General features: G+C 71.3%; 54 protein-coding genes, 1 tRNA gene and 1 riboswitch (2 of these 56 only partly in view). Of the genes, 36 read left to right on the plus strand and 19 right to left on the minus strand.

Annotated elements, in window-relative coordinates; translation table 11 throughout:
- Positions 1 to 472: the 3' portion of a GNAT family N-acetyltransferase gene (locus ABZ098_RS21990; RefSeq protein ID WP_356593573.1), read on the plus strand. The gene continues 272 nt to the left of window position 1, outside the view; the window shows 472 of its 744 coding nt (coding positions 273-744); its start codon lies beyond the left edge, outside the window; it ends in the stop codon at positions 470 to 472.
- A 67-nt stretch (positions 473 to 539) separates the two neighbouring features.
- On the opposite strand, the gene ABZ098_RS21995 is transcribed toward ABZ098_RS21990, so the two are convergent.
- Both ABZ098_RS21995 and ABZ098_RS22000 read right to left on the minus strand, forming a co-directional pair.
- Entirely contained in the window at positions 540 to 1334 is a 795-nt protein-coding gene (locus ABZ098_RS21995; protein ID WP_356593575.1) for a hypothetical protein, read from the minus strand.
- A gap of 101 nt (positions 1335 to 1435) precedes the next feature.
- On the minus strand, positions 1436 to 2149 hold the full coding sequence (locus ABZ098_RS22000; protein ID WP_356593787.1) for a hypothetical protein: 714 nt from the start codon (positions 2147 to 2149) through the stop codon (positions 1436 to 1438).
- 212 nt (positions 2150 to 2361) lie between these two features.
- On the opposite strand from ABZ098_RS22000, the gene ABZ098_RS22005 reads away from it, so the two are divergent.
- From ABZ098_RS22005 to ABZ098_RS22075, 15 genes are all read left to right on the plus strand, one after another.
- Positions 2362 to 4707 carry an N-6 DNA methylase gene (locus ABZ098_RS22005; protein WP_356593577.1) on the plus strand — a complete coding sequence of 782 codons (2346 nt, stop codon included), beginning with the start codon at positions 2362 to 2364 and terminating at the stop codon, positions 4705 to 4707.
- A 106-nt stretch (positions 4708 to 4813) separates the two neighbouring features.
- Positions 4814 to 5413, plus strand: a complete 600-nt coding sequence (locus ABZ098_RS22010; protein ID WP_356593579.1) for a hypothetical protein — start codon at positions 4814 to 4816, stop codon at positions 5411 to 5413.
- Between the two features lie 38 nt (positions 5414 to 5451).
- On the plus strand, positions 5452 to 6945 hold the full coding sequence (locus tag ABZ098_RS22015) for a serine/threonine-protein kinase (protein WP_356593789.1): 1494 nt from the start codon (positions 5452 to 5454) through the stop codon (positions 6943 to 6945).
- Between the two features lie 138 nt (positions 6946 to 7083).
- A complete protein-coding gene (locus tag ABZ098_RS22020; RefSeq protein WP_356593581.1) occupies positions 7084 to 7929 on the plus strand; it encodes a glycoside hydrolase domain-containing protein in 846 nt (281 codons plus the stop codon).
- Positions 7930 to 8084: 155 nt separating this feature from the next.
- Positions 8085 to 8732, plus strand: coding sequence for a SurA N-terminal domain-containing protein (locus ABZ098_RS22025; RefSeq protein WP_356593584.1), 648 nt, complete (start codon positions 8085 to 8087; stop codon positions 8730 to 8732).
- Positions 8733 to 8976: 244 nt separating this feature from the next.
- Positions 8977 to 9975: a nucleoside triphosphate pyrophosphohydrolase gene (locus ABZ098_RS22030; RefSeq protein WP_356593586.1), complete on the plus strand. Its 999-nt coding sequence runs from the start codon at positions 8977 to 8979 to the stop codon at positions 9973 to 9975.
- A 129-nt stretch (positions 9976 to 10104) separates the two neighbouring features.
- The gene (locus ABZ098_RS22035) at positions 10105 to 11502 is read left to right on the plus strand and encodes a cytochrome P450 (protein WP_356593587.1); all 1398 of its coding nucleotides are present in this window, start codon (positions 10105 to 10107) and stop codon (positions 11500 to 11502) included.
- Positions 11503 to 11692: 190 nt separating this feature from the next.
- Positions 11693 to 12661 (plus strand): transglycosylase family protein, encoded by a 969-nt coding sequence (locus ABZ098_RS22040; RefSeq protein WP_356593588.1) that lies wholly within the window; start codon positions 11693 to 11695, stop codon positions 12659 to 12661.
- A 205-nt stretch (positions 12662 to 12866) separates the two neighbouring features.
- A riboswitch (cyclic di-AMP (ydaO/yuaA leader) is annotated at positions 12867 to 13034 on the plus strand.
- A gap of 3 nt (positions 13035 to 13037) precedes the next feature.
- Positions 13038 to 13727 carry a transglycosylase family protein gene (locus ABZ098_RS22045; protein ID WP_356593590.1) on the plus strand — a complete coding sequence of 230 codons (690 nt, stop codon included), beginning with the start codon at positions 13038 to 13040 and terminating at the stop codon, positions 13725 to 13727.
- Between the two features lie 297 nt (positions 13728 to 14024).
- Complete coding sequence (gene eno / locus ABZ098_RS22050; protein ID WP_007382562.1) at positions 14025 to 15311, plus strand: phosphopyruvate hydratase; 1287 nt, start codon at positions 14025 to 14027, stop codon at positions 15309 to 15311.
- Positions 15312 to 15424: 113 nt separating this feature from the next.
- The gene (locus ABZ098_RS22055) at positions 15425 to 15901 is read left to right on the plus strand and encodes a septum formation initiator family protein (RefSeq protein ID WP_356593592.1); all 477 of its coding nucleotides are present in this window, start codon (positions 15425 to 15427) and stop codon (positions 15899 to 15901) included.
- A gap of 70 nt (positions 15902 to 15971) precedes the next feature.
- Positions 15972 to 16508, plus strand: coding sequence for a DUF501 domain-containing protein (locus ABZ098_RS22060; RefSeq protein ID WP_356593594.1), 537 nt, complete (start codon positions 15972 to 15974; stop codon positions 16506 to 16508).
- Complete coding sequence (locus ABZ098_RS22065) at positions 16505 to 17446, plus strand: Ppx/GppA phosphatase family protein (RefSeq protein WP_356593596.1); 942 nt, start codon at positions 16505 to 16507, stop codon at positions 17444 to 17446. Before ABZ098_RS22060 ends, ABZ098_RS22065 begins: the two co-directional genes overlap by 4 nt.
- A 432-nt stretch (positions 17447 to 17878) precedes the next feature.
- On the plus strand, positions 17879 to 19255 hold the full coding sequence (locus ABZ098_RS22070) for an NAD(P)/FAD-dependent oxidoreductase (RefSeq protein WP_356593598.1): 1377 nt from the start codon (positions 17879 to 17881) through the stop codon (positions 19253 to 19255).
- 144 nt (positions 19256 to 19399) lie between these two features.
- Entirely contained in the window at positions 19400 to 20698 is a 1299-nt protein-coding gene (locus ABZ098_RS22075) for a class I SAM-dependent methyltransferase (protein ID WP_356593600.1), read from the plus strand.
- 58 nt (positions 20699 to 20756) lie between these two features.
- Here ABZ098_RS22075 and ABZ098_RS22080 read toward each other — a convergent pair whose 3' ends face one another.
- Both ABZ098_RS22080 and ABZ098_RS22085 read right to left on the minus strand, forming a co-directional pair.
- Entirely contained in the window at positions 20757 to 23285 is a 2529-nt protein-coding gene (locus ABZ098_RS22080) for an FtsX-like permease family protein (protein WP_356593602.1), read from the minus strand.
- On the minus strand, positions 23285 to 24055 hold the full coding sequence (locus ABZ098_RS22085; protein ID WP_356593604.1) for an ABC transporter ATP-binding protein: 771 nt from the start codon (positions 24053 to 24055) through the stop codon (positions 23285 to 23287). The genes ABZ098_RS22080 and ABZ098_RS22085 overlap by 1 nt, the downstream gene beginning before the upstream one ends.
- A gap of 392 nt (positions 24056 to 24447) precedes the next feature.
- On the opposite strand from ABZ098_RS22085, the gene ABZ098_RS22090 reads away from it, so the two are divergent.
- A tRNA-Leu gene (locus tag ABZ098_RS22090) sits at positions 24448 to 24531 on the plus strand.
- Between the two features lie 48 nt (positions 24532 to 24579).
- Here the strand turns inward: ABZ098_RS22090 and ABZ098_RS22095 are convergent.
- Positions 24580 to 24840, minus strand: a complete 261-nt coding sequence (locus ABZ098_RS22095) for a hypothetical protein (RefSeq protein ID WP_328782245.1) — start codon at positions 24838 to 24840, stop codon at positions 24580 to 24582.
- Between the two features lie 406 nt (positions 24841 to 25246).
- On the minus strand, positions 25247 to 25624 hold the full coding sequence (locus ABZ098_RS22100) for a transcriptional regulator (RefSeq protein ID WP_356593605.1): 378 nt from the start codon (positions 25622 to 25624) through the stop codon (positions 25247 to 25249).
- Positions 25625 to 25856: 232 nt separating this feature from the next.
- On the opposite strand from ABZ098_RS22100, the gene ABZ098_RS22105 reads away from it, so the two are divergent.
- From ABZ098_RS22105 to ABZ098_RS22130, 6 genes are all read left to right on the plus strand, one after another.
- On the plus strand, positions 25857 to 26072 hold the full coding sequence (locus tag ABZ098_RS22105) for a hypothetical protein (protein WP_234358534.1): 216 nt from the start codon (positions 25857 to 25859) through the stop codon (positions 26070 to 26072).
- Positions 26073 to 26124: 52 nt separating this feature from the next.
- The gene (locus ABZ098_RS22110) at positions 26125 to 26343 is read left to right on the plus strand and encodes a hypothetical protein (protein WP_053848216.1); all 219 of its coding nucleotides are present in this window, start codon (positions 26125 to 26127) and stop codon (positions 26341 to 26343) included.
- Positions 26344 to 26450: 107 nt separating this feature from the next.
- Positions 26451 to 28379, plus strand: a complete 1929-nt coding sequence (locus ABZ098_RS22115) for a hypothetical protein (protein ID WP_356593608.1) — start codon at positions 26451 to 26453, stop codon at positions 28377 to 28379.
- 437 nt (positions 28380 to 28816) lie between these two features.
- On the plus strand, positions 28817 to 29491 hold the full coding sequence (locus tag ABZ098_RS22120) for a hypothetical protein (protein WP_356593610.1): 675 nt from the start codon (positions 28817 to 28819) through the stop codon (positions 29489 to 29491).
- Between the two features lie 172 nt (positions 29492 to 29663).
- Positions 29664 to 30839: a 4-hydroxybenzoate 3-monooxygenase gene (locus ABZ098_RS22125; RefSeq protein ID WP_356593612.1), complete on the plus strand. Its 1176-nt coding sequence runs from the start codon at positions 29664 to 29666 to the stop codon at positions 30837 to 30839.
- Between the two features lie 147 nt (positions 30840 to 30986).
- Complete coding sequence (locus ABZ098_RS22130) at positions 30987 to 31877, plus strand: Bax inhibitor-1/YccA family protein (RefSeq protein WP_356593614.1); 891 nt, start codon at positions 30987 to 30989, stop codon at positions 31875 to 31877.
- A gap of 71 nt (positions 31878 to 31948) precedes the next feature.
- On the opposite strand, the gene ABZ098_RS22135 is transcribed toward ABZ098_RS22130, so the two are convergent.
- A complete protein-coding gene (locus ABZ098_RS22135) occupies positions 31949 to 32179 on the minus strand; it encodes a DUF4287 domain-containing protein (protein ID WP_007382546.1) in 231 nt (76 codons plus the stop codon).
- Between the two features lie 104 nt (positions 32180 to 32283).
- On the opposite strand from ABZ098_RS22135, the gene ABZ098_RS22140 reads away from it, so the two are divergent.
- Positions 32284 to 32595, plus strand: coding sequence for a hypothetical protein (locus ABZ098_RS22140; protein WP_356593616.1), 312 nt, complete (start codon positions 32284 to 32286; stop codon positions 32593 to 32595).
- A 15-nt stretch (positions 32596 to 32610) separates the two neighbouring features.
- Here ABZ098_RS22140 and ABZ098_RS22145 read toward each other — a convergent pair whose 3' ends face one another.
- The 3 genes from ABZ098_RS22145 to ABZ098_RS22155 all read right to left on the minus strand — a co-directional run bounded on the left by ABZ098_RS22145 (position 32611) and on the right by ABZ098_RS22155 (position 36106).
- Positions 32611 to 33393, minus strand: a complete 783-nt coding sequence (locus ABZ098_RS22145) for a hypothetical protein (RefSeq protein WP_356593791.1) — start codon at positions 33391 to 33393, stop codon at positions 32611 to 32613.
- A 286-nt stretch (positions 33394 to 33679) separates the two neighbouring features.
- Complete coding sequence (locus tag ABZ098_RS22150) at positions 33680 to 34900, minus strand: acetyl-CoA C-acetyltransferase (RefSeq protein WP_356593618.1); 1221 nt, start codon at positions 34898 to 34900, stop codon at positions 33680 to 33682.
- Between the two features lie 174 nt (positions 34901 to 35074).
- Complete coding sequence (locus ABZ098_RS22155; RefSeq protein ID WP_356593620.1) at positions 35075 to 36106, minus strand: SGNH/GDSL hydrolase family protein; 1032 nt, start codon at positions 36104 to 36106, stop codon at positions 35075 to 35077.
- A gap of 162 nt (positions 36107 to 36268) precedes the next feature.
- Here ABZ098_RS22155 and ABZ098_RS22160 point away from each other — a divergent pair, with 162 nt between their 5' ends.
- On the plus strand, positions 36269 to 37657 hold the full coding sequence (locus ABZ098_RS22160) for a cystathionine beta-synthase (RefSeq protein WP_356593622.1): 1389 nt from the start codon (positions 36269 to 36271) through the stop codon (positions 37655 to 37657).
- Positions 37658 to 37983: 326 nt separating this feature from the next.
- Here the strand turns inward: ABZ098_RS22160 and ABZ098_RS22165 are convergent, their stop codons facing one another.
- Positions 37984 to 38835, minus strand: coding sequence for a helix-turn-helix transcriptional regulator (locus tag ABZ098_RS22165; RefSeq protein ID WP_356593624.1), 852 nt, complete (start codon positions 38833 to 38835; stop codon positions 37984 to 37986).
- 149 nt (positions 38836 to 38984) lie between these two features.
- On the opposite strand from ABZ098_RS22165, the gene ABZ098_RS22170 reads away from it, so the two are divergent.
- The gene (locus tag ABZ098_RS22170) at positions 38985 to 39749 is read left to right on the plus strand and encodes an SDR family oxidoreductase (protein WP_356593626.1); all 765 of its coding nucleotides are present in this window, start codon (positions 38985 to 38987) and stop codon (positions 39747 to 39749) included.
- Positions 39750 to 39757: 8 nt separating this feature from the next.
- Here ABZ098_RS22170 and ABZ098_RS22175 read toward each other — a convergent pair whose 3' ends face one another.
- Positions 39758 to 40201 (minus strand): hypothetical protein, encoded by a 444-nt coding sequence (locus ABZ098_RS22175; protein ID WP_356593628.1) that lies wholly within the window; start codon positions 40199 to 40201, stop codon positions 39758 to 39760.
- A gap of 205 nt (positions 40202 to 40406) precedes the next feature.
- Between ABZ098_RS22175 and ABZ098_RS22180 the strand changes: the two genes are divergently transcribed.
- The 3 genes from ABZ098_RS22180 (at position 40407) to ABZ098_RS22190 (ending at position 43585) form a co-directional block, all read left to right on the plus strand.
- Positions 40407 to 42050, plus strand: coding sequence for an aromatic amino acid ammonia-lyase (locus tag ABZ098_RS22180; RefSeq protein ID WP_356593630.1), 1644 nt, complete (start codon positions 40407 to 40409; stop codon positions 42048 to 42050).
- A complete protein-coding gene (locus ABZ098_RS22185) occupies positions 42047 to 42907 on the plus strand; it encodes a MurR/RpiR family transcriptional regulator (RefSeq protein ID WP_356593632.1) in 861 nt (286 codons plus the stop codon). Before ABZ098_RS22180 ends, ABZ098_RS22185 begins: the two co-directional genes overlap by 4 nt.
- 84 nt (positions 42908 to 42991) lie before the next feature.
- Complete coding sequence (locus tag ABZ098_RS22190; protein ID WP_356593634.1) at positions 42992 to 43585, plus strand: hypothetical protein; 594 nt, start codon at positions 42992 to 42994, stop codon at positions 43583 to 43585.
- A 16-nt stretch (positions 43586 to 43601) separates the two neighbouring features.
- Here the strand turns inward: ABZ098_RS22190 and ABZ098_RS22195 are convergent, their stop codons facing one another.
- From ABZ098_RS22195 to ABZ098_RS22215, 5 genes are all read right to left on the minus strand, one after another.
- Positions 43602 to 43976 carry a hypothetical protein gene (locus tag ABZ098_RS22195; RefSeq protein ID WP_356593636.1) on the minus strand — a complete coding sequence of 125 codons (375 nt, stop codon included), beginning with the start codon at positions 43974 to 43976 and terminating at the stop codon, positions 43602 to 43604.
- Between the two features lie 21 nt (positions 43977 to 43997).
- On the minus strand, positions 43998 to 44519 hold the full coding sequence (locus tag ABZ098_RS22200; RefSeq protein ID WP_356593638.1) for a roadblock/LC7 domain-containing protein: 522 nt from the start codon (positions 44517 to 44519) through the stop codon (positions 43998 to 44000).
- A gap of 34 nt (positions 44520 to 44553) precedes the next feature.
- Positions 44554 to 45528: a hypothetical protein gene (locus tag ABZ098_RS22205; RefSeq protein ID WP_356593640.1), complete on the minus strand. Its 975-nt coding sequence runs from the start codon at positions 45526 to 45528 to the stop codon at positions 44554 to 44556.
- Positions 45525 to 45965, minus strand: a complete 441-nt coding sequence (locus ABZ098_RS22210) for a hypothetical protein (protein ID WP_356593642.1) — start codon at positions 45963 to 45965, stop codon at positions 45525 to 45527. The genes ABZ098_RS22205 and ABZ098_RS22210 overlap by 4 nt, the downstream gene beginning before the upstream one ends.
- Positions 45966 to 46134: 169 nt before the next feature.
- The gene (locus ABZ098_RS22215) at positions 46135 to 47517 is read right to left on the minus strand and encodes a diaminopimelate decarboxylase (RefSeq protein WP_356593793.1); all 1383 of its coding nucleotides are present in this window, start codon (positions 47515 to 47517) and stop codon (positions 46135 to 46137) included.
- Positions 47518 to 47693: 176 nt separating this feature from the next.
- Between ABZ098_RS22215 and hutU the strand changes: the two genes are divergently transcribed.
- Genes hutU through hutI form a run of 4 tightly spaced genes read left to right on the plus strand, consistent with a single transcriptional unit; the run spans position 47694 to position 53237 of the window.
- On the plus strand, positions 47694 to 49358 hold the full coding sequence (gene hutU / locus ABZ098_RS22220) for a urocanate hydratase (RefSeq protein ID WP_356593644.1): 1665 nt from the start codon (positions 47694 to 47696) through the stop codon (positions 49356 to 49358).
- A 56-nt stretch (positions 49359 to 49414) separates the two neighbouring features.
- Positions 49415 to 50617, plus strand: a complete 1203-nt coding sequence (locus tag ABZ098_RS22225; RefSeq protein ID WP_356593795.1) for an allantoate amidohydrolase — start codon at positions 49415 to 49417, stop codon at positions 50615 to 50617.
- Positions 50614 to 51951 carry a formimidoylglutamate deiminase gene (locus ABZ098_RS22230; RefSeq protein ID WP_356593646.1) on the plus strand — a complete coding sequence of 446 codons (1338 nt, stop codon included), beginning with the start codon at positions 50614 to 50616 and terminating at the stop codon, positions 51949 to 51951. Before ABZ098_RS22225 ends, ABZ098_RS22230 begins: the two co-directional genes overlap by 4 nt.
- The gene (hutI, locus tag ABZ098_RS22235; protein ID WP_356593648.1) at positions 51948 to 53237 is read left to right on the plus strand and encodes an imidazolonepropionase; all 1290 of its coding nucleotides are present in this window, start codon (positions 51948 to 51950) and stop codon (positions 53235 to 53237) included. The genes ABZ098_RS22230 and hutI overlap by 4 nt, the downstream gene beginning before the upstream one ends.
- A gap of 11 nt (positions 53238 to 53248) precedes the next feature.
- On the opposite strand, the gene ABZ098_RS22240 is transcribed toward hutI, so the two are convergent.
- The gene (locus tag ABZ098_RS22240; RefSeq protein ID WP_356593650.1) at positions 53249 to 54823 is read right to left on the minus strand and encodes a hypothetical protein; all 1575 of its coding nucleotides are present in this window, start codon (positions 54821 to 54823) and stop codon (positions 53249 to 53251) included.
- A 192-nt stretch (positions 54824 to 55015) separates the two neighbouring features.
- Between ABZ098_RS22240 and ABZ098_RS22245 the strand changes: the two genes are divergently transcribed.
- Genes ABZ098_RS22245 through ABZ098_RS22255 form a run of 3 tightly spaced genes read left to right on the plus strand, consistent with a single transcriptional unit; the run spans position 55016 to position 55903 of the window.
- Positions 55016 to 55231, plus strand: coding sequence for a hypothetical protein (locus ABZ098_RS22245; RefSeq protein WP_356593652.1), 216 nt, complete (start codon positions 55016 to 55018; stop codon positions 55229 to 55231).
- 40 nt (positions 55232 to 55271) lie between these two features.
- Positions 55272 to 55535 carry a hypothetical protein gene (locus tag ABZ098_RS22250; RefSeq protein ID WP_356593654.1) on the plus strand — a complete coding sequence of 88 codons (264 nt, stop codon included), beginning with the start codon at positions 55272 to 55274 and terminating at the stop codon, positions 55533 to 55535.
- Complete coding sequence (locus ABZ098_RS22255) at positions 55532 to 55903, plus strand: hypothetical protein (protein ID WP_356593656.1); 372 nt, start codon at positions 55532 to 55534, stop codon at positions 55901 to 55903. Before ABZ098_RS22250 ends, ABZ098_RS22255 begins: the two co-directional genes overlap by 4 nt.
- Positions 55904 to 55924: 21 nt before the next feature.
- On the opposite strand, the gene ABZ098_RS22260 is transcribed toward ABZ098_RS22255, so the two are convergent.
- On the minus strand, positions 55925 to 56407 hold the 3' end of the coding sequence (locus ABZ098_RS22260) for an RICIN domain-containing protein (RefSeq protein ID WP_356593658.1). It continues 1026 nt past the right edge of the window; 483 of the gene's 1509 nt are visible here — the last part of the coding sequence; its start codon lies beyond the right edge, outside the window — the gene reads right to left on this strand; it ends in the stop codon at positions 55925 to 55927.

Here is a 56407-nt window from a genome sequence, read left to right on the forward strand (position 1 = left end):
CTTCGGCGACCTGCGGCGCGGCGTACGGCCCGACACGGTCAGCGCGATCTCGGTCGTCGTCGATCCGCGCTTCCAGGGCCGCGGTCTGTCCGCCCTGATGCTCTCGGCGATGCGTGACAGCGCCCGCGCCCGCGGCTTCAGCGAGGTCATTGCCCCTGTCCGCCCCAGCGCCAAGCACCTGGAACCGCACACTCCGATCGAGGAGTACGCCCGCCGCGTACGCCCCGACGGTCTGCCGCACGATCCCTGGCTGCGTGTGCACGCCCGGGCCGGTGCCGAGGTGCACGCCGTGGCGCCCGCCTCCATGACGGTCTCCGGCTCGCTGGAGCAGTGGCGCCGTTGGACCGGACTGCCCTTCGACACTCAGGGCGACATCGAGGTGCCCGGGGCGCTGGTACCGGTGCGGTGCGAGCCGGAGCGCGGGTACGCGGTGTACGTCGAGCCCAACGTGTGGATGCGGCACGCCCTTTGAGCGTGCCGCATCCGTGGGTGCCGCGTCCACGTGCGCCGCGCGGGCGGGCCGCGTCACTCCCGGTGGATCAGCCGCCGAGGGCGTCCAGGTCCAGGATGTCGCCGGCGGGCTTCTGTGTCGGGACGGGCTTGTCGAAGTCGCTGAAGGTGATGGACCCCTGGTCCGCCCCGGCGGTGCTGTCCACCCGCAACAGGTACGGCTTGCCCTCGGTGGCGACGTACAGCGTGTAGCGGTCCTTGCCGTCCTTCTCGTGCAGGGTGATCGCCGGCGCCCCGTCGACGGTGGCCGTCTTGCCGCGGCTCGCGTCCGAGTTGGTGTCTGCGGCGCCCTCGAGCACCGTGCCCAGGTCGCAGAAGTCCTCGAACTCCTTGGCGTTCGCACCCGTCGCCTTCGACTTGGTCCACTTGCCGGCCAGCATGGCCACGACCGCGTCCGTGTCCGCCTTCGACTCGCCCTCGCCCTGCTCGCGAAGGAGGGCCTCGTCGAACTTCATGTACACGACGTCACCGGCCTTGATCAGGTCGGCCTTGCCCTTGCCGCCCATGCGGATGGTGCCCGCGCATTCGCCCTTCTTGTTCAGCAGGACGTCGAGGCTGACGGTGCCGCCGCTCTCGTCGTCGGGGATGTCGCCCTTCATCCGCAGCGAGGAGGCGCCGGTCGTGGCCTTGGTGGCCCGGTCGGCTATCTGGCCCCCGGTCAGCCCGGCGAAGGGTTCCTTCTTCGCGGCCGACTTGCCGGGCGTGGCGGATGTGCTGGACGTGTTCGTCCTGCTGTCCGCCTTGTCCTGGTCCGACTGGCAGGCGGTGAGTCCTGCGGTGGCCGCGGCGGCGATGCAGAGAGCGGCAAGTGCGGTACGACGCATGGTGATTCCTTGGTGGGGATGCGGTGAGGTGATGAGTGCGGGCGCACTGTGCGTGGGGCGCCCCGTAGTGAGCGAGAGGAGACCGAAGGGAACGGTCCGGCTCAGCCGGTCTTCTTCCAGTCCTTGCAGCCGGTCGTCTTGAAGTAGGCGTCCGAGGCGCCGACCTTGACGACGGCCGTGCCGTTCACGTTGTCGTTCGCGAGGATCGAGTCGATGCTGTGCTCGGCGTCCTTGGTGCGCTCCCAGTAGCAGGAGTCGTCGGTGTTGCCGGTGGACTTGTAGGTGCCCGGGGCGATGTCGGCGCCGACTCTGAACATTCCGCCGTCGCCGGTCATCCGGGAGGCGGGGGAGCCCTTCGCCTTCTCGGCGACGGCCTCCCAGTCGTTGCAGTCGCTCGACTTGAAGAGCTTGTCGGTGGCCTTGACGGTGACGTAACTGGTGCCGGTGACATTGTCGTTGGCCAGTAGCGAGTCCATCTCGCCCGAGGCGTCCTCGGCCCGCTCCCAGTAACACATGCCGTCGTCGTTACCCGTGGTGCGGTACGTGCCGGGCTTGAGGTCCGGACCGACCTGGAAGTCGCCGTCCCCCGAGAACGCGGCCTTCTTCCCGGCGGCCCGGGCTTTGTCGGCGCGCTCGCCACCCGTGCCGCCCTTGTCGGCCTTTCCGCCGTCGGCCTCGTGCCGCACGGACGCCGAAGAGCCCTTGCCGGTGCTGCCGGTGCTGCCGGCGTCGCCATTGTCGGCGTTCGCCGCGACGGCTCCGATGACGACGACTCCCACGACGGCGCCCAGTACGACCTTGCCCTTCATGCCCACGACGTCCCCCTCCGACGCGGCGACCACCGCCACTCGGCAGCCGCTCCCTCGTTCACTGGGTCAATAAGAGCAGAGCTTGTGAACCGAGTCAACACGGTTCACGCAGGCACTCATGTACACGTGCGTGAATGCGTGGATCTTGCGCACATCGGTATGCTCGGCGTCACACGCGAGCCGCTGGGCCGGTGCGGCACAACGAGGGGAGCGGTCTGGTGCAGGACAACGCGACAGAGGTGACCGCCGCCGGAATCGCACGGCTGGCCGGGGTGGGCCGCGCGGCCGTCAGCAACTGGCGCCGTCGCCACGCCGACTTCCCGAGGCCCGTGGGCGGTACCGAGACCAGCCCTTCCTTCGCGCTCGCGGAGGTCGAGTCCTGGCTGCGAAAGCAGGGAAAACTCGCCGAGGTCCCGCTGCGCGAACGCGTCTGGCAGCAGCTCTCCGGCCACCCCGACGGCCCCGTCACCGCACTCACCCACGCGGGCTGTGTCCTGCTGCTGATCCACGACCGCTCGCCGGTCTGGCTGGAGGTGAGCGCCGGCTCCGACGAGCGCCTGGCGCAGATGCTGCCGGGGGTACTGCGGGAGGTGTTCACACCGCGATTCGGGGCCGAGTGGGCAGCGAGCGCCGAGTCCGCGACGAACACCCAATCGGCGAAGAGCACCCTGTCGGCGAGCGGCGCCCCACCGATCACTGGCGCCCCGTCGGCTGTGAACACCCCAGGTTCGGTTCACACCTCCGACGCCGACCAGCCCGCCGCGAATGCCGCGAATGACGCGAATACTGTGAACGTAGCGAACGCCGCGAACGCCGTGAACACCGCGCCCGCTGTGAACGCATCACCCCGCGTGAACCCCCCGCCCTCCCTGAACCCCCACCCCGCCGCCCCCGCCCCCGCAGTCCACGGCACCGCCGCCCCCGCCCCCGCTCTTCACACCCCCACCGCTGCCGAACTCCTCCCCTCCGTCCCCCTCCTCCGCGGTGTCGCCGAGCTGGCCGCCGAGCTGGGCGCCCGGCAGACCTTCGAGTTCCTGCTGGGCCGGCACCTCGACGCCAACCCGCGCCAGTACACGCTCACCCCCGCCGACCTGGCCGGTCTCATGGCCGACCTCGCCGGCCCCGCCCGCACCGTCCTCGACCCCGCCTGCGGCACCGGCGCCCTCCTGCGGGCCGCCGCCACCCGCCCCGACCAGAAGCCCGACCAGAAGCTCTACGCACAGGACAGCGCCCCCGAACTCGCCGCGCTCACCACGCTCCGGCTCGCCCTGCACACCTGGTCCACCGTGCGCGGCGCCACCGGCGACACCCTCCGCGCCGACGCCCACCCCCGGCTGCACGCCGACGCCGTCCTTTGCCACCCGCCCTTCAACGAGCGCAACTGGGGCCACGACGAACTCGCCTACGACCCCCGCTGGGAGTACGGCTTCCCGGCCCGCACCGAGTCCGAGCTCGCCTGGATCCAGCACGCGCTCGCCCGCCTCAAGGACGGCGGCGCCGCCGTCCTGCTCATGCCGCCCGCGGCAGCGTCCCGTCGCTCCGGCCGCCGTATCCGCGCCGACCTGCTGCGCCGCGGCGCCCTGCGCGCCGTGATCGCCCTGCCGGTCGGGGCGGCACCGCCGTACAACATCCCGCTGCACCTATGGGTGCTGCGCCGCCCGGAACGGGCGCCCGCGCAGCCGGAGGTGCTCCTCGTCGACGTCGGGCAGTTCGCCGGCGAGGGGCGTGGCGGACCGGACTGGCGGGCCGTGCGCGAAGCCGTCCTCGACGCCTGGCAGGCATTCGGACGACCCGGCCGCTTCACCGAACGGCCTGGACTGGCCCGAGCGCTGCCCGTCATCGAACTCCTCGACGACGACGTGGACCTCGCCCCCGCCCGCCACCTGCCGCCCCCCACGGCGGCCGACGGCCCCGAACAACTCACGGCCGTACGCGAACTGCTGGGGGAGACCCTGCGCCTGACCGCGGACCTCACCCCGTCGCGCGCCGACGCCGCGCACCCCGCGCGGTGGCCGCTCACCACCATCGGCGAACTCGCGCGCGGGGGCGCCCTGCTGCTGCGCACGGGCGGAAACGGCGGCCACGCACGTGTGCCCGTGCTCACCGACCACGACGTCCTCTCCGGGACCGACCCCTCCGGAACGCTCCCCGAGAGCGACGAGGAAGCCGTGCTGACCGAACCGGGCGACGTCGTTGTACCGGTGCTCGGCGGGGGCTCGATGGCGCGCGTGATCGACACGGCGACCGCGGGAGCCGCCCTGGGGCGCAACCTCGTACTCCTGCGCCCCGATCCGGCGGCGCTCGACCCCTGGTTCCTCGCCGGCTTCCTGCGCGGCACCGCCAACAACCGCCAGGCCAGCAGCTACGCCTCCACCGCGACCCGCCTGGACGTGCGCAGGCTCCAGTTGCCCCGGCTCCCGCTCGACGAACAACGACGCTATGGCGAACGCTTCCGCGCGCTCGACGAGTTCGAGCGGGCGCTCAGACACGCGGGCCGGCTCGGAGAGCAACTCGTGCGCGGGATGTACGACGGGCTCACCGACGGAACGGTCGCCCCCGACTGATCAGGTCGACTGATCAGGTCGACAACGGTTCGGTACAACCCGTGACCAGTTGTCGGTATCGGCCTATACGCTCGAACCCCACATCGAATCCCGGTTCAGGAGCGTTATGTACGGCCACGGCGCGGTGCCGCCCGCCCGCAGCTCGGGCACCGTCATCACCTTGCGCGTGCTGCTCGCCGCCACCGGTTTCCTCACCTGCGGCCTGCTCGCCTGCGCTCCGCTGTTCCGGGTCGCCTTCCTGCGCGGACGGCTGGTCGACTGGGTGCTGGCCTGGGCGAGCCTGCCACTGTCCATCGCCTGCTTCGCGGTGGTCGGCTCCCTGCCGGAAAACGACCGCCGCACCGACGTCGCCTTGGCACTGGTCCTGCTCTTCGGCCTCTTCAGCAGCGTGTACTTCCTGGTGACCGACATCCGGGTGCACCAGGAGAGGCGGTTCACCGGCTACCCGCCGCCCCACGGCACGACCGTCCACACCGGCTACGGCTATCCGCAGCCGACCACGCCGTACACGACCACGCTCCAGCCCCAGCCGCCCACTCCGCCGGTCCCCGCACCCGCGCCCGCTCCCACCCCCGGTGTCGTCCCGCCCCCGCCCCCGCCGCCGCAGCGCCCCGCACCCGCCCGCATCGACCAGGTGCGCGCCGAACTCGACGAACTCAGCGACTACCTGCGCAAGCACGACGGCAACTCCGAGAGCGGCAGGTGACCGTGGCGGCAGGACGTGTCGTCGCCGACCGCTACGAACTGTCCACGCTCATCGGACAGGGCGGCATGGGCCAGGTGTGGACGGCGTACGACCGGCGGCTCGACCGGCGCGTGGCGGTGAAGCTGCTGCGCCCCGACAAGGTGGCCGGGCAGGAGGCGGACGAACTGCGCCGCCGGTTCGTGCGGGAGTGCCGGGTGACCGCCCAGGTCGACCACCCCGGGCTGGTCACCGTGCACGACGCGGGCAGCGAGGGCGAGGAACTGTTCCTCGTCATGCAGTACGTCGACGGCGCAGACCTCTCCGACCACCTCGCCGAGCACGACCCGTACCCCTGGCAATGGGCGGTCGCGGTCGCCGCGCAACTGTGCGCCGTACTGAGCGCCGTGCACGCCGTGCCGATCGTCCACCGCGACCTCAAGCCGCGCAACGTCATGGTGAAGCAGGACGGCACGGTCACCGTCCTCGACCTCGGTGTCGCCTCCGTCATGGACACCGACACCACCCGCCTCACCCACACCGGCTCACCGATCGGCTCGCCCGCCTACATGGCACCCGAGCAGGCCATGGGCGGCGCGGTCGGCCCCTACACCGACCTGTACGCACTCGGCGTACTGCTGCACGAACTCCTCAGCGGAGACGTCCCGTTCGCCGGCTCCACGGCACTCGGCGTGCTGCACCGGCACCTGTACGAGCCCCCGCTGCCCGTGCGCCGCACCCGCCCCGAAGTCCCCGAGGCCCTCGAAGCGCTCGTCCTGCGGCTCCTCGCCAAGGACCCGCAGCACCGCCCGGCCTCCGCACAGGACGTCTACGAGGACCTGGCGCTGCTCCTGCCCGCGCGCGGGATGCCCACCGGAGCGCCCCTCGACCCCACCCGCCCCTTCCTGCGCCCGCACGCCCCCTGGCCGGACCGCGCCCGCACACCCGCGCCGCAGCCCGCCCCCGTCACACCGGCCCCCGAGAACACCGGGAAACCGGATGTCGCGCGCGCGGTCGACGAGGTCAAACGACTCCTCGGCGAGGGCCGCATCACCCAGGCCGTCGACATCCTCGGCGGCATCCTGCCCGCGGCCGCCGAACAGCACGGCGCGAACTCCCCGGTCGTACGCACCCTGCGCAAGCAGTACGCCGCCACCCTCATGGACGACGGCCAGTACCGGCGCGCCCTGCCCGAACTGCGCCGCCTCGCCGACGAACGCGCGACCGAGGCCGGCCACGCCGACCCGCAGTCCCTGCGCTTCCGCTACGACGCCGCCCAGTGCCTGGAACAACTCGGCGAACCAGCGGCGGCACTGGCCGAATACCGCGCCCTGCTGCCGTACTACGAGAACCAGTACGTGGCCGGCGACCCCCAGCTCGCCCACGACGTCCGCCGCCGCATCGGGCACCTCCTGCTCGCCCTCGGCGACCGAGCCGCCGCCCACGACACCCTCGCGCGGCTGCTGCACGACGTGGAACGACTCCACGGACCGGCCCACCCGCTCGCGGCGGAGATCCGCCGCACCCTCCAATGGCTGGGGCAGGTGCGCGGTTAGCCCGACAGCCAGATTTTGCCGCGCACAGAGGGAACCTTGTCGCCCTCAGGGGCTTTCGTTTCCGAAAGGCGGGCCCGGCGCCGGATAGCTTTCGCTTCGTTTCAGCCATGCACAGCACAACCAGGGGTGGGGTAGTCCATGACCGGCAAGTCGTCCAGGTCCAGCCATCGACAGTCCAAGAAACGCAGATACATCACCTGGGGCGTCGCCGGCGCCGCCGTGGTCGCCGGCGCGGGCCTCGCCGCGCAGAGCTCCATGGCCGCCACCACATGGCCCGCGCAAAGGACGTACACCGGCCGCGCCTTCGACACCTGCGCCGCCCCCTCCCTCGCCGCCATGAAGGCCTGGCACACCGGCTTCTACGGAGCCGCCGCCGTCTACGTCGGCGGCAAGAACCGCGGCTGCTCCCAGCCCAACCTCACCGCCTCCTGGGTCAAGTCCGTCAGCACGGTCGGCTGGAAGCTCATCCCCCTCTACGTCGGCGCCCAGCCGCCCTGCCAGAGCGGCTCCAACCCCGAGAAACTCACCGCCTCCACGGCGGCCTCCCTGGGCGCGACCGACGGCGCGGACGCGGTCGCCAAGGCCTCCGCCCTCGGCATGAAGGCCGGCAGCCCCATCTACCTGGACATGGAGGCGTACGACATCACGAACAAGGCGTGCAACGACGCCGTGCTCACCTACGTGCGCGCCTTCGACAAGACCCTGCGCGCGAAGACCTACCGCGCCGGCCTCTACGGCTTCACCAGCTCCAGCGCCAAGGCGATCGCCAACGCGACCGACAAGACCGACCTGCCGGGCAACCTCTGGTACGCCCTGTGGGACAAGCAGAACACCACGACGACGGACTGGCCGTTCGGCAAGACCCAGTACACCGATCACAGCCGGGCCCACCAGTACATGGTCAACAGCAAGGAGACGCGGAACGGCTACACGATCACCGTGGACCGCGACGCCTGGGACGCCCCGGTGGCCATCACCGGCTGACCCCGGCACGCGCGTGTGCGTGCGGTGACAGCGCGGCGGTGCCGGAAGTCCCGGTGAATCGTTGGTCGAATGGGTTGGCCAGAGCCGGTCCCCTGCCTACCATCGATCACCGCAAGACCTTGTGCACCGTCGCACAATCTCCTCGGGAGGCCTCCTTGCACCGCCGTCGTCGCACCGCGCTCGTCCTCTCCGCCGCCCTCGCCGCCGCGGCACCCCTGCTCACCGCCTGCGGAAGCGACGCGCACCCCGGCGCGGCGGCCGTCGTCGGCGGGCAGCGGATCACCGTCTCCCAACTGGAGAACCGGGTTACCGAGGTGCGTGACGCGCAGCGGGCCTCCGTCACGGACGAGACGCAGTACAAGCAGGCCATCGCCAAGACCGGCACCCTCACCCGTGACGTCCTGCACGGCATGGTCCTCGACCGGGTACTGCACCGGGCGGCCGCCGACGCGGGCGTGACCGTGACCCGCAAGGAGGTCCAGGAGCTGCGGTCCGGCCTGGAGGAGCAGGCGGGCGGCGCCAAGGGCCTCAAGACCGCCTGGCTCCAGCAGTACGGCATCGCCCCCGAACGCCTCGACGAGAACCTCCGCCTCCAGCTGGAGGCCCAGAAACTCGCCGGAAAGCTCGGCACCGACACCAGCGACCCCGCCTTCTGGAACGCCCTGAGCAAGGCGTCCAAGCAACTCGACGTCGACCTCAACCCGCGCTACGGCACCTGGGACGTCACGAAGAGCACCCGCGTCGACGCGAAGACCCCGTGGGTACGTGAGGTCACGGCGACGGGGAGCGAGCAGAGCGCTTAGCGAAACGGGACGGGACCTCCGGGAGGGCGGGAGGGCCGGCAGGGGTCGGGGGCTCGCAGAGGTCGCGGGGGTCGCCGGGCTCGCAGGGGTCGCGGGATGGGGACGGTCCGTGGGATGGGGACGGTCCGCAGGGCGGCTCGCAGAACGGTCCTTTTCGCGGGCGGATGATCGTACGATCACTCCGCCGTCCCCCGCCTGTGGACAACCTGATCGCCCCGTCGGCACCGTGCGTTAGCTTCGAACTGTGAACGCAACCGGCTTCGAGCCCGCCCCCGACCAGGACCCCGACACGGCGTCCGCCCCCGGCCGCATCGTCCTGCTCACCACCAGCCACCGCGTCGCCCCCGGCCTGCTGTCCTGGCCCGCCTGGCAGGCGCTGCAAGCCGCCGACCGTGTCCTGTGCGCGGACGGCGCCCACCCCCAGCTCCCCTATCTCCGGGAGGCCGGGATCGCGGTCGACGAGACGTCCCCGACCGCGGAGGAACTGGTCGCGGCGTGCGCGGGCGGACACACGGTGGTTGTCGTGGCCACGGGCGAGGGCGAGCCGGCCCTCACGGACGGCCTGGCCCGCCTCGCCGGATCCGGACGCCTGCGGATGCCCGAGCTGGAACTGCTCCCCGCCTCCTACGACCTGCCCGGCGCCCGCCTCCTCGACCTCGTCCAAGTCATGGACCGCATCCGCAGAGAGTGCCCCTGGTCCTCCCAGCAGACCCACAAGGGCCTCGCCAAGTACGGCATCGAGGAAGCGTACGAACTCGTCGAGGCCATCGAGGAGGGCGACCGCGACGAACTGCGCGAGGAACTCGGGGACGTCCTGCTCCAGGTCATATTCCACGCCAGGATCGCCGAGGAGGACCCGGAGGCCCCCTTCTCCGTCGACGACGTCGCCGGCGGCATCGTCGCCAAGCTCATCCACCGCCACCCCCACGTCTTCGGGGACGAAACAGCCGACACCCCCGAAGAGGTCAAGGCCCACTGGCTGCGCACCAAGGCGATAGAGAAACAGCGCACCTCGGTGACCGAAGGCATCCCCCTGGGCCAGCCCGGCCTCGCCCTCGCGGCCAAGCTGGCGTCCCGCGTGCGGACGGCGGGCCTGGACGTCCCCCTCCCGGACACCGAGGGCATCGGCTACGAACTCCTCGCCCTGGCCACCCGCGCCGAGGCGGAGGGCGTCGACCCGGAGGCGGCACTGAGAGCTGCCGCACGGGTGTATCGGGATGCGATTCGGGAGGTGGAGGGGTGAGGGGGTGAGGGGTTGCGGTAGCGCCGGTTGGGTGGGGGAGGGGCCTGGCGGTGGGAGGAGGGAGGGCCCTCGGCACGTGACGGAAACGGCCCCGAGAACACCCCCCACCCCGCCCGATAACGTCAAGGAGTGACCGACCACCCCTCACCCACCCCCGCCACTCCGCCCCCCGCCCCCGCCACTCCGCCCCCCACCTCCGCCACTCCGCCCCCCACCTCCGCCACTGCGCCCCCCACCCCCCTCACTCCCCCCACCTCCACCCCCACTGCAACCCCCACCCCCCCACCTCCCCACCTCTTCACCTGGGAGTTCGCCACCAACCCCTACCCCGCCTACGCCTGGCTCCGGGAGCACGCGCCCGTGCACAGGACGCGGTTGCCCAGTGGGGTGGAGGCATGGCTGGTCACCCGCTACGCCGATGCCAAGCAGGCCCTCGCCGACCAGCGGCTCAGCAAGAACCCGGCGCATCACGACGAGCCGGCGCACGCCAAGGGGAAGACCGGTATCCCGGGGGAGCGCAAGGCGGAGCTGATGACGCATCTGCTGAACATCGACCCGCCGGACCACACCAGGCTCCGACGGCTGGTCAGCAAGGCGTTCACGCCGAGGAGGGTCGCCGAGTTCGCGCCCCGGGTGCAGGAGTTGACGGACGGTCTCATCGACGGGTTCGCGGCCACCGGCACGGCTGACCTCATTCACGATTTCGCGTTCCCGCTCCCCATCTACGCGATCTGCGACCTGCTCGGCGTCCCCCGGGAGGACCAGGACGACTTCCGGGACTGGGCGGGCATGATGATCCGGCACGGCGGCGGGCCGCGGGGCGGGGTCGCCCGGTCCGTGAAGAAGATGCGCGGCTATCTCGCCGACCTCATCCACCGGAAGCGGGAGGCGCTGCCCGACGAGCCGACCCCCGGCGAGGACCTCATCTCCGGGCTCATCCGCGCCTTTGACCACGGTGAGCATCTCACCGAGAACGAGGCCGCGGCCATGGCCTTCATCCTGCTCTTCGCGGGTTTCGAGACCACCGTCAATCTGATCGGCAACGGGGTCTACGCCCTGCTCACGCACCCCGAGCAGCGGAACCGGTTGCAGGAGTCCCTGGCCGGCGGGGAGAGGGCTCTCCTGGAGACCGGAGTGGAGGAGCTTCTCCGTTACGACGGCCCGGTCGAACTGGCCACCTGGCGGTTCGCCACCGAACCCCTGCGGATCGGCGGGCAGGACATCGCGGCCGGGGACCCGGTGCTCGTCGTACTCGCGGCCGCGGACCGGGATCCGGAGCGGTTCGCCGACCCGGATGTGCTCGATCTGTCCCGCCGTGACAATCAGCACCTCGGTTACGGCCACGGCATCCACTACTGCCTCGGTGCCCCGCTCGCCCGCCTGGAGGGCCAGACCGCGCTCGCCACTCTCCTCACCCGGCTCCCGGACCTCCAACTCGCGGTGGATTCGGCTGATTTGCGCTGGCGTGGAGGGCTCATCATGCGTGGACTGCGCACTTTGCCCGTGGAGTTCACGCCCGTCCGGTAATCGACCGAGGGGTCCGGCCTATCCCGGCGGGGTGCCGCGTAAACATGACGCGCCCTCAAGTCTGTGATCTTCACGTGATCTACGCGGCATTAACTTGTGACAAGTGATCGAATCCCTATACGTTCACGGACCAGCGCGGCCCCGTACCACCCGCCGCGCCGGTACTTGCTGTCTCGGGAAAGGTCCCTCCATGCTCTCCGGGAACGGTCGTCACCGTCGCCCCCGTCAGGCTCCGGCCCTCCTCGTGGCGGCCGGTGTGACGGGATCCGCCATCGCGATCCCACTGCTCGGGGCGACCGGCGCGAGCGCCGCCACCGGCACCACGTGGGACCGGGTCGCGGAGTGCGAGAGCGGTGGCTCCTGGAGCGCCAACGACGGCAACGGCTACTACGGCGGCCTCCAGATGTCCCAGGAGAACTGGGAGAAGTACGGCGGCCTCGAATACGCCGAGACGGCGGACCTGGCCAGCCGCAACCAGCAGATAGCCGTGGCCGAGAAGCTCCTCGCGGACCAGGGCATCGCCGCCTGGCCGACCTGTGGACTGCTCGGCGGTCTCAGCAAGGACTCCAGCTCGGCCGACGTCGACACGGGCGTGGGGAGCGACACCCCCTCTGCCTCGCCGTCCGGATCGTCCGGATCGTCCGGTTCCTCGAACTCGTCGGGCTCCGAGGAGTCTTCCGGGCTGCTCGACGCGCTGGACGGTTCGTCCGCGACGCCCTCGCCGTCGGGTACTCCCTCCAGCGGCGACAGTCCCGCCAAGTCGGACAAAAAGAACTCTTCGGAGTCCGAGAGCTCCGTGAAGGATGACGCCCAGCCCTCCGACAGCTCGCCCGTAGTGAGTCCAGAAGAGGATGAAGCGGACAAGTCGTGGCAGGAGGGCAGCTCTTCGGCCCTCGTCGACGTCGGCGCCCTCGGCTCCGGCAAGCACCGCGGCGACAGTGCCGAGGAGAATGTGACCAAGAGCGCAGCCTCCTCCTCGGCCGGCCGTCACGCCGCCCGCACCTACACGGTCCGGGAGGGTGACTCCCTCGTCTCCATCGCCGACTCCCTTGGCCTCGACGGCGGATGGCGTGCCCTCTACGCCGAGAACAAGGACCGCATCGGAGCTGACCCGAGCAACATCGTCGCCGGTCAGACGCTCGACACAGGGGCTGAATAGGGTCGAAAAGACCTGAAAAACAGCGGGAGTTCACGTCACACTTCGCACCGAATGTCCACTTTGGTGAAAGTGTGGGATGAGTCTCAGAAGCCCTGATCGTCTTTGAAATTCCGCCGAGCGCGTGTCTACGGTCGTGACCGCTCGGCAACCCGAGCCCCGTCTGTCGCAACGCCGAATCCTGCCAGCGGCCGTACGGGAACAGTCGTCGCGTCAAGCGCCGTAGGCAGGAGCGGGGGACCCAAGGTAAGTGCCGGGCCCAGCAGTTCACGCTGGACCGGCTTGGGGTTAAGTCGCGCACCGCGAGGTGTGCGACCGGGCAACTCAACCGGCCCGAACCCGACAGCTCACCTCGCAGGCGTCGGTGAGGGGATCCACCATGCTGTTTTCCGGCAAGGGCAAGCACCGTCGTCCGTCCAAGGCCACCCGCGCCGCCGCGCTCGCCGGCGTCACCGGTGTCGCCATCGCCGCCCCGCTGATGGCGGCCGGCAGCGCCTCCGCCGCCACCGCCTCCGAGTGGGACGCCGTGGCCCAGTGCGAGTCCGGCGGCAACTGGTCCATCAACACCGGCAACGGCTACTACGGCGGCCTGCAGTTCTCCGCCTCCACCTGGGCCGCGTACGGCGGCACGCAGTACGCCGCGCAGGCCAACCAGGCCAGCAAGTCCCAGCAGATCGCCGTGGCCGAGAAGGTCCTCGCCTCCCAGGGCAAGGGTGCCTGGCCGGTCTGCGGCAAGGGGCTGTCCAGCGCCGGCTACAGCGGCGGCTCGTCCTCCTCCAGCTCGAACTCCAGCTCCTCGAACTCGGGCACCAGCACGCGCTCGACCGACGAGCAGAGCGCCTCCCGCTCGAACGACCGCCCGGCGGCCAAGAAGACCGTCACCACCCCGACCGGCAAGAAGGTCAAGAAGGGCGATGGCGAGTACAAGGTCGTCAAGGGTGACACCCTCAGCTCGATCGCCGAGAAGCACAAGGTCAAGGGCGGCTGGCAGAAGCTGTTCGAGCTGAACAAGGACATCATCGACGACGCCGACTTCATCTTCCCGGGTCAGCAGCTGCACCTGAAGTAAGAGACCTGGCTGAACCACAGGGCCCTCACAGCCGTGTCCTCCAGGATGAAGGCCTCGTGAGGGTCACCCCCCGTCCCCCACGGGCTCCCCGCTCCGGTGCGTGTTCCCCCGTACGCACCGGGGCGGGGTTTTTTCATGCCCCGGCGCCGACCGGTCTTTGTTCAGTTCAGAAACAATTTACTCTCGGTTCTGTCCAGGGGGCGGTCCACACGGTGGCCGATCCCCCGGAGCCGGTTAGGCTCGGACTCGCAGAACCCACCGCGGTCCCGGCGGACCGTGTCACATCCCAAGAAGGAGATGCTCGTGCCGTCCATCGACGTCGTCGTAGCCCGGGAAATCCTGGACTCCCGAGGCAACCCCACGGTCGAGGTCGAGGTCGGCCTCGACGACGGCAGCACCGGTCGTGCCGCCGTCCCCTCCGGCGCCTCCACGGGCGCCTTCGAGGCCATCGAGCTGCGCGACGGTGACCCGAACCGCTACCAGGGCAAGGGTGTCGAGAAGGCGGTCCTCGCCGTCATCGAGCAGATCGGCCCGGAGCTCGTCGGCTACGACGCCACCGAGCAGCGCCTGATCGACCAGGCGATGTTCGACCTGGACGCCACCGACAACAAGGGCTCGCTCGGCGCCAACGCCATCCTCGGCGTCTCCCTGGCCGTCGCCCACGCCGCCTCCGAGGCCAGCGACCTCCCGCTCTTCCGCTACCTGGGCGGCCCGAACGCGCACCTGCTGCCGGTGCCGATGATGAACATCCTGAACGGCGGCTCGCACGCCGACTCCAACGTGGACATCCAGGAGTTCATGATCGCCCCGATCGGCGCGGAGTCCTTCTCCGAGGCGCTGCGCTGGGGCACCGAGGTCTACCACACCCTCAAGAAGGTCCTGAAGAGCAAGGGCCTGTCCACCGGCCTCGGCGACGAGGGCGGCTTCGCGCCGAACCTCGAGTCCAACCGCGCCGCCCTGGACCTCATCCTCGAGGCGATCAAGGAAGCCGGTTACATCCCCGGCGAGCAGGTCGCCCTGGCGCTCGACGTCGCCGCCTCCGAGTTCTACAAGGACGGCAAGTACCAGTTCGAGGGCAAGGACCGCTCGGCCGCCGAGATGACGGAGTACTACGAGGAGCTCGTGGCGGCCTACCCGCTCGTCTCCATCGAGGACCCGCTGTTCGAGGACGACTGGGCCGGCTGGAAGGTCCTCACCGACAAGCTCGGCGACAAGGTCCAGATCGTCGGCGACGACCTGTTCGTCACCAACCCGGAGCGCCTGGCCCGCGGCATCGAGGACGGCGCCGCCAACGCGCTGCTCGTCAAGGTGAACCAGATCGGCTCGCTCACCGAGACCCTCGACGCCGTCGAGCTCGCCCAGCGCAGCGGCTTCAAGTGCATGATGTCCCACCGCTCGGGCGAGACCGAGGACGTCACCATCGCCGACCTGGCCGTCGCCACCAACTGCGGCCAGATCAAGACCGGCGCCCCGGCCCGTTCCGAGCGCGTCGCCAAGTACAACCAGCTGCTGCGCATCGAGGAGATCCTCGACGACGCCGCGGTGTACGCCGGCCGCAGCGCCTTCCCGCGCTTCAAGGGCTGACACACCGGCTGGCCCTTCCGGGGTCAAGCCTTAGCCAGTCGTACGTACGTCCCCGTACCGGTCCCGTACCGTGTGCGGGGACGTACGCACGTAGAAGGGGAGGCGGAGAGCCGATGGCCGTGAAGGACCGGGACCGTTTCTCCACCACGACCAGGATCAGGCTGCTCGGCGAGCAGACCGCGGCCCGTGTCTACCGGTCCCAGACCAGACGGCAGGCCCGCCGCTCCCGGCTGACCGGCCGGGCCGCGCTGCTCGCCCTCGTGCTGTGCACGCTGGTGGTGGCGCTGGCGTACCCGATAAGGCAGTACGTCTCCCAGCGCGCCGAGATCGCCGATCTCCAGCGGGAGAAGGCGCGGGCCGCCGAGCGGGTCGAGAAGCTGCGCGACCTCAAGGCGCGCTGGCAGGACGACGCGTACGCGGAGCAGCAGATCCGGCAGCGGCTGCACTATGTGATGCCGGGGGAGACGGGGTTCATCGTCGTCGACCCGGACGCGGCGAAGCAGTCCCGCAGCGACCTGAGCGCGGCCGACCGCCCCTGGTACGCGAACGTCTGGGACGGGGTCGACAAGTCCGACGCCTCCGACCAGTGAGACGACCGCAAGACCTGAAGACCTGAAGACCTGAAGACCTCAAGACCTGAAGACCGATAGAAAGACAGGCATGGAAACGCCCCCGCCCTCCACCCCGCGCACCGAGCCCACCGACGCCGACGTCGAGGCCTTCAAGCAGCAGCTCGGGCGGCCGCCGCGCGGACTGCGCGCGATCGCGCACCGCTGCCCCTGCGGACAGCCGGACGTGGTGGAGACGGCCCCTCGCCTCCCCGACGGCACGCCCTTCCCGACGACGTACTACCTGACGTGCCCGCGCGCCGCCTCGGCGATCGGCACGCTGGAGGCGAACGGCGTCATGAAGGAGATGACGGAGCGGCTCCAGACCGACCCGGAGCTCGCGAAGGCGTACCGGGCCGCGCACGAGGACTACCTCGCCCGCCGTGACGCCATCGAGGTCCTGGAGGGCTTCCCGAGCGCGGGTGGCATGCCGGACCGGGTGAAGTGCCTGCACGTCCTGGTGGGGCACTCGCTGGCCGCGGGCCCGGGCGTCAACCCGCTGGGCGACGAGGCGATCGCGATGCTGCCGGAGTGGTGGCGCAAGGGCGCGTGCGTGACCCTCACCGAGCAGCGGGAGGACGCCAAGTGACCCGGGTCGCCGCCATCGACTGCGGTACGAACTCCATCCGGCTCCTCGTCGCGGACTGCGACCCGGAGACCGGTGAACTGGTCGATCTGGACCGTCGTATGACGATCGTGCGGCTGGGCCAGGGGGTCGACCGGACCGGGCGGCTCGCTCCCGAGGCGCTGGAGCGGACCTTCGCCGCGTGCCGTGAGTACGCGGCGGTGGTCAAGGAGCACGGGGCCGAGCGGCTGCGGTTCGTCGCCACCTCCGCCTCCCGGGACGCGGAGAACCGGGACGAGTTCGTGCGCGGGGTCCTCGACATCCTCGGGGTCGAGCCCGAGGTGATCTCCGGGGACCAGGAGGCCGAGTTCTCCTTCACGGGGGCGACCAGGGAGCTCAAGGGCAGCGACCACCTGGACAGGCCCTACCTCGTGGTGGACATCGGCGGCGGGTCGACGGAGTTCGTCGTAGGCGACGACCATGTGCGCGCCGCACGGTCCGTGGACATCGGCTGTGTGCGGATGACCGAGCGGCACCTGGTGCGGGACGGCGCGGTCAGCGACCCGCCCACCGAGGCGCAGATCACCGCCATGCGGGCCGACATCGAGGCCGCTCTCGACCTCGCCGAGGAGACCGTGCCGCTGCGCGAGGCGCGCACGCTGGTGGGGCTCGCGGGGTCCGTGACCACCGTGTCGGCGATCGCGCAGGAGTTGCCGGAGTACGACTCCGAGGCCATCCACCACTCCCGGGTCTCCCGCGATCGCGTCCGGGAGATCACCGAGTGGTTGCTGCGTTCCACCCACGCCGAGCGCGCGGCGGTGCCCTCCATGCACCCGGGGCGCGTGGACGTCATCGGCGCCGGGGCTCTCGTACTCCTCACGATCATGGAGCGGATCGGCGCCGAGGAGGTCGTCGTGAGCGAGCACGACATCCTCGACGGCATCGCGTGGTCGGTCGCGTAGCCCTCGGCGGGCACCTCTGCTGAGCAGGGAGAACAACGTATGAGCGCGTCAGAGGGGCCCTTAGGGGCCCCTCTTCTGCGTGCCGACCGGAAAGTTCGTGAAGTTCTTCACAAGGAATTGGGCCCTGTCGGACGACGAATGTGGTCCGGTTGACCCTTCCGGGGGCCCAACACCCCTGTGAACACGTTCAAAACGGTGGGTTGCGGACCTCGGGTGAGAGGTGCGCAAGGGGTCTGCGAGACCCCCTCACGGGGCCTCTTCCGGCACGGAGAGGCAGCTCACGCGGCATTGACAACGGGTCGCCCCATACGGTGGTTCCCGTCCCGCGCCATGACCTGGGTCACGTGAGCGGCGGAGGATAACACACCCTCTGCAAGAGCTTGTGAAGGGGCGCACGAGCGACCCCCCTGAGGCGGGTGGATACTCGATGGCATGAGCACCACGGAGCGTCCCAGGATCCTCGTAGTAGGCGGTGGGTACGTAGGCCTGTACGCAGCTCGGCGCATTCTCAAGAAGATGCGCTACGGCGAGGCGACCGTCACGGTCGTCGACCCCCGGTCGTACATGACCTACCAGCCCTTCCTCCCCGAAACCGCCGCCGGCAACATCTCCCCGCGCCACGTCGTCGTCCCGCTGCGACGCGTGCTGCCGAAGGCGGAGGTTCTCACCGGCCGGGTCACCACCATCGACCAGGACCGCAAGGTCGCCACGATCGCCCCGCTCGTGGGCGAGGCGTACGAGCTGCCTTTCGACTACCTGGTGATCGCGCTCGGCGCGGTCTCCCGCACCTTCCCGATCCCCGGCCTCGCCGAGCAGGGCATCGGCATGAAGGGCATCGAGGAGGCCATCGGCCTGCGCAACCACGTGCTTGAGCAGCTCGACAAGGCCGACTCCACGACCGACGAGGAGATCCGCCGCAAGGCGCTCACCTTCGTCTTCATCGGCGGTGGCTTCGCGGGTGCGGAGACCGTCGGCGAGGTCGAGGACATGGCCCGCGACGCGGCCAAGTACTACACCAACGTCTCGCGCGAGGACATGCGGTTCATCCTCGTCGACGCCGCCGACAAGATCCTCCCCGAGGTCGGCCCCAAGCTCGGCCAGTACGGCAAGGAGCACCTGGAGAGCCGGGGCGTGGAGATCTACCTCTCCACCTCGATGGACTCCTGCGTCGACGGCCACGTGGTCCTCAAGAACGGCCTGGAGGTCGACTCCAGCACCATCGTGTGGACCGCCGGCGTCAAGCCCAACCCGGTCCTCGCCCGCTACGGCCTCCCGCTGGGCCCGCGCGGCCACGTCGACACCGCCCCGACCCTCCAGGTCCAGGGCACCGACTACATCTGGGCCGCCGGCGACAACGCCCAGGTCCCGGACGTCGCCGCCCGCAAGGCCGGCGTCGAGAACGCCTGGTGCCCGCCGAACGCCCAGCACGCGCTGCGCCAGGCCAAGGTCCTCGGCGACAACGTGATCTCCGGCATGCGGGGCTTCCCGCAGAAGGAGTACAGCCACTCCAACAAGGGTGCCGTCGCGGGTCTCGGCCTGCACAAGGGCGTGGCGATGATCGTCATGGGCAAGATGAAGATCAAGCTCAAGGGCCGTCTCGCCTGGTACATGCACCGCGGCTACCACGGTCTGGCCATGCCGACCTGGAACCGCAAGATCCGTGTCTTCGCGGACTGGACCCTCGGCATGTTCCTCAAGCGCGAGGTCGTCTCCCTCGGCGCCATGGAGAACCCGCGCGAGGAGTTCTACGAGGCCGCGCGCCCCGTGCCGGCCGCCGAGCCGAAGAAGACCGAGGCGAAGGCCTCCTGACCGGTACCGGTCGCCGAACGAACCGAAAGGCCCCCTGCCATCCGTGGTGCAGGGGGTCTTTCGGTGCTTTCGGGATTGACCATGACCGTGGCGTTGTTTACCGAGGTGGACAATTCCGGGATCCTCGTCACGGAGGTGTGCGCCATGGCAGATGCCGCACTGCGGCTCAGGAACCTCTTCGAACAGTTGCTGGGAGTGCCGCTACCGGTGCGGATCCGCGCCTGGGACGGCTCGGAGGCCGGGCCGCCCGAGGCGCCCGCGCTGGTCGTGCGCAACCGGCGGGCCGTGCGCAGGCTCCTGTTCAAGCCGGGCGAGCTGGGGCTGGCCCGCGCCTGGGTCGCCGGTGACGTGGACGTCGACGGCGACCTCTACACCGCCCTCAACCTGATCTCCGGGCTCGTCTGGGAGCGCGGGGAGGACGCCAGGACCCTCCTCCAGGCCCTGCGCGAACCCGAGGTGCGCTCCGCCGTACGCGGACTCGTCGCCCTCGCCGGGCCACCGCTGCCCCCCGCCCCGCCGCCGGAGGAGACCCGCCGGGCCCGCGGCCACCTGCACACCAGACGCAGCGACAGACGGGCCGTCAGCCACCACTACGACGTCGGCAACGGCTTCTACGAGATCGTCCTCGGCCCGTCGATGGTGTACTCGTGCGCCTACTGGCAGGCCCCCGAACCCGAGGGCACCCTGGAGCACGCCCAGCGCGACAAGCTGGACCTCGTCTGCCGCAAGCTCGGCCTGACAGCCGGGCAGCGACTCCTCGACGTCGGCTGCGGCTGGGGTTCGATGGCCATCCACGCCGCCCGCGAGTACGGCGTGAGCGTCGTCGGCATCACCCTCTCCCAGGAGCAGGCGGCCTACGCCCGCAAGCGCGTCGCCGACGAGGGGCTCACCGACCGCGTCGAGATCCGGGTGCAGGACTACCGGGACGTCACCGACGGACCGTACGACGCCGTCTCCTCCATCGGGATGGCCGAACACGTCGGCGCGGAACGGTACCTGGAGTACGCCGAGGACCTGCTGAGGCTGCTGAAGCCCGGCGGGCGGCTGCTGAACCACCAGATCGCCCGCCGCCCGTGGAGCGACGAATCGGCGTACCACCTCGACGAGTTCATCGACGCCTATGTCTTCCCCGACGGCGAACTCGCCCCGCTCGGCACCACCGTGACCATGCTGGAGCGGGCCGGGTTCGAGGTGCGGGACGTCGAGTCGATCCGCGAGCACTACGCCCACACCCTGCGCCGCTGGGTCACCAACCTGGAGGCCCAGTGGCAGCGCGCGGTCCGGATCGCGGGTCCCGGGCGGGCCCGCGTGTGGCTGCTGTACATGGCCGCCTGCGCCCTCGCCTTCGAACGCAACCGCATCGGCGTCAACCAGGTCCTCGCCGTCAGGACCCCCGAATCCGGCACGTCCGGACTGCCGTTGCGCGCCCGCACCTGGAACTGACCGTTGAAAGGGGCCCGTTGCTCGCAACGGGCCCCAATTGCCTTACCGGCTCTCTTCCCTACTCGGCCTTGATCGCCGCCAGCATGTTCATGCGGGCCGCCCGGCGGGCCGGCCACAGCGCGGCGAGGATGCCGACCGTCGCCGCCAGGAGCAGGAACACCGCCATCCGCGCCCAGGGCAGGACGAGTTCGTACGTCGCCATCTTCGTGCCGAGCAGCTCACCGGCCGCCCAGCCGAAGAAGACGCCCAGGCCGATGCCGAGGACCCCGCCGAACAGGGAGATGACCAGGGACTCCAGACGGACCATCCGCTTGATGCCCTTGCGGTCCAGGCCGATCGCGCGGAGCATGCCGATCTCCTGGGAGCGTTCGAAGACCGACATGGCCAGGGTGTTGATGACCCCGAGGACCGCGACGATCACCGCCATGGCCAGCAGGCCGTAGAGCATGTTCAGCATCAGGGTGAACATCTGCGCGATGGACTCGGAGAGGTCCTTCTTGTCCTGGACCTTGATGGCCGGGTTGGTGCCGAGGGCCTTCTCCAGCCTGTCCTTGGTGGCGTCCGAGGCCCCGCCGGACGTCTTCAGCATGACCTGCATGTCGGACAGGTCGGTCAGGTGCGGGGAGAGCGTCGCGGTGTCCAGCATGATGCCGCTGATCAGCTCGTTGCCCTCGTAGACCCCGGCGACCGTGAGCTTCTGCGCCTTGCCGTCCTCGTAGTGGACGGTGAAGGTCGAACCCGCCTTCCAGCCGAAGGACTTGGCCCGGTCCTCGTCCACGACCACCTGGGTGCCGCCGACCTTGAAGGTGCCGTCGTCCAGCGTGAGGTCGGTCAGCTCGCCGATGGCGGAGCCGTTGACGCCGGTCAGGTACTCGGTGTGGCCGTCGATGCGGGAGACCGCGTTGCGCAGCGGGCTGACGGCGGTGACGCCGTCGGTCTTCGCCAGCTTCTTCTCCACGTCGGGCGAGAGCTCGTTGCCGTTCGCCATGGAGACGACGTAGTCCGCCTTGACGGCCGCCGACGCCATCTTGTCGATCGACTTCTGGAGGCTGCCCGCCATCACCGTCATGCCGGTGATGAGGGTGAGGCCGATCATCAGCGCGGAGGCGGTTGCGGCCGTACGGCGCGGGTTGCGCACCGAGTTCTGGCGGGCCAGCTTCCCGGAGATGCCGAAGACGCGCAGGACCGGGGCCGCCGCCGCGATCAGCGGGCGCGACAGCAGCGGGGTGAGGATGAAGACACCGATGATCAGCAGGACCGCGCCCATGCCCATGGGGGCCTGGCCGTCCGAGCCCTCCATCGTCGTGGCCGCCAGGACGACGGCCACACCCGCCCCGCTGAACAGCGCGCCCAGCGTGTTGCGCAGCACCAGCGACTTGGTCGTCGCCTTGGCGTGCACGCTGCTCATCGCCGCGACCGGCGGGATCTTCGCCGCCCGGCGGCCCGGGAGCCAGGCCGCCAGCATGGTGATCAGGACGCCGACCGCGAGGGCCGTGGCGACCGTGCCGGGCGTGACGATCAGCGGGCCGTCGGGGACGGTCGCGTCGAACGTGCCCATGAGGGACCTGAGGCCGGCGCCGATGCCGATGCCGGCCACGAGACCCGTCACGGCGGCGACCAGGCCCACCGCGAACGCCTCGATCAGCACCGACCGGGTGACCTGCCTGCGGGACGCGCCGACCGCCCGCAGCAGGGCCAGCTCCTTGGTGCGCTGGGCGACCAGCATGGTGAAGGTGTTGGCGATGATGAAGGTGCCGACGAACAGCGCGATGCCGGCGAACACCAGCAGGCCCTGCTTGAGACCGCTCATCGAGGACGAGATCATCTCGGCCTGCTCGGCGGCGAGGTCCTTGCCGGTCTCGGTCTCCACCAGGTCCGAGGGGAGCGCCTTGTCCAGCGCGGCCCGCAGCGCGGTCTGGGAGGTGCCGGGAGCCGCCTTCACGTCGATCTCGTCGTACGTCCCCGGCTTGCCGAACAGCTTCTGGGCGGTGGCCGTGTCGAACAGCGCGAGGCTGCCGCCGGCGGCGACATTGCCGTCGTCGGTGGTGAAGATCCCGGTGACGACGGGCTTGAGGACCGGGCCGTCGACCGAGATGCGTACGGTGTCGCCGACCTTGTAGCCGGCCCGCTTCGCGGTCTCCGCGTCGATGGCGACCTGGTTCGCGCCGTGCGGGGCGGTGCCCTCGGCCAGCGGGTAGCGGGGGTCCTTGGCCCCGTAGTAGTTGCCGCCCTGCGACTGGAAGCCGCCGCCGACGAGCTTGCCGTCCTTGTCGGCGATGGCGGTGAAGCCGCTGACGACACCGATGGCGTGCGACGCCCCGGGGACCTCGGCGCTCTGGTCGAGCAGGGCCTGGGTCAGCTCGTGGCGCTTGCCGATCGTGTTGCCCTTGTCCTCGTCCCATTTCGCGGTGACGGCGACGTCGACCTGGTCGAAGCCCTTGGCCGAACTCTTCTGGTAGGCCTCGGAGATGGTGTTCGTGAAGACCAGGGTGCCGGACACGAACGCCACGCCGAGCATCACGGCGAGCACGGTCATGGCCAGTCTGGCCTTGTGCGCGAGTACGTTGCGCAGGGCGGTGCGGAACATCAGGAGGTGCGGCCCTTCGCGTCGAACTGCTTCATGAAGTCGAGGACGTTGTCGGCGGTGGGCTTGTACATCTCGTCGACGATCCGGCCGTCCGCGAGGAAGACCACCCGGTCCGCGTAGGCGGCGGCCACCGGGTCGTGGGTCACCATGACGACCGTCTGCCCGAGCTCCCGTACGGAGTTGCGCAGGAAGCCCAGCACCTCGGCGCCGGAGCGTGAGTCGAGGTTTCCGGTGGGCTCGTCACCGAAGATGATGTCGGGCTTGGACGCGAGGGCCCGGGCGACGGCGACGCGCTGCTGCTGACCGCCGGAGAGCTGCGCGGGGCGGTGGCTGAGCCGGTCCCGTAGGCCGACCATCTGGATGACCGAGTCGAGCCACTGCTTGTCCGGCTTGCGACCCGCGATGTCCATCGGGAGTGTGATGTTCTCCAGGGCCGTCAGGGTCGGCAGCAGGTTGAACGCCTGGAAGATGAAGCCGATCTTGTCCCGCCGCAACTTGGTGAGCTGCTTGTCCTTCAGGGAGCCCAGCTCGGTGTCACCGATGCGGACCGATCCGGAGGAGAAGGTGTCGAGGCCGGCCACGCAGTGCATCAGCGTGGACTTGCCGGAACCGGAGGGGCCCATGATCGCGGTGAACTCGGCCTGCCGGAACTCGACGGTGACCCGGTCCAGGGCGACCACCTGGGTCTCGCCCTGTCCGTAGATCTTCGACAGATCCGTGGCGCGTGCGGCCACGGTGGTGGCCCGGCCGGCGACGGGTGTGGTGGTCACGGGATGGAACTCCTAGCGGGACGATGTCGTTGAAGGACGTCTTCCATCGTGGCGGTCGGACGCCGTCGTGTAGTCAGCCGCAGTTCTGGTTCCGAAGGCAGACTTCGGAGGGACCGGGCGGCCCTGAGTCATACCTGGGGATGACGGCGGCCCCTGATTCGGGGGCGCGCGCGGAGAACAGGTGGAGCGTCCTCGTTCGGGCGGTGAAATTCCGTCATTCCGCATGCGCGGCCGAGTGCCCCGCGTAAGGCTATTGGCAAGTGCGGATGGCCTGTTCCATGGTCTGATGCACCCTCAGACGTCAATAAAATAAGACAACATCGGTCCGCCCGTCCGCTGTTCGGGGGATGTATCCCGATAGGGTCGGAACCTCGACGCGGAGCCCATGGCCTGCCCGGATGGTGGAATGCAGACACGGCGAGCTTAAACCTCGCTGCCCCTTCGCGGGCGTGCCGGTTCAAGTCCGGCTCCGGGCACTTCCCGCCCACGCGATGAGTTCTCACGCGTGGGCCGACGTCCTGTCGTCATCCCTCATAGACGGTCAGTACGGCACCGTCGATCTCGATCCGGCGGCCGGCGCGCAGGCCGTCCCGGCGCAGTGTTCTCAGGCACGTGTGGAACAGCGGCAGCTCGTCCGCGTCCAGGACGGCGGCGGCCAGTTCCACGAGTTCGGTCACTGACTGATCGGTCAGTACCTCGGGCAGCTCGCCGGAGAGCAGAACGACCGATTCTCCGGCGGGCCCGCGGACCACGGCCGTGGCCGGCCCGCCATGCACGAACAACACATTCCCCCCTGGGAGCCCGGGGTCGTGCGGCTCTCGCTCCTCGGGCAGGACGAGAGACTAGCGGGGCGGTGCGGCGCTTTCGGGCACAGTCGAATTCTTTTTTCCGACTCCACGGAAGAGTGAACATCCCCGATCGAGGACCGCCGACACCTGGCTTCCGGACGGTCACTTCCTTGGCCAGGGGTGGGGTGCCTGGGCGGGCTGGGGCTCATGGGTGTCTGCGGGTCGGTGGGGGCTGGGCGCGCAGTTCCCCGCGCCCCTGAAGCGCCTGCCGCGGCCTGCGCGGGTCTGTCGGGGCGGTCCGTCGTGGTGCGGGTGATCGCACCTGCCCAGGGGTGCGGGGAACTGTGCGACCAGCCCCCAGGCACCCGCAGCCGTCCGACGACATCGTCACGGCTCCCGACGGTTACCGCTTCGGAGTGCGGTCCAGCAGGGATTCCACCAGCGCAGCGACATGGCGGCGGTCGTCGGCCGAGAGTTTCTGGACGCTGGCGATCAGGAGGTCGACCTCGGGGTCGGCCTCGGCGTCCTGGCTCGACGGGCTGCCGTACACGTGGATGCCGCAGGCCTCCGCGGCGGCGCGGCGGACGGTGTCCAACGGGAGTTCCAGGCCCTTGGACAGCCCCTCCAGGGTGGTCGACTGGGGCATCCGGACGACGCGGTCGGTGGTCGCCAGGTGGTGGACGGTGGAGCGCGGGACACCACCGCGGCGCGCCACGTCGCCGTAGGACCAGCCCTTGCGGTCCAGGCGCTCACGGATCAACTGCTGGAGTGCGTTGGCCACGGGTGGGTCACTTCCTGCTCGCCGCTCGGCGGAACCGTCCATGTCGGGGCCGATTCTACGGGCGGCCCCGCCCGCCGCCGAAAGGGTGATTCCCCGAACGGGTTGCGCAGTGGCCCCGCGAGGCCCTAGTGTCCAATCTCGTTGGACAGTTCGTCCGACCAAGTTGGACAGAGTCCGGGGGGAACCTGACTCGGTCCGACCGGAAACGCCCATCCCTGAGGGGGAATTGATCATGATGGACGCTCACGAGCTCGAGGCCGAGTCCGCGGAACTGCTGCCCGGCCGGGAGGCCCTCGGCCGTCTGAAGTTCAGCTTCAACAAGACGACCAACGTCACCAAGCACATCGCCAACGTCGAGGCCCACAACTCGTCCATGGCCGTCAACGACCACTCCTTCGCCTCGGCCGCCGCCTCCCAGGCCGGCCAGAGCATCACGGTCACCCAGTAACACCCGCGCACCACCTCGAACCCGATCCACACCACCTGAAAGGACGTCCGTCATGAGCATGGACATGCACGAGCTGGAGACCGAGTCCGCCGAGCTGCTGCCGGGCCGGGAGGCCCTGGGCCGTCTGAAGTTCAGCTTCAACAAGACGACCAACGTCACCAAGCACATCGCCAACATCCAGGCGGACAACCAGTCCGCGGCGCTGAACGACCACTCCTCCTACTCGGTCGCCGAGTCGCAGGCCTCGCAGTCGATCACCGTCAAGCAGTGACGCCGGTGTGACCCGGCCGTCGGGGTGGGCCGCCCGTACCAGCGGTGCGGCCCACCCCGACGGCCATGCCAGGGGGGAAACGGGGAGGACGTGGGGGGAGACCACATATGACAGTGCTCGGAGACGGGCCCCCGACGCTGTACGACCCGGGGCCGGTGCCCGGGCCGGGCGGCTGGCCGGTGACGTACGAGCAGGTGGCGACGGGCAGCCTGCCGGTCGTCGAACCGCGGCTCGTGCCGCGGCTGAGCGCGGGACTGCGACTGCACGGCGAGTACCAGGGGTCGGGCTTCACCGAGCCCAAGTACATCGCCCGTCGGGGGGACGGGCAGGTCGTACAGCTCTCGCGGCTGCTGTACCTGGTGGCGTCGTCCGTCGACGGCGTACGCGACACCGAGTCCATCGCCCACCGGGTGAGCGCGCGGTTCGGCCGCGAGGTCAGCGGCGAGAACATCCGCTTCCTGGTGGAGAAGAAGCTCGAACCGCTCGGGGTCACGGTCCCCGACGGCCAGGAGAGCGACGAGGTCGACGCCCCGCGCTCCGACCTGCTGCTCGCCCTCAAGGGCCACCGGGTCATCTTCGACGAACGGCGCACGGCACGGGTCGCGGGGCTGTTCGCCTGGCTGCACCGGCCGGCCGTGGTCGCGTCCGTGCTGCTCGCGGCCGTCGCCATGGACGTGTGGCTGTTCGGTTTCTTCGGGGCCATCGAGCCGGTCCTGGAGGTGCTCGACCAGCCGCTGCTGATCCTGATCGTCTTCGCCCTGACCGTGGCCTCGCTGGTCTTCCACGAGTTCGGCCACGCCTCCGCGTGCAAGTACGGCGGCGCCCGGCCCGGGTGCATCGGCTGCGGGATCTTCCTGATCTGGCCGTCGATGTACACCGACGTCACCGACGTGTACCGGATCGGACGCGGCGGGCGGATCAGGACCGACCTGGGCGGCGTCTACTTCAACGTGGTCTTCATGCTCGGCATGGCCGGGCTGTACTTCGCCACGGGGGAGCCGTTCTTCCTGGCCGCGGTGTATCTCGGGCACTTCGAGATCCTCGAACAGCTCATGCCGGCGGTACGCCTCGACGGCTACTACATCCTCGGTGACCTCGCCGGCGTCCCGGACCTGTACGGCAAGATCAAACCGATCCTGCTCGGCCTGGTGCCGGGGAAGAAGGGGCGGGCCGCGCGCGAAGAGGTCGCCGGGCTGAAGAAGTCGGCGCGGACCATCGTGGCCGCGTGGGTGCTCACCATGGTGCCGCTGATCATCGGTGAGATGGGCTACGCCCTGTGGAACCTGCCCCGGATCGTCGCCACGATGACCCGGTCCATGGTCGAGCAGTTCTCCGGCACCGGGTCGGCCTTCGCGAACGGCAAGGTCGTCGAGGGGCTCGTCGGGGTGCTGGGCTGTCTGATGCTGCTCATCCCGATGGGCGGTGTCGTCTACCTCACCGTGAAGATCGGGGGGCGGATCTGGCGGGCCGCGAAGCGGGGCACGGCGGGCCGTCCGCGGTTGCGGGTGGCGTTGTGCGCGGTGGTCCTCGCCGGACTGGCGGGACTCGGCTACGCCTGGACGTCCGGCCTGACGCCCCAGCCGCTGCCGAAGAAACCCCCGATCGCGCCGATCCTCCAGCCCGGGGTGTCGACGGAGGAACCGCGGCCCCGGCAGGCCACGACCCCGGACGGCGACGCCTCGACATCGGACAAGGGCACCGCGGACGACCCGGCGGGCACGGGCCCGGGCGCGGTGCCACCCTCGGCGGCGGGCCGCTCCGCGGGCTCGGTCGCGCCCACCCCCGGGTCGTCCACCGGCACCTCGGCGTCCGCGTCGCCGGCGTCGTCCGCGGCGGCACCTGGCCCGGTGAGCGGTGGCACCTCCCGCGGGCCGGCGTCCCCGACGCCGGGCATGTCGACGGCCCCGGAACCGTCCTCCCCGGGTACGGGCCCGACCGCCCCCGTCTCGTCCCCGACCCCGTCGGAAAGCATCCCCCCCTCACCCACGGACACCCCGCCCCCGCCGCCGGCCAGCGGTTCGCCGGGGGCGTCCTGACGGGAGGGCCGGTGTTCCGGGGGCCCGGCCGGGCCGGGCCTCGACAACCGATGCGGGGCGGGGGATCGGTCCACCCCGGTTGGGGAGCGGGGCTGGGGGCTGCCTCAGGGCGGCCGGGCGGCCGGGCGGTCTCCGCCGGAGCCGCCGGTTCGCCGCCGGGCCTCCGGGCGGTGGTTCGTGATCGCGGGCGGCCGTTCGTGTCGCCACCGGTGGTTCGTAGTCGGTGCCGGGGCGGGGCGGTGAACCTTCTCCCGGGTGCGACTGCCCGCCCGGGGGCGGGCGGCGGCCGGGGCCGTGATCCGGGGCGGCAGGACGTCCGTCCTCGGGCGGGCAAGGCCGGCACGGGAGCTCGCCCTTCGCCGAGACGCTCGCGAGCCCCGCTTTCCCCAACACCCGCCCCCCACATCCGTATTCATCCATCCACCCAGGGAGATCCCTTGAGCAGCCACCGAAAACCCCGTACCCCCAGCCCGCTCACCCGGCGTGCCGTCCGAGTGGGGCTGTTCGCCGCCGGTGTCGCCGGTGTGGCGACCGCCGTGCCGGCGCAGGCAGCCACCGGCGGGGCCGCCAAGGTCGCCGTCGCGTCGGACCACGTCTTCAGCCACGCCGACCGTCTCGACCACACCGAGCAGAAGGACTCGTTCACCATCCGGCAGTTCGGGAAGGTGAACGCCGCCTCCGTGCGCAACCAGGCCAACGCCGTCTCGTCGGGCTGCACCGCCGACGACGCGTGCCGTTCGGTCGCGCTGTCGTTCCAGATCGTCACCGTCGCGGGCGAGCACACCCGCCTGAACGCCGTGAACCTCAGCGACGCCACCAACAAGAGCTGCACCGGCTGCCAGACCCTGGCCGGCGCCTATCAGTTCGTGGTCTCCACGCCCACCCCGCTCACCCTCGACTCCGCCCACCGCCGCCAACTCGCCGACATCCACCGCAGGCTGGACGCCCTGACCCGCTCCACGGTCCCCGCGACCGACCTGCGCACCCGGGCCGACGCCCTCGCCGCCGAGGTCAACGCCGTCCTCCAGGACGCCGTGGCCGACGCACCGAAGGGCGACGCGCAGCAGGACGTCACCATGCGCCGCCACCTGGACGGCTGGCCCGGCCGCTGACCCGGCCGGCCCTCCGGCCCGCGGCAGCCGTCCGCGGGCCGGAGGGGCGCGCGGACCGTTGACATCGGCAGACCCTCGGCGCAGACTCACCTCACTCCAGTGAAAAAAACTTCACTATGCGAACACACGCTATTGCGTGCACCGCAGCGAAGGTCTCCGAAGGGAACGCCCGATGCGTACCACCGTCGGCATCATCGGAGCCGGCCCCGCCGGCCTCCTCCTCGCCCGGCTCCTCCACAACGCCGGCATCGACTCGGTCGTCCTGGAGAGCCGCGACCGCGCGTACGTCGAGCACCGCCAGCGCGCCGGGATCCTGGAGCAGGGCACCGTCGACGTGCTGCGCGCGGCCGGTGCCGGAGAGCGCATGGACCGCGAGGGGCTCCCGCACGACGGCATCGAGCTGCGCTACGACAGGAAGCGCCACCGCGTCGACTTCCCCGCCCTGACCGGCGGCCGGTCCGTGACGGTCTACGCCCAGACCGAGGTCTGCAAGGACCTCATCGCCCTCCAGCTGGAGGACGGCGGCCCGCTGCTGTTCGAGGCGGAGGCCCTGGCCGTCGAGGGCGCCGACACCGACACCCCGCGCGTCCGCTTCCGGCACGAGGGCCGCGAGGACGTCCTGGAGTGCGCGTACGTCGTCGGCTGCGACGGCTTCTGGGGGGTGGCGAGGAAGGCGGTCCCCGCCGAGCTGACCCGGGTCTTCGAGCGGACGTACCCCTTCGCCTGGCTGGGCATCCTCGCCGACGTCCCGCCCTCCCACGACGAACTCGTCTACGCCCGCCACGACCGCGGCTTCGCCCTGCTGTCCATGCGCTCCCCGTCCGTCTCCCGCCTCTACCTCCAGGTCCCGGAGGGCACCGACGCCGGGAGCTGGGGCGACGAGGAGATCTGGGACGAGCTGGAGCGCCGCTTCGAGACGGACGACGACTGGAAGCTCGACAGGGGACCGATCACGCAGAAGTCGGTCACGCCCATGCGTTCCTACGTCCACGAGCCCATGCGGTACGGCCGTCTCTTCCTGGCCGGCGACGCGGCCCACATCGTGCCGCCCACCGGCGCCAAGGGCCTGAATCTCGCCGTGGGGGACGTCGTGACCTTCGCGAGGGCGCTGACGCACCAGATGGAGACCGGTTCGGCCGAGCGCCTCGACGCCTACTCCGAGACCTGCCTGCGGCGGGTGTGGCAGGCCGAACGGTTCTCGTACGACATGACGAGCCTGCTGCACCGGTCGCCCGACGCCACTGCCTTCGAGGACCGGATGCAGCTCGCCCGGCTGGAGCGGATCGCCGGGTCGCGGGCCGCCGAGACCGACCTCGCGGAGGGGTACACCGGCTTCCCCTTCGGGTGAGGTCCCTCCGGTGCCGGGAATCACGCGTGCGCGTAGCGTGTTGCGCAGGACATCGAGGGAAGATCCTCCTCAAGCACTAGGGTCATTCCTTTGCCTACCCATTACTCTTGAGGCAAGGTCCACACACGGTGGCCATGGAGGAGTGAAATGAGGAGCAGCAACCCGGTCTTCTCGCGACGGGGGTTCAGCCGCGACAACGGCTACGCGGGCTTCAACACCGCGCCGCAGGCCGGGGGCGCAGCCGTAGGCACGCAGGGCAACCCCTACGCGCAGCCGCAGGGCAACCCGTACGCGACCAACCCGTATGCCCAGCAGGACCTGCAGGGCGCGCCGCCGCAGGCCCCGGTGACCACCGGCCGGATGACGATGGACGACGTCGTCATGCGCACCGGCACCACGCTCGGCATCCTGATCGTCACGGCCGCGCTCGCCTGGGCGCTGCTGCCCGTCGACGACGCCAACATCGGCCGCTCGTACGGCATCGGCATCGGCGCCGCGGTCATCGGCATGGTCCTGGCGCTCGTGCAGTCCTTCAAGCGCACGGCCTCGCCCGCGCTGATCGTGTCGTACGCCGCGTTCGAGGGCGTCTTCCTCGGCGTGGTCTCCAGCGTCGTCGACAACCGCATCGCAAGCGGCGCGGCCATGCAGGCCGTGATCGGCACACTGGCGGTCTTCGCCGCGGTGCTGGTGGCGTACAAGGCCGGCTGGATCCGCGTCAACCGGCGGTTCTACGGCTTCGTCATGGCGGCCGCGCTCGGCTTCATGCTGCTGATGGTCGTCAACCTGCTGTTCGCCGCCTTCGGTGGCGGTGACGGCCTCGGCTTCCGCAGCGGCGGCCTCGGCATCCTGTTCGGCATCATCGGCGTCCTGCTGGGCGCGTGCTTCCTCGCCCTCGACTTCAAGCAGGTCGAGGACGGCATCGCCTACGGTGCGCCGAAGGAGGAGGCCTGGCTGGCCGCGTTCGGTCTCACGCTGACGCTGGTGTGGATCTACATGGAGTTCCTGCGGCTCATCGCGATCCTCAACAGCAACGACTAGTCGCACGACGGTCGTACGGCGAGACGAAGGGCCCCCGGTTCCGACCGGGGGCCCTTCGGCATGTGCGCGGCTCAGAAGTACCTGCGCGCGGCCCTCCTCAGGTCGTACTCGTGGATGATCGCCTTGGCGTGGCCGTACGCGAGGTTGTGTTCGTGGCGGAGCCAGCTCACCTTTTCCTCGAAGCGGAAGAGGGCCGGGCCTTCGTCGACGGTGCGGAGCCAGTCGGAGACTTCACGACCGGTGCAGTGGGGGATGCGGGCGAGCAGGTTGCGGTGGGTCTCCTCGGAGAGGACGTGGGACATCGGCGCCTCCGGACGCAAAGGGGATGTAAGCCGGTCCTTCAGGTCACCGTGCCTGAGCGTTCGCCCGTTGGCAACAGTCCCGGTGGGACGCGTACGGTTGCCGGGTGGCTGATACTTCGCGTCTGACCCGGGCTGTGGACCACTTCGCCGACCGTCTGAGGGCCGCGCCGCAGAGCCGGTTGCAGCGGGGCGCGGCCGCCGAGGCGCTGGGACTGGCCCGCGAGTTCGCCCGCCGGACGCAGGTGCTGGAGGAGCCCGGGACCGCGCCGCGCGAGATGCCGGACGCGGGGATGTTCGCCGCCGCCGACCAGATCACCGTGGCCGTACACGACTTGGCCCTCGTCCTGACGGACGAGGGCCAGGTGGACGAAGCGCTGGAACTGGTCGCACAGGCCCAGCAGCGGGCCGGAGTCTGACTCCGGCCGGTTCGCCTACAGGGACGCTATGACCCGGTCGGCCAGGATGTAGACGTTCTCCTCGCCGCAGGCGAACGTCAGCGTGTACGCGCCCGAGACGCCCGAGCCGCCCAGCAGGACCGGGGTCTCGCCCGCGCGCAGGGCCGCCGCGAGGCGTTCGGCCGTCTCGCGGTGCCCCGGGGTCATGCACAGGGTCGTGCCGTCGGCGAAGACGTAGACGTCGAGGGTGCCGAGGGGGCCCGGGCGGACGTCGGCCAGTTCGGTGCCGGACGCGGCCAGTTGCTCCAGGGTGGCCACCGTGCGCTCATGGTCGCCCACGGCCGGTGAGCCGACCGGCACGAAGTCCGGGTGGGAGGGGTGGCGGCGGCGGGCCGCGGCCAGTTCGGGGCTGTCGCCGGCGAACTCGTCCGCGTCGGCCGAGGGCTCCGACACCGGCTCCAGCGGCTCCAGGCCCACGAAATCGGCCTGCCGGGGCAGGAACAGCTCGCTGTCGGGCAGACCGAGCAGCGAGGGCGCGTCGGAGGCGTCACGGGCCTCCTGGGCGGCCCAGAAGGCCCGCGCCTCGGCGAGCTCGCGCTCGCGTTCCTCGGCGAGGGCCTCCGCCACGGCGGCGCGTATCTCGTCGACGTCGGCGGCGGGACGCGCGGCCGGCACGAGGCCCCGTACGGCTGCGGTGTTGTTCCTGGCGAGTTCGGCGTGCAGGGCGGCGACCTGTCGGCGCAGCACCATGAGGGTGCGCAGGACGGCGACGCCCACGGCGCCCGTGGCGGCCGTGGTGACCAGCAAGGCGATCGGCATGGCGCTCACTGACGTACTCCCGGTTCAAAGTCGACCCCCGACTTCCTACATCAGCTTGAAGGGCGGACTATCCAGCTGTCAGTGCGTAACGTCACGAATCGGACAGGACTTTGGGTCCGGGGTTTGGGTCGAGATGGCTCTGAGCTGCGCAGATCCCTGCACGAAGGGAGATAGGTCACATCCTGGGGGAGATTGGATCACAAATCGGCCCAGAACCTTGGAGTTTCACCGGTTCTGGGCCAAAGAGTGACGCTGAGTCCCCGTGCGGACACGGAGAGTTGGAGGGTCAGCTCAGGCGCTCGATGACCATCGCCATGCCCTGGCCGCCGCCCACGCACATGGTCTCCAGACCGAACTGCTTGTCGTGGAACTGGAGGGAGTTGATGAGCGTGCCGGTGATGCGGGCGCCGGTCATGCCGAAGGGGTGGCCGACGGCGATGGCGCCGCCGTTGACGTTCAGCTTCTCCAGCGGGATGTTCAGGTCGCGGTAGGAGGGGATCACCTGGGCGGCGAACGCCTCGTTGATCTCGACCAGGTCGATGTCGTCGATCGTGAGGCCGGCGCGGCGCAGGGCCTGGTTGCTCGCGTCCACCGGGCCGAGGCCCATGATCTCGGGGGACAGGCCCGAGACGCCGGTCGACACGATGCGGGCGAGCGGAGTGAGACCGAGCTCGCGGGCCTTGGTGTCGCTCATGATGACGACCGCGGCGGCACCGTCGTTGAGCGGGCAGCAGTTGCCGGCCGTGACCATGCCGTCGGGGCGGAAGACCGGCTTCAGGCCCTGGACGCCGTCGAGCGTGACGCCGGCGCGGGGGCCGTCGTCCTTGGAGACGACCGTGCCGTCGGGGAGGGTGACCGGGGTGATCTCGCGCTCCCAGAAGCCGTTCTTGATGGCTTCCTCGGCGAGGTTCTGCGAGCGGACGCCGAACTCGTCCATGTCCTGGCGGGTGACGCCCTTGGCGCGGGCCAGGTTCTCGGCGGTCTGGCCCATCGCGATGTACGGGTCGGGGAGCAGGCCGTCCTCGCGCGGGTCGTGCCAGGTCGAGCCCTCGGAGGCGGCCGTGGCGGCGGTGCGGGCCTGGGCCTCGTCGAAGATCGGGTTGGTGGTGTCCGGGAGGCCGTCCGAGCTGCCCTTGGCGTAACGGGAGACCATCTCGACGCCGGCCGAGATGAAGACATCGCCCTCGCCGGCCTTGATGGCGTGCAGGGCCATGCGGCTCGTCTGCAGCGAGGAGGAACAGTAACGGGTGATCGTGCAGCCCGGCAGGTGGTCCATGCCCATCTGCACGGCCACGATGCGGCCCAGGTTGTAGCCCTGCTCGCCGCCGGGCAGACCGCAGCCGAGCATCAGGTCGTCGATGTCGCGCGGGTCCAGCTCGGGGACCTTGGCGAGGGCGGCCTGGATGATCGTGGCGGTGAGGTCGTCGGGGCGCAGGTCCTTGAGGGAGCCCTTGACGGCGCGGCCGATGGGGGAGCGGGCGGTCGAGACGATCACGGCTTCGGGCATCACGGCTCCATTGGCATGCGGGGTGTTCTTCCGGGCGTGGCTGCTTGCGAAGTTACCCGTACGTATGGCCCAGGTCACGAGGGCGACGGTGTGACCTATGTCTAAGCGCTTGCTTTGGCCTCGACCAAGCGGCCGAGCGGCCGAGCCGGTACCGGTCACCCGAGCCGGTACCGGTCACTGGACGCTCGTCGTGCTGGTGGGTGACGGCTCCGTCGGCCGGACCCGCTGCCTGCGCCGGCGCTTGAGCAGTGCCCACGGGCCCCTCGGCCCCGTCGGCATCGCCGCCGCGACCTCCGTGCCCGCCTCCGAGGCGGCCTCCGCCGCGGCCCGGGCCACCGGCAGGAAGCCCTCGCGGCGGGAGACGTCCGGGCGGTCCTCGTCGGCCGGCCACAGACTCAGGGCCGCGCAGACCGTCGGCAGCACCGCCATCGCCGCCGTCGCGTAGCCCTCCGCCGAGGGGTGGTAGTTGTCCGGGCCGAACAGCTCGCGCGGGTTCGCCTCGAACTCCGGGCCCAGCAGGTCGCCCAGCGACACCGTGCGGCCGCCCTGTTCCACCGCGCCGATCGTCTGCGCCGCCGCGAGCTGCCGCGAGGCCCGGCGGGCCAGCCACCGCAGCGGCTGCTGGACCGGCTCGATCGTGCCCAGGTCGGGACAGGTGCCGACCACGACCTCGGCACCGGCCGTGCGCAGCCGCCGTACCGCCGAGGAGAGGTGGCGCACCGACCGCGTGGCCGGCATCCGGTGGGTGACGTCGTTCGCGCCGATCATGATCACGCAGATGTCCGGGACCCGCTCGGGGTCCGCCAGGGTCAGCGCCACCTGACGGTCCAGGTCGTCCGAGGTGGCCCCGGGGAGGGCGACGTTACGGAGTTGCACCGGGCGTTCCGCCACCGCCGCGAGCCCCGACGCCAGCAGCGCGCCCGGTGTCTGGCCCGCCCGGTGCACCCCCTGGCCCGCGGCCGTGGAGTCGCCCAGCATGGTCAGCCGCAGCGGCGGATCGCCCGCGGCGGCGTAGACATGGCCGTACAGTCCCTCGGCCTGCGGGACGTGCGGCGACGTGCCGTTGCCCACCTGCCGTCTGGCCAGCCGGACCTCCGCCAGCAGCAGACCCATGGCCGCCGCGCCGACCAGACCGATCCCGCCGCCGCCGTATGCCGCGCCGGCCGCGATCCGCCTGGCCGTCCTCGCCCTCGACATGCTCGTCATACGTCAACGCCACCTCCGTCGTACCCGCTACACCCACTCCTTGCCCCGCACGGACCGTGGCCCAATCCCAACGGGGAGTGAACGGCCGTCATGGCGCCCGATCAGGCCATAGGCTGGCTGGACCACTAGGACCACTTCTTTTGCAAGCATCCGGAGACAACGGTGCAATTCCACGACTCGATGATCAGCCTCGTCGGCAACACCCCGCTCGTGAGGCTCAACAGCGTGACCAAGGGCATCAAGGCGACCGTCCTGGCCAAGGTCGAGTACTTCAACCCCGGCGGCTCCGTGAAGGACCGCATCGCCCTGCGCATGATCGAGGCGGCGGAGGAGAGCGGGGCGCTGAAGCCCGGGGGCACCATCGTCGAGCCGACCAGCGGAAACACCGGGGTCGGGCTCGCCATCGTGGCGCAGCAGAAGGGGTACAAGTGCATCTTCGTGTGCCCCGACAAGGTGAGCACCGACAAGATCAACGTGCTGCGGGCGTACGGCGCCGAGGTCGTCGTCTGCCCGACCGCCGTCGACCCGGAGCACCCGGACTCGTACTACAACGTCTCCGACCGGCTGGTCCGTGAGACGCCCGGCGCGTGGAAGCCCGACCAGTACTCCAACCCCAACAACCCGCTCTCGCACTATCACTCCACCGGCCCCGAGCTGTGGGAGCAGACGGAGGGGAAGATCACCCACTTCGTGGCGGGCGTGGGCACCGGCGGCACCATCTCCGGCACCGGCCGCTACCTCAAGGACGCCAGTGACGGCCGGGTCCAGGTCGTCGGCGCCGATCCCGAGGGGTCCGTGTACTCCGGCGGGTCCGGGCGGCCGTACCTCGTCGAGGGCGTCGGTGAGGACTTCTGGCCGACCGCCTACGACCGGACCGTCGCCGACGAGATCGTCGCCGTCTCCGACAAGGACTCCTTCCAGATGACCCGCCGCCTCGCCAAGGAGGAGGGCCTGCTGGTGGGCGGCTCCTGCGGCATGGCCGTCGTCGCGGCCCTGCGGGTCGCCGAGCGCCTGGACGAGAACGGCGTCGTCGTGGTCCTGCTCCCGGACAGCGGTCGCGGGTACCTCTCGAAGATCTTCAACGACGAGTGGATGGCGGACTACGGCTTCCTGGAGGACGAGGGCCCCAGCGCCCGCGTCGCCGACGTCCTGAGCGACAAGGTGCACGGCGCCATCCCCTCCCTCGTCCACATGCACCCGGACGAGACGGTCGGCGAGGCCATCGAGGTGTTGCGGGAGTACGGCGTCTCGCAGATGCCGATCGTCAAGCCGGGCGCCGGTCACCCGGACGTGATGGCCGCGGAGGTCGTCGGCTCGGTCGTCGAACGCGAGCTGCTGGACGCCCTGTTCACGCAGCGGGCCTCGCTGGAGGACCCGCTGGAGAAGCACATGTCCGCCCCGCTGCCCCAGGTCGGCTCGGGCGAACCGGTCGGCGACCTGATGTCGGTCCTCGGCTCGGCGGACGCGGCCATCGTCCTCGTGGAGGGCAAGCCCACCGGAGTCATCAGCCGCCAGGACCTGCTGGCCTTCCTCGCCAAGGGCGGGAAGTAGCGGCAAACATCCGGTGAACGCCGGGTGCCGGAGGCGAACTTGCGGTTTCCTACCGAAAGGGTGGACTTCGCGGAACTGGTACGAGCGCGTCACGTCCACGCAGCACACGCTTAACACGCGTCCGGCACATTGGTGGATGTCGGCAGGGCGGGAGCGGCTCCCCGCCCCGGCCGGCACCGAACGTCCAAGGACCTCCGGAGCGGCTCCCGGACCTCCAAGGACGCCGGACGTCAGACCTGGCCCGGCCGGGTCGACGTCCCTCGCGGGGACCGCCGTCGTCCCGCCCCCCGTTCACGGGGGTGCGGCGGTCCCCGCGCACACTTCTCCTACGCTCCCGTACTGGCCCAACTGCCCAGCAGCGCCAGCCGCTCCGCGGTCTCCGACCCCGGTTCCGGGGTGTAGACGAGCAGGCTCTGGCCGTCGTCCCCCGGGATCGTGAGGCTCTCGTGCGGGAAGACGAGCAGGCCCGCCACCGGGTGCTGGACGCGCTTCACGCCGTAGGAGCACTCCTTGACCTGGTGGTCGGCCCACAGGCGGCGGAAGTCCTCGCTCTTGAGGGAGAGTTCGCCGACGAGCGAGGTCAGTTCACGGTCGTCCTGGTGGTGGCCCGCCAGGACCCGCAGGTGGGCCACGCACTGGGCGGCCACCGCCTGCCACTCCGGGTAGAAGTCACGGGCGGCCGGGTCGAGGAAGACGTGCCGCGGGATGCTGCGCGCTCTGGCCGTCGTACCGCTGTAGCCGAACACCGCGTCGGCCAGGGCGTTCCAGGCCAGGACGGTCATCCGGCGGTCCAGGACGAAGGCCGGGGTGCGGTCCATGGCGTCGATCATGAGCTGGACGCCCTCGCGGACGCGGGGGCGCGTCGGGCGTTCGGTCTGTCTGCGGGGGCGGGCCACCGCGTGGAGGTACGCGCGCTCCGTCTCGTCCAGGCGCAGCACGCGCGCGACGGCGTCCAGCACCGCGTCCGAGACTCCTCCCGACTTCGTCCGGGAGGGGCCCCCGGGGCCCCGGCCCTGCTCCAGCCGGATGTAGTAGTCGACGCTCACTCCGGCCAGTTGCGCCACCTCCTCCCGGCGCAGACCGGGCACGCGGCGCCGGCCGTGCGAGGGCAGCCCCACCTCCTCGGGCCGGATGCGGGCGCGGCGTGAGCGCAAGAAGTCTCCGAGGTCCCCGTCCATGGGTTCGATCGTAGGGGAGGCCCGGCCGCCGAACCTGGTACTGGCAGACCCAGGAAAAGCGCATCCCTGGGTAAGGCCGCCCGGGCGCCGCAGGGTGGTGGTCGGGCCGGGGAGTCACCCCGGCGGACATCCCACCGAGGAGCACATCGATGTCGTACGAGAATCTGGCCGGACGTACCGCCGTCGTCACCGGAGCGGCGAGCGGCATCGGCGAGGCCACGGCCGTGACGCTGGCGGCGCAGGGGGCGCGGGTCGTGCTGCTCGCGCGGCGCGGTGAGCGGCTGGAGGCGATCGCCGGGAAGATCCGGGCCGACGGCGGACAGGCACTGGCGGTGGTCGCCGACGTCACCGACGACGCGTCCGTGGCGGCCGCCGTGGAGAGCGTCCACGCGGCCTGGGGGACCGTCGACCTGGTGGTTAACAACGCGGGCGTGATGCTGCCGAACCCGATCGCGGACGCCAGGATCGACGAGTGGCAGCGGATGATCGACACCAATGTCACCGGTGTCCTGCGGGTCATCGGCGCGTTCGCCGGGGACCTGTACGAAGCGGCGGAGCAGGGCCGCAGCGCGGACCTGGTGAACGTCTCGTCCATCGGGGCGCACGTCACGAGCTTCACCAACTTCGCCGTCTACGGGGCGACGAAGGCCGCGGTCACCCATCTGTCGGCGCTGCTGAGGAACGAGTTCGGGCCGCGGGGCGTGCGCGTCACCAACATCGAGCCGGGGCTCACGGAGTCCGAGCTCGGCACGCACATCGACAACGACGCGCTGCGCGAGCAGCTCGGCGGCATGGTCGAGGCGACGGGCATGCTGGCGGCCACGGAGCTCGCGGACCTCGTCGCCTACGTCACCAGCCGGCCCCGGCACGTCAACCTGCGCCAGATCATGGTGCTGCCGACCGCGCAGGTGTGAGCGCCGGGTCAGCCCTCCCAGTCGCTGCTCCCGGAGGACGGCTCGGCGCGCCGTCCGCCCCGGAAGAGGTCGGGGTTGAGGCGCAGCGCCTGGAAGGCGTTGACGCCGACGATGCCGACCCAGGTGACCAGCAGGCCGGGCAGGTCGGCGACGGCGCCGCCGATCCCGGAGAGCGGGATCGCCAGCACCAGGGAGACGATGCCGAAGCCGAAGCGCTCACCGAAGGAGTCGGTGGGCTTGGGCGAGCGGGCTCCCCGGGCCGTCACCATCTGCTGCTCGGCGAGCTGACGGCGCAGGCGGCGGTCCACGGCACCGTCGATCCGCTGGTCGACCTTCTCCAGGAACGAGTCGACCAGCGCGGACTCGTACTCCTCGCCCAGTTCCCTGCGGGCCTGCAGGGTGGCGTTGAGTTCCTTCTTGAGTTCGGGGTCCCGCGCATCCATTCCGGTCATGCGGTCCACGGTAGGCAGCGGGAACACGCGCTGCACTGGGGTTAGCCCCCCTGTTGCGGCGGGGGTCCGTCGTAGGGTCCGCCCCGGGTCGCCGAACCGGATCATGAGACGTCTCTTGCCCGGCTGTATAGCGGCATGCAGAGTTCTCGTTGGTTGAATATGTTGTCAACGGGTGCGCTGTTCGGGCGAGGGGAGCTTGGGCTTGATGTCGACTCGGGTCGTGGACACGCCGGATCCCGTCGCGGTCGGGCACACCGGACCGGTCGTCCTCGACGGGACCTCGCTCGGTGTCGCGGACGTCGTCCGCCTCGCCGACGGGAGCGCGCGACCGGTGCCCGGGGCGGGCGCGATGGAGCGGGTGACGCGGTCCTGGGACGCCGCCCGGCAGATCGCCGCGACCGGACGCGTCTACGGCCGCTCGACCGGGGTCGGCGCCAACCGGAACGAGGACGTGCCCACCGAGGCGGCCGCCGGCCACGGGCTACGGCTGCTGCGCAGTCATGCCGGTGCCATCGGCGGGGAACTCCCCGCCCGGCAGGTCCGCGCGATGCTCGCGGTCCGCGCCAACCAGCTCCTGGCGGGCGGCGCGGGACTGCGCCCGACCGTCGTCACGGCCCTGTGCGAGGCCCTGGAGAGCGGCGCGTACCCGGTCGTCAACGAGTTCGGCTCGGTGGGGACCGGAGACATCGCGGCCCTGGCCCAGGCGGGGCTGGCATTGGCGGGGGAACACCCCTGGCGCGGCGGCGGGGGAGTCTCCGGCGGGCACGCGGGCGTGTCCGGTGAGCCCGGAGGGCCTGGTGGGAGCGTCTTGCCCGGCGCCGGGGCGGGCGTCCCCCGGCCTCGGGAGGCCGCCGGTCCGCGCGGTGAGGCGGGTGTTCCCGAGCCCCAGCCCCTCGACAACAACGACGCCCTCGCCTTCATCAGCAGCAACGCCCTCACCCTCGGCCAGGCCGCCCTCGCGCTGCACGAGCTGCGCGGGCTCGTCGAGGCCACCCAGGTCGTCGGGGCGCTGTCACTGCTCGCCGTGGACGGGTCCCACGAGGCGTACGCAGCCCCCGTGCACACGGCACGCCCGCACCGCGGGTCCGCCCAAGTGGCCCGGCGGATGCGGGAGTTGATCGGCGCCGAGGACCGGCCCGCCCCGCCGCTCGGCCGCATCCAGGACCCCTACGGCTTCCGCTGCCTGCCCCAGATCCACGGGCCCGCCCAGGACGCGGCCGACGCCCTGGAGGAAGTCCTCGTCGTCGAGATCAACGCGGCCGCCGAGAACCCCCTCATCTCCCCCGAGGACATGGCCGCCTACCACCACGGCGGCTTCTACCAGGCCCAACTCGCCCTCGCCCTGGACCACTTCAGGCTGGCCCTCACCCAGGTCGCCCGCCTGTCCACGTCCCGGCTCTCCACGCTCAACGAGCCCGCCTTCACCCGTCTCAGACCCTTCCTCGCCGACCACGAGCCCGCCTCCTCCGGCGTGATGATCCTGGAGTACGCCGCGGGCGCCGCCCTCGGCGACCTCAGGGCCTTCTCCGCGCCCGCCTCGCTCGGCCACGCTGTACTCTCCCGGGGCGTCGAGGAACAGGCCAGCTTCGCCTCGCTCGCCGCCCGTCAGACACTGCGCGCGTGCGGCGCGTACCGTCTCGTGGTCGGCTGCGAACTCGTCGCCGCCGTAAGGGCGCTGCGCCAGCGCGGTCTCAGGCCCGACCCGGGCCTGCCGGTGGGCCGCGCGCTGGAACTCGCCGAGGCGGTGCTGGCGGAGGACCCGGCCGACCGGCCGCTCACGGGCGACGTTACGGCGGCGGCCGCGCTGCTCGACCGGTTCACGGACATCTGGAGGGGGATCGAGGCATGAGCGACCTGGGTGCGGCGGGTGCGGCGGACACTCCCGCGGGACGGCTTCAGGCACTGTTCGAGGGGCACCGGCTCACACCGACCCAGCGGCGCATCGCGCACAGCATGGTGCGGCGCGCCTCCGACGTGCCGTTCCTGTCCAGCGTGGAGCTCGCCGAGCTGGCCGGGGTCAGCCAGCCCTCCGTCACCCGCTTCGCCGTCGCCCTCGGCTTCGACGGCTACCCCGCCCTGCGCAGGCACCTGCGCGAGGTCGCGCCCGCCGAGCAGACGGCCGCCTCCGCGTCGTACAACGAGTACCAGCAGGCCGTGGAGGCCGAGATCGAGAACCTGAAGCACCTGGCGCAGGTCCTCGCCGACCCGCGCCCGGTGCGACAGGCAGGCCGGCTGCTCGCCGCCTCCCGCCCCCTGCCGGTGCTCGGGCTGCGGGCCGCCGCCTCCCAGGCGTACGGCTTCGCCTACTTCGCCGCCAAGGTCCACCCGGACGTACGGCTGCTCCACGAGGGCGGCACGATGATCCACGACCGGATCGACGCCGCCGTCCGCGCGGGCGCCTCGGCCCTGCTGTGCTTCGCGCTGCCCCGCCATCCCCGCGAGGTCGTCGACACCCTCGCCTACGCCAAGGAGGCGGGCCTGAGCGTCGTCACGGTCGCCGACTCCGCCTTCGCCCCGGTCGCCAAGGTCTCCGACCTGCTGCTGCCCGCCGCCGTCGGCACCGGCCTCGCCTTCGACACCGCCTGCGCGCCGATGCTGCTCGGCCGGGTGCTGCTGGAGGCCATGTGCGACGACCTGCCGGACGCGCAGGCCCGGCTGGAGGAGTTCGACGCGCGGGCCGCGGCGCGGGGACTCTTCGTCGAGTAGGGCGCTTTTTTCAGACTGGTCTCACGTTCGCCCGCTACTCTCCCCGACCGGCAGGACAGTGCCAGGACGACGAGGAGGCGGGACGTGGCACGCGCAGATCGCAGGGCTCAGGGGCTGGCCAGGGTGGCCGTCGTCGTGCGCGCGGGGGCCGCACCCCTGTGGTGGCTCGGGGTGTTCGCGGCGGCGGTCGGGCTGCTGATCCCGGGGCTGACCGGGCGCCGGATCGGGGTGATGGCGGGCGCGGCGCTGTTCATCGTCGCGGTGGCCGTGGTGGCGTACGGCCGCCGCAAGCGGTACACGGCGCTGGGGCGGGCCGCCGCCCGCGCGGGCAGGCACGACGTGCTCCAGGACCGGGCCGTCACCGTGCGCAACTGGCGCCGCGGGCACCGCTGGTGGCTGCTGCTGGCCTGGCTGGCCGCGCTGCTGAGTTCGTTCGCGGTGCCCGTCGCGGGCGGCATGCTGCTCGCCGGGTGCGCTGCGGGCCTCTGGCTGAAGGCCGCCTGGCTCGGGCGGCGCGAGCGGGACGGGGACGCGCTGCTGTGGGTGCGGGTCGACTGGCTCGCCGCGAACGGCGGACGCCCGGCCGGCAAGGCGGTCAAGGCGTACCGCAGCACGGGTGTCGCGGCGGGCGACGCGGCCCCGGGAGGAGCGCGCCGCCGCACCGCGGCACTGGTCTAGGACCGGCGCCGGCCGGTCACACCTCCAGGTCGGTCTCGATCTGCCGGAGCTGGTGGCGGGCCATCGCGAGGTTGGACCGCTTGGCGTCCAGGACCAGGTAGAGGAAGAGGCCGTTGCCCCCGCGTCCGCTGATCAGGCGGATCAGGTGGTACTGGTCGGACAGGGTGATCAGGATGTCCTCGATCTGGCCCTTGAGGCCGAGGTGCTCCATCGTGCGCATCTTCGCGCGGACCACGTCGGTGTTGCCGGCGGCGGCCACGTTCAGGTCGAAGCCCTTGCTGCCGCCCATGGTGCCGAGCGCCATGCCGCTGGTGTAGTCGACGAGCGCCACGCCGGTGGCGCCCTCGATGGAGGCGAGGGCCTCCTTCAGCGCGGTTTCGGTGTTGGTCATGACTGTGTCTCCTCGGTTCGGTCAACCATCGGTGGTGGTGCGGGCCGCCGTCGGTGCGGTGGCCGCGGCGCGGGTGTCCACGGGCTTGGCCCGGGACGTGCGGGCCGCTCTGGCACGGGCCGGAGCGGGCTTCGCGGGCGCCTTCGTGAGGGTTTCGGTGGGCTCGGCGACCGCGCCGTCGACGAGCTCCGCGATCCGGGCGCCCGCCCGACGGCCCTCCAGGTGGAGGCGGCCGACGTTCACCCGGTCCTGGGCGAGCAGCGTGACGACGGCCCCGGCGCCCGCCGCGTACGTGGCGACATAGCCGTACACGCCCCGTACAAGCAGTTCGCGCAGGTCCCCCTGGCCGGTCCCGTCGGCCAGCTGGGCGGCGAGCGCCCGGGTGGCCCCGGTGAGCGCGGCCACGGTCTCCGGATCGACGCCCGGGGTGTCCTGGGCGAGGACGAGACCGTCGGCGTCGGCCGCGAGGGCGCCGGTGAGCTGCGGCACCCGGGCTCTGAGCCGGCGCAGCTCCTCCAGGATCGCGTCCTGAGCTGCTGCCATCAGATCTCTCCTCTCGGCGCGGATCCGCTGCCGCTCAAAGGGCCTCCAGCGCATCCCTGAGCCTCTTCAGCAAGGTGATGTGGGGATCGACGGGCTCGACGGGGAGGACGGCGCCCGGCGGACCCGGCGCAGCCATGGGCACGGGCACGGGCACGGGCACGGGTTCCGGCTCGGGGAATAACGGCGGCGGGCAGGGCGAGACCACTCCGGCCGCCACCAGCCGCCGTACGTCCACCAGGGTGTGGAAGGCCGGGCGGCCCAGCTCGCGCGCGATCTCCGACGCCGTGCGGACGCCGTCCACGCGGGCCAGCACCGCCTGCCGACGGGCCGGGAGCGACGGGGACGCGGGGCGGTTGGCCCGGGTCAGCGGCACCTCGTCCGGCAGGGCGTCCGGCCAGATGCGGTGCAGCAGGTCCCGGCGGCGCAGGGTCTCGCGCTCCAGGTCGGCGACCGGGACGGGGTGCGGGACGCCGGGGGCGCCGTCGGGCTCCCGCGGCGCGTCGGTGGGCTCGTCCGGGCCGTCCTCGGTGCCGTAGCGGAAGCGGCCCGGGCTGCTGCTCGGGGCGAGGGCGAAGTACGCCGCGTCGTACAGGGCGGTCAGCCGGCACATCTCCAGGGCGCCCGGGCTGAGCAGCCCGCCCGCGACCAGCCGGCGGCCCGCCCGGTGCACGGCCTGGGCGCCGGTGAGGCGGCGGGACCCGGTGCCGGCGCTCCCGGTGCTCGCGACGCTCTCGGCCAGGGCCTGGCGCCAGACGTCGGCGTCCAGCGTGCCGTGGGCGGCGAGGAGCACGTCGGCGCCGGGGGCGGCCGGGCTCTCGGCGTGCACCACCTTGCCGTCGGCGAGGTGCAGGGTGCCGCGCTCGCGCACCAGGACGCCGGTGGCGCGCTCGGCGGCCAGCCGGGTCAGCATCGGTGAGACACCGCCCCAGCCGCGGCCCAGGGCGGCCGCCTTGTCGCGCACCGGCAGCCGGGGCGGCGGGGTGGTGGGCGTGGTGCGGACCGCCGTCATCCGAGCTCCAGCCGTCCGGCCATCTCGCCGAGCCGGATCCGGGCCAGCGCGAGGTTGCCCTCCGCGCGGGCCAGCCACAGGTGCAGGAACACACTGCTGTCGAAGGACGTCGGCACGAACCGCAGGACGTGGTAGCTGTCCCGGTTGCTGAGGATGAGGTCCTCGACCGGCGGGTCGGTCCCGGCCCCGGCGGCCCCCGCTTCGGAGTCGTCGGGGCCCCCGGAGGGCCCGGCCGCCCCGGAGCCCGCGGCGAAGGCCCGCTGCTCGGCGGCGAGCCGGGCGAGCTCGGCGGCCTCCGCGGCGGCCGCCTCCTGGTCGCCGCCGGGGGATTCCCCGACGGCGCCCAGGGCCAGCCCGCTCGTCCAGTCGACCAGCGCGGCTCCGCGCGCGCCCGGCAACCGCATGGCTTCCAGCAGGCACTCGTCGATTCCCTGCACCGTGGCTCCCCTCCCGCCTGGGGTTCGGCTGAGTGACGCCGAAACTACGCAACGTGTGCGCGAGGAGTGAGGGATCCGGCATTTTCCGGTGGAACATGCTCAGGGTGACTAAGGTGGGTCAACTTGCCTTGTTCAGAGGCCAATTGATCAACCGGCCCGCTGGTACGTGTCAACTGCTCCCGGGTGCGTGCAGGGTGGTGAGCGCACCGGCGTGCGCCCCTCCGGATTCGGCCACGATCGAGTCGAGCGTCTGGGGTGCCCGTACGGTCGCGAAGCGGACGCCTCCCGCCGGGCCGGGGGCGAAGCCGTAGACGCCCGGCCGCGCCAGCGAGTTGTAGGCGTAGTGGTGCGCGAAGTAGTACGCGCCGGTGTCCAGCGCCGCCGCGTAGTCCCCCTGCTCCAGCAGCGGCAGCGCGCGCCCCTCGGCCAGCAGGTCGCCCGCGAAACAGGCCGGGCCGGCGACGTCCTGCACCACCTCGGGGCCGCCCTTGGGCCGCCCCTTGCCGTCGTACGCCGCGATCCTCAGCGGCCACGACCCCGGCACGTACACCGTCCGCGTCGCCACCTGCACGCCCGCGTGCGTCACCGCGACCGGGCGCCCGCCCGCGCTCTTGGCGTACTCCACCCGCGCCACGATCGTGCCGTGCTTGGCCAGCAGCGACCGCCCGAACTCGGTGACCAGCCCGTACCGCCCGTCGAACAGCCCCGGCACCGCCTCCCTGAGCGCCCGCGCGTACTGCCGGTACGTCGGTGTCGTCGCCTCCGAGGCGAAGTTCACCGGCAGCCCGCCGCCGATGTCGATCGTGTCGATCTGCGGCCGTCCGATCCGCCGGTTGATCTCCTCGGCGAGCGCGTACGTCTCCGCGACCCCCTGGGCCATCAGGGAGAGCGGGATGCCCTGCGAGCCGGTGTGCGCGTGCAGCCGGGAGAGCCAGGGCCGGTCCGTGTAGGCGCGCACGACCCACTCGCGGGCCCCCTCGTCCCGCAGCGCCACCCCGAACTTCGAGGTCGCCGTGGCCGTGGAGGTCGCCCCGATGGTGCCGCCGCCGACCTGCGGGTTGACCCGGATGCCGAGCGGGGAGCGGCTGACGGCCGATCTCATGAGGCCGTCGATGCGGTCCAGCTCCTGCGGGTTGTCCACGTTGACGGCGATCCCCAGCGCCAGCGCCTCCCTGAGCTCGGCCGGGGTCTTGGCGGGCGAGTCCAGGACGGTCCGGGTCGGTGACAGCCCCGCCGCCCGCGCCAGCGCGAGCTCGCCCGGGCTCGCCACCTCCGCGCCGATGCCCTCCTCGCGCAGCAGCCGCAGCACCGGCACCAGCGGGGTCGCCTTCACCGCGAACGCGTGCAGCACCGGTGTGCCCGGCGCGGTGACCTCGTCGAAGGCCGCGCGGAGCTCCGCGGCCGACTCCCGGATGCCGGTGACGTCGAGCAGCCCCACGACGGGGGCGTCCGGCCCCAGCAGGCCCTGCTCCACGGCCGCGCGCACCGCCTCGTCCCGGCGGGCGGCCCGCCCTTCGCCGGTGCCGTACTCGTCCATCACGTCCCCGTCCATCCCGTCCCCGTCCTGCTCGTCACGCGTGCCCCGGACGGTCGGCCGACCGTCCCTGCCCTGAAACATCCCTGCCCTGTCGATGCTGACGCGAGAACCTGTTGACTAGTTCTATTCATGAAGTCAGGATGTGAATATCGGCAGCAACAGTCCGCAGCGAAGTCCCCAGGAGGCAGACCATGTCAGGACCCCGCCCCGTCCGAGCGCCGCGCGGTACGGAACTGAGCGCCCTGGGATGGCAGCAGGAGGCCGCCCTGCGGATGCTGCAGAACAACCTGGACCCCGAGGTCGCGGAACACCCCGACCAGCTGGTCGTCTACGGCGGCACCGGCAAGGCCGCCCGTGACTGGCGGTCCTTCGACGCCATGGTCCGCACCCTGCGCACCCTCAAGCAGGACGAGACCATGCTGGTCCAGTCCGGCCGCCCCGTCGGCGTGATGCAGACCCACGAGTGGGCCCCGCGCGTCCTGATCGCCAACTCCAACCTCGTCGGCGACTGGGCGAACTGGGAGGAGTTCCGCCGCCTGGAGGCCCTCGGCCTGACCATGTACGGCCAGATGACCGCCGGCTCCTGGATCTACATCGGCACCCAGGGCATCCTCCAGGGCACCTACGAGACCTTCTCCGCCGTCGCCGCCAAGAAGTTCGGCGGCACCCTGGCCGGGACGATCACGCTCACCGCCGGCCTCGGCGGCATGGGCGGCGCCCAGCCGCTCGCGGTCACCATGAACGACGGTGTGGCGATCTGCATCGACGTCGACCCGCGTGCCATCGAGCGCCGCATCGAGCACCGGTACCTGGACGTGCGCGCGGACTCCCTGGAGCACGCCCTCCAGCTCGCCGTCGAGGCCCGCGACGCCCGCCGCCCCCTCTCCATCGGCCTCCTCGGCAACGCCGCCGACCTCGTCCCGCGCATGCTCGCCGAGGGCGCCCCCATCGACATCGTCACCGACCAGACCTCGGCGCACGACCCGCTGGCCTACCTGCCGACGGGCGTCGACTTCGACGACATGGCCTCCTACGCGGCCAAGGACCCGGCGGGCTTCACGACCCGCGCCCGCGAGTCGATGGCCCGGCACGTCGAGGCCATGGTCGGCTTCATGGACGCCGGCGCAGAGGTCTTCGACTACGGCAACTCGATCCGGGGCGAGGCCAAACTCGCCGGGTACGAGCGGGCGTTCGCCTTCCCCGGCTTCGTCCCCGCCTACATCAGGCCACTGTTCTGCGAGGGCAAGGGCCCCTTCCGCTGGGCCGCGCTGTCGGGCGAGGCCTCCGACATCGCCAAGACCGACAAGGCGATCCTCGACCTGTTCCCCCAGAACGAGTCCCTCGCGCGCTGGATCAGGATGGCCGGCGAGCGGGTCCACTTCCAGGGCCTGCCCGCCCGCATCTGCTGGCTCGGCTACGGCGAGCGCGACAAGGCCGGCGAGCGCTTCAACGACATGGTGGCGAGCGGGGAGCTGGCGGCGCCCCTGGCCATCGGGCGGGACCACCTGGACGCCGGATCCGTCGCCTCGCCCTACCGGGAGACCGAGGCCATGCTCGACGGATCCGACGCCATCGCGGACTGGCCGCTGCTGAACGCGATGGTCAACGTGGCCTCGGGCGCGTCCTGGGTGTCGATCCACCACGGGGGCGGCGTGGGCATGGGCCGGTCCCTCCACGCCGGTCAGGTGACGGTCGCCGACGGCACGAAGCTGGGCGGCGAGAAGGTCCGCCGGGTGCTGACCAACGACCCCGGCATGGGCGTCATCCGGCACGTCGACGCGGGCTACGACATCGCGGAGTCCGTCGCCGACGAGCGGGGCGTGCGGGTGCCCATGCGTGAAGGCGACTCGGAGTGACCGTGGGCGGCGATTCCGGAACGGCTCGAGGCCACAGCACCTCCTCCTTCCACCAGATGTGGCGCGAGCTGCTCCCCATCGGCCGGCACCCCGACTCGCACGGCTACCGCCGGTTCGCCTGGACGGGGGCCGACAGCGAGTGCCGGGCCTGGTTCAAGGAGCAGGCCGAAGCCCGCGGACTGACCTACGAGGTCGACCGGAACGGCAACCAGTGGGCCTGGCTCGGCGACCCCGCCCAGGGGGACGCCGTCGTCACCGGATCGCACCTCGACTCCGTACCCGACGGGGGCGCCTTCGACGGCCCCCTCGGGGTCGTGTCCTCCTTCGCCGCGCTCGACGAACTCCGGTCCCGGCGGGCCGAGTTCACCAAACCCCTCGCCCTCGTCAACTTCGGTGACGAGGAGGGCGCCCGGTTCGGGCTCGCCTGCGTCGGGTCCCGGCTCACCGCCGGACAGCTCACCGCCGAACAGGCGCACCTGCTGACCGACGGGGAGGGCGTCACCCTCCCGCGGGCCATGGAAGCCGCCGGGTACGACCCCGACGGCATCGGAGCCGACCCGGAACGGCTCGCCCGTATCGGCGCTTTCGTCGAACTGCACGTCGAGCAGGGCCGGGCGCTGGACCTCTCCGGCGACCGGGTCGGCATCGCCAGTGCCATCTGGCCGCACGGCCGCTGGCGGTTCGACTTCCGCGGCGAGGCCAACCACGCCGGCACCACCCGTCTCACGGACCGGCGCGACCCCATGCTGTCGTACGCCGAGACCGTGCTCGCCGCCCGCCGGGAGGCCGAACTCGCCGGTGCCGTCGCCACCTTCGGCAAGATCTCCGTCGAGCCGAACGGCGTCAACGCCATCCCCTCCCTGGTGCGCGGCTGGCTAGACTCCCGCGCCGCCGACCAGGAGAGCCTCGACCAGGTGGTCGGCGGGATCGAGAAGGCGGCCCGGGAGTACGCGCAGGAGCACGGCGTCGCCCTCGACGTGGTCCGGGAGTCCTTCACCCCCGTCGTCGAGTTCGACCACGCCCTGCGCGACGAACTCGCCCGCATCCTGGGAACCGACACCGAGCTCAAGGTGCCCGTCCTGGGAACCGGCGCCGGACACGACGCCGGGATCCTCTCCGGGAACATCCCGACCGCCATGCTGTTCGTGCGCAACCCCACCGGCGTCTCGCACTCCCCGGCGGAGTTCGCCGCCGAGGACGACTGCGTGGCCGGGGTCCTCGCGCTCGCCGACGTACTGGAAGGGCTGGCCTGCAGGTGACAGCGAAGACCTACTGGCTGGAGCACGCCTGGCTCGGCACCCACGTCGAGCCGGGCGTGGCCATGGACGTACGGGACGGCCGCGTCACCGCCGTCCGCACCGGCACCGACACCCCGCCGCCCGGCGCCGAGATCCTGCTCGGACTGACCCTGCCCGGGCTGGCGAACACCCACTCGCACGCCTTCCACCGGGCCCTGCGCGGCACCGTCCAGGTCGGCTCCGGAACCTTCTGGACCTGGCGCGAGGTCATGTACTCGGTCGCCGACAGGCTGACCCCCGAGACGTACCACGCGCTCGCCCGAGCCGTGTACGCGGAGATGGCGCTGGCGGGCGTGACGGCGGTCGGTGAGTTCCACTACCTGCACCACGCCCCCGGCGGCACCCCCTACGCCGACCCCAACGCGATGGGCGAGGCCCTGATCGAGGCCGCCGCCGACGCCGGCATCCGCATCACCCTCCTCGACACCGCCTACCTTTCCTCCGGCTTCGGGCAACCCCCCACCACCCACCAGCTCCGCTTCTCCGACGGGACGGTCGAGGAGTGGGCTGCACGCTGTTCAGTTCTCAAGGACCGGGATCACGCGAGGATCGGTGCGGCGATCCACTCCGTACGGGCCGTGCCCGCCGACCAGTTGGCGACCGTGGCGCACTGGGCCGAGGAGCGGCGGGCCCCGCTCCACGTCCACCTGTCCGAGCAGACCGCCGAGAACGACGCGTGCCGCGAGGCCCACGGGTGCACGCCGGCCGAACTGCTCGCCGAGCACGGTGTCCTCGGGCCGCGCACCACCGGCGTCCACAACACCCACCTCACCGACGGGGACATCGCCCTGATCGGCGGCAGCGGCACCGGGACCTGCATGTGCCCGACGACCGAGCGGGACCTCGCCGACGGCATCGGACCCGCCGTGGCCCTCCAGAAGGCGGGTTCACCGCTCTCCCTCGGCTCCGACAGCCACGCCGTCATCGACCTGTTCGAAGAGGCACGCGCGATGGAGCTGAACGAGCGCCTGCGCACCCGCACCCGGGGGCACTGGACGGCGGCGGCCCTCCTGCGGGCGGCCTCCGCCGACGGCCACGCGGCCCTCGGCTGGGACGGCGCCGGCACTCTGGAGCCGGGCGCACTCGCCGACTTCACCACCATCGCCCTCGACTCGGTCAGGACGGCAGGGCCGCCTCCGCGGCTCGGGGCCGAGACGGCCGTATTCGCCGCGTCGGCAGCAGACGTGTCGCACACGGTCGTGGGAGGTCGGCACGTCGTGCGCGACGGGGTACACGCGCTGGTGCCGGACGTGCCGAAAGCGCTCGCGGACGCCGTCGCCGCACTGCACCGATGACCCCGGGCAGCCCGCTCCCACGGCCCGCCCCCGAACCCGCCCCCACCGCCGAACAGGCCACCGAGGACGCCATGAGCAACGCGACGACCGTCAGCCCCGCCCACTCCGCGAGCACCGCGAGCACGCTCATCACCAACATCGCCGCTCTGGTCACCAACGACCCCTCCCTGGGTGACGGTTCTCCCCTCGGACTGATCCAGGACGCGGCCGTCGCCATCGAGGGCGACCGCGTCGTGTGGACCGGTGATCAAAGCAAAGCACCCGCCACTGACAATCGGGTCGACGCGGCTGGAAGGGCGGTCCTCCCCGGCTTCGTCGACTCGCACAGCCACCTCGTCTTCGCGGGCGACCGCACCCAGGAGTTCAACGCCCGCATGTCGGGGCGGGCCTACAGCGCGGGCGGCATCCGTACGACGGTCGCCGCGACGCGGGCCGCGAGCGACGAGGAACTCGAACGCAACCTCACCCGCTACCTCGCCGAGGCCCTCCGCCAGGGCACGACCACCCTCGAGACCAAGTCCGGCTACGGCCTGACCGTCGAGGACGAGGCGAGGGCGCTGCGCATCGCCGCGGCCCACACCGACGAGGTCACCTACCTCGGCGCCCACATCGTCCCGCCCGACCACGCCGACGACCCGGCGGCCTACGTCTCCCTCGTCACCGGCGAGATGCTCGACGCCTGCGCCCCGTACGCCCGTTGGATCGACGTCTTCTGCGAGAAGGGCGCCTTCGACGGCGACCAGGCCCGCGCGATCCTCACGGCGGGCAGGGCGAAGGGGCTGCACCCCCGCATCCACGCCAACCAGCTCTCCTACGGCCCCGGCGTACAGCTGGCCGTCGAACTGGACGCTGCCAGCGCCGACCACTGCACCCACCTCACCGCCGAGGACGTCGACGCCCTGGCGAACAGCCGTACGGTCGCCACGCTCCTGCCCGGCGCGGAGTTCTCCACGCGCGCCGAGTGGCCGGACGCCCGCCGCCTCTTGGACGCCGGCGTCACCGTCGCCCTGTCCACGGACTGCAACCCGGGCTCCTCCTTCACCTCCTCGGTCCCCTTCTGCGTGGCCCTCGCGGTGCGCGACATGGGGATGACCCCGGACGAGGCGGTCTGGTCGGCCACGGCGGGCGGGGCGGCGGCGCTACGACGCGACGACGTGGGTAGCCTCACCCCGGGCGCCCGCGCCGACCTGCTCCTCCTGAACGCTCCTAGCCATGTGCACCTGGCCTACCGGCCGGGGGTGCCGTTGGTGAGCCAGGTCTGGCGGGCCGGGGAACGAGTCGCCTGACGGCGATCGGGTCACGGCCGGTACGCGAGCAGCGTTTTCCGGAGCTTCACCCCCAGCTCGTTCTTCACCTGGGCGAACCTGCGCCCGTCCAGGATTGCCGTCACCTCGATGAGCCGTCCCGACAGGTGCAGATCGGCGACGCAGAGCTGGAAGAACCGTTCCGCATCCTCCTTCTGCCGGCGGGAGTACTCGATCCGTGGCTCGATCAGAGCCATGAAGAGGTAGGCCAGATCTTCCGGGGAGAGCACGTCGGTCGCCGTGCGGACGAAAGCGAGACTTTGTGACTCATCCGTCTCGGCGAGGGCGAGGTCACCCCAGGGCGGAATCACGCGCCAGCCGTCCACAAGTCGTTTGCTGATAACAGCGAGTGTGCGACAGCACCGGTGGGCCAGCTCGGTGTTCCCACGCGCGACCATGCGGGGCACGAGTGCGATCAGCATGCCGCCGGTGAGCGGCAGAGGCCTGCCCGTGGCGCGCAGCAGGGTATCGTCGTCCGGGTCGAGCAGGTCGAAGAACTCTGCCGCGACGTCCGCCGAACGCGCTCCATTGAGGAGTTTTTGCGGAACCTCGTCCCGCAGGAAGTCGGGTCGGCCCTGCGCCGGCCCCGCCTGCTCCCAGGCCCTGTGCAAGGTGACGAGGTCTGAGGGTGACATCACGGCGCAGGCCCCGTCGATGACGCATCCGAGGGTCGACGGTGCGCCCCTGCGCCGCCGAGGGTCCCGCCGTTCCCTGACACTCATGAGCGCGTTGCCGAACTCGGCGACCACCTCCACGGACCGGGTATGGGCCACCTCCTCGGCCAGCCGGTTGCGCCGGGCGGAGTCGCCGCGTTCGTCGAGCCAGGTGACCAGCTCGACCAGCTCCTCGACCGACCGCCCCTGCGCGGCCTCCGTCAACTCCCGCCCGGCTTCTTGGGACTTGCCGGTCTCCCACAGCACATTCAGCCGTTCTTTCAGCACGGGCAGGGGAAGCGCCCCCGGCGTATCGCTCCCGCGCGCGGCCAGTTCCTCCTCCATTTCCCTGACTCGACGTTCAAGGTCCTCGCACCGGCGTTCCGCGTGGCCGCGCAGCGCGGTGGCCTCCGCCAGATCAGCCCGCAACCGGGTCACCTCTTCGGCGAGGCTCGAGCGCTCGCCGTCGGCCTCCCGCCGCATCCGCAGTGCGACCTCGTCCCGCCAGTCCTGCTGGATCTGGGCCAGCTCGCCCCGCACCGCGCGGAACTCCGCTTCCCGCCGTTCCAGCAGGAGGTGCAACGCTTCCTGCTGCCGTGCGAGCCGGTCGACCTCGCGGTGTGACCGCCCCATCTCCGCCCGCAGTACTTCCAGTTCGTAGACGGCGGCGTCGGTCTCCCGCACAGCGGCTAGCCGCAACTGATCGAGTCTCTTGCGTGCCTCGGGCTTTATCGGGATGGCCCGCCGGCGTTCGACCTCGCGGACGAGTCGGTCGATGAAGTCCTGCGACGCCACCTTTTTGCCGCGGAGGAAGCGGGAGACCGTCGATTTGTCTTGGTGGACGCGCAGCGCGTACGCGCTCTGCGACATCTCCAACGTGTTGAACAGCTCGGTCAACGCGTTGCCGAGCGCCACGACCTCGGCGACGTCACCCCGCTCGACCTCACTCGAAGTGCGAGGTGAGGGCAGTGTCGTGGACACGTTGGGCCTCCCTGAGGTGTTGTTCCGGAAGTGGCAACTGTTGCCGGTGTCGCAACCTAGCGCCCGCCACCGACAGTCGAGTTCCCCGAGCCGGCTCCGGCCGTCGACGAAAGGAACCGCGTCACCATGGCATTCCCCTGGAGGACCCTCACGGCGGGCGCGCGCTGGATCCAGCGCGTCCTCATCGTGCTTCTCGCGCTGTTGCCTCTGCTCGTCGTGACGCTCGCCTATGTCCCGGCACTCGTGCTGCTGCCCTTCGTCCCGAGTGGGGCGGCACGGGTCCATGGCATGGTGCGCCAGCTCAGCTACTGGAGCCGCACGACCCTGCTCGCCAGCCGGTGACGGCAAGCGTCTTCGCGGTATTCAAGTGTATTCTCTTTGGATGGCCGACACCACGATCAAGATCAGCGAACCGATAAGGGACCGTCTCCGCACGCTGGCTGAAGAGCGGGGCATGAGTACGCGCGCGTACGTCGAACGCGTGGTCGCCGCCACGCCCACCGAGGTCGAGCGGGCCGAGCGGACGGCTCGGGCGGTGGCCTATGTGCGCGCCCACCTGCGCGAGGACTTCACCGAGGACGATGTGCGGGAGGCGCAGAACTGGCGTGCGGCGATCGCCTCCGGCCAAGTGGGGAGTCGTAGGTGATCATTCTGGATCACACTGCGGTTCTCGCCCTCTGCCGAGGCCACCGGCTCCTCTCCGGCCTGGCCGCCGTGGAGGTCGACGATCCTGCCCAGCGCGCGCACGTGCCTGCCCTGTGCCTCGTCGCGGCGAGCCTGGAGCGTCCCGGAGTGGCGGCTCATGTCGGAGCCCTCCCCGGTCTGGAGTTCCTCCCGCTCGACTTTGCGGGTGCCGCCGCCGTCGAGCAGGTGGTGGCCGCCGGGTTGGACTGGCCGTTCGGCCATGCGGTCTACGCCGCGGCCTCCGACAATGTCGAGGGGCAGATCCTGACCGCGATGCCCGAGGCCTACGACGGTACGGGGACGTGGGTGGTGGACATCGGCAAGCCGTGACGGTCCGTTCTGTCGAGCCCTTCAGCTTGCTCCCGCCCGCCACCGCTGCTCCGCGCCCCCGGTCAGCGGCTCCAGCGTGACGTCGTACCCGCCTCCCGGTGTCATTCCCGTGGCGATGGCGATCGCCGGGCGGATCACCCCGTCGGGGTCGACCGTGAAGCGCAGGTTGTCGCCGTTGCGGCCCTCGACCGAGTCGCAGGACCAGATGCCGAGGCCCTTGTCGACGTCGCCGCGGCTGTCGAGGCAGAAGTCCGGGTCGGTGGCGGACTGGAGGACACCGCGGCCGGTGTCGACACGCCAGCGCTGGGAGGCGGCCGAGGTGCAGGGGGCCGTGACGACGTCCGTGCCCTCGGCGAAGTCGCCGGAGACGTCCAGGCAGCGGGCCGTGGAGACGTTGACGACCTGTGCGGAGGACCCGCCCGGCGGGCGGAAGGGGGGAGCCGTCTTCTTGGGCGGTGCCGGACTCCTCGTCGGGGAGGCCGAGGGCGACCTGCTCGTGGCGGA

It is taken from the genome of Streptomyces sp. NPDC006335 (assembly GCF_040612795.1).
Taxonomy (GTDB): Bacteria; Actinomycetota; Actinomycetes; order Streptomycetales; family Streptomycetaceae; genus Streptomyces.

What these genes read in the sequence shown, in the direction of transcription:
- ABZ098_RS22165 (WP_356593624.1), bottom strand. Translation starts at nt 38,835, where the DNA reads ATGGACGGGGACCTCGGAGACTTCTTGCGCTCACGCCGCGCCCGCATC.
- ABZ098_RS22040 (WP_356593588.1), top strand. Translation starts at nt 11,693, where the DNA reads ATGCTCTCCGGGAACGGTCGTCACCGTCGCCCCCGTCAGGCTCCGGCC.
- ABZ098_RS22185 (WP_356593632.1), top strand. Translation starts at nt 42,047, where the DNA reads ATGAGCGACCTGGGTGCGGCGGGTGCGGCGGACACTCCCGCGGGACGG.
- hutI (WP_356593648.1), top strand. Translation starts at nt 51,948, where the DNA reads ATGACCCCGGGCAGCCCGCTCCCACGGCCCGCCCCCGAACCCGCCCCC.
- ABZ098_RS22125 (WP_356593612.1), top strand. Translation starts at nt 29,664, where the DNA reads ATGCGTACCACCGTCGGCATCATCGGAGCCGGCCCCGCCGGCCTCCTC.
- hutU (WP_356593644.1), top strand. Translation starts at nt 47,694, where the DNA reads ATGTCAGGACCCCGCCCCGTCCGAGCGCCGCGCGGTACGGAACTGAGC.
- ABZ098_RS22045 (WP_356593590.1), top strand. Translation starts at nt 13,038, where the DNA reads ATGCTGTTTTCCGGCAAGGGCAAGCACCGTCGTCCGTCCAAGGCCACC.
- ABZ098_RS22245 (WP_356593652.1), top strand. Translation starts at nt 55,016, where the DNA reads ATGGCATTCCCCTGGAGGACCCTCACGGCGGGCGCGCGCTGGATCCAG.
- ABZ098_RS22075 (WP_356593600.1), top strand. Translation starts at nt 19,400, where the DNA reads ATGGCAGATGCCGCACTGCGGCTCAGGAACCTCTTCGAACAGTTGCTG.
- ABZ098_RS22060 (WP_356593594.1), top strand. Translation starts at nt 15,972, where the DNA reads ATGGAAACGCCCCCGCCCTCCACCCCGCGCACCGAGCCCACCGACGCC.
- ABZ098_RS22205 (WP_356593640.1), bottom strand. Translation starts at nt 45,528, where the DNA reads ATGACGGCGGTCCGCACCACGCCCACCACCCCGCCGCCCCGGCTGCCG.
- ABZ098_RS22105 (WP_234358534.1), top strand. Translation starts at nt 25,857, where the DNA reads ATGATGGACGCTCACGAGCTCGAGGCCGAGTCCGCGGAACTGCTGCCC.
- ABZ098_RS22070 (WP_356593598.1), top strand. Translation starts at nt 17,879, where the DNA reads ATGAGCACCACGGAGCGTCCCAGGATCCTCGTAGTAGGCGGTGGGTAC.
- ABZ098_RS22155 (WP_356593620.1), bottom strand. Translation starts at nt 36,106, where the DNA reads ATGACGAGCATGTCGAGGGCGAGGACGGCCAGGCGGATCGCGGCCGGC.
- ABZ098_RS22145 (WP_356593791.1), bottom strand. Translation starts at nt 33,393, where the DNA reads ATGCCGATCGCCTTGCTGGTCACCACGGCCGCCACGGGCGCCGTGGGC.
- ABZ098_RS22010 (WP_356593579.1), top strand. Translation starts at nt 4,814, where the DNA reads ATGTACGGCCACGGCGCGGTGCCGCCCGCCCGCAGCTCGGGCACCGTC.
- ABZ098_RS22055 (WP_356593592.1), top strand. Translation starts at nt 15,425, where the DNA reads ATGGCCGTGAAGGACCGGGACCGTTTCTCCACCACGACCAGGATCAGG.
- ABZ098_RS22080 (WP_356593602.1), bottom strand. Translation starts at nt 23,285, where the DNA reads ATGTTCCGCACCGCCCTGCGCAACGTACTCGCGCACAAGGCCAGACTG.
- ABZ098_RS22135 (WP_007382546.1), bottom strand. Translation starts at nt 32,179, where the DNA reads ATGTCCCACGTCCTCTCCGAGGAGACCCACCGCAACCTGCTCGCCCGC.
- ABZ098_RS22250 (WP_356593654.1), top strand. Translation starts at nt 55,272, where the DNA reads ATGGCCGACACCACGATCAAGATCAGCGAACCGATAAGGGACCGTCTC.
- ABZ098_RS22170 (WP_356593626.1), top strand. Translation starts at nt 38,985, where the DNA reads ATGTCGTACGAGAATCTGGCCGGACGTACCGCCGTCGTCACCGGAGCG.
- ABZ098_RS22020 (WP_356593581.1), top strand. Translation starts at nt 7,084, where the DNA reads ATGACCGGCAAGTCGTCCAGGTCCAGCCATCGACAGTCCAAGAAACGC.
- ABZ098_RS22130 (WP_356593614.1), top strand. Translation starts at nt 30,987, where the DNA reads ATGAGGAGCAGCAACCCGGTCTTCTCGCGACGGGGGTTCAGCCGCGAC.
- ABZ098_RS22110 (WP_053848216.1), top strand. Translation starts at nt 26,125, where the DNA reads ATGAGCATGGACATGCACGAGCTGGAGACCGAGTCCGCCGAGCTGCTG.
- ABZ098_RS22225 (WP_356593795.1), top strand. Translation starts at nt 49,415, where the DNA reads ATGTGGCGCGAGCTGCTCCCCATCGGCCGGCACCCCGACTCGCACGGC.
- ABZ098_RS22200 (WP_356593638.1), bottom strand. Translation starts at nt 44,519, where the DNA reads ATGGCAGCAGCTCAGGACGCGATCCTGGAGGAGCTGCGCCGGCTCAGA.
- ABZ098_RS22195 (WP_356593636.1), bottom strand. Translation starts at nt 43,976, where the DNA reads ATGACCAACACCGAAACCGCGCTGAAGGAGGCCCTCGCCTCCATCGAG.
- ABZ098_RS22180 (WP_356593630.1), top strand. Translation starts at nt 40,407, where the DNA reads ATGTCGACTCGGGTCGTGGACACGCCGGATCCCGTCGCGGTCGGGCAC.
- eno (WP_007382562.1), top strand. Translation starts at nt 14,025, where the DNA reads ATGCTCGTGCCGTCCATCGACGTCGTCGTAGCCCGGGAAATCCTGGAC.
- ABZ098_RS22175 (WP_356593628.1), bottom strand. Translation starts at nt 40,201, where the DNA reads ATGACCGGAATGGATGCGCGGGACCCCGAACTCAAGAAGGAACTCAAC.
- ABZ098_RS22215 (WP_356593793.1), bottom strand. Translation starts at nt 47,517, where the DNA reads ATGGACGGGGACGTGATGGACGAGTACGGCACCGGCGAAGGGCGGGCC.
- ABZ098_RS21995 (WP_356593575.1), bottom strand. Translation starts at nt 1,334, where the DNA reads ATGCGTCGTACCGCACTTGCCGCTCTCTGCATCGCCGCCGCGGCCACC.
- ABZ098_RS22115 (WP_356593608.1), top strand. Translation starts at nt 26,451, where the DNA reads ATGACAGTGCTCGGAGACGGGCCCCCGACGCTGTACGACCCGGGGCCG.
- ABZ098_RS22150 (WP_356593618.1), bottom strand. Translation starts at nt 34,900, where the DNA reads ATGCCCGAAGCCGTGATCGTCTCGACCGCCCGCTCCCCCATCGGCCGC.